This window comes from Kitasatospora humi (assembly GCF_020907985.1).
GTDB lineage: Bacteria > Actinomycetota > Actinomycetes > Streptomycetales > Streptomycetaceae > Kitasatospora > Kitasatospora humi.
The window spans coordinates 1-56,633 of record NZ_JAJJPA010000036.1 but is presented as its reverse complement, the minus strand read 5'-3'; the positions used below and the strand labels follow the sequence as shown (position 1 = coordinate 56,633).

General features: G+C 74.0%; 52 protein-coding genes and 1 pseudogene (1 of these 53 running past the window's edge). 32 read left to right on the top strand and 21 right to left on the bottom strand.

All coding sequences use genetic code 11. From position 1 onward, the window contains the following. The 5 genes from LN042_RS26875 to LN042_RS37815 form a co-directional block, all read left to right on the top strand. Window positions 1–668 carry the 3' portion of an IucA/IucC family protein gene (locus LN042_RS26875; protein ID WP_230053979.1) on the top strand. 1,024 nt of this gene lie to the left of the window's left edge, so the window shows 668 of its 1,692 coding nt (coding positions 1,025–1,692); its start codon lies off the left edge, out of view; the stop codon is at window positions 666–668. Further along, window positions 665–1,882 (top strand): MFS transporter, encoded by a 1,218-nt coding sequence (locus tag LN042_RS26870; RefSeq protein ID WP_230053965.1) that lies wholly within the window; start codon window positions 665–667, stop codon window positions 1,880–1,882. The genes LN042_RS26875 and LN042_RS26870 overlap by 4 nt, the downstream gene beginning before the upstream one ends. Continuing rightward, window positions 1,882–3,588: an IucA/IucC family protein gene (locus LN042_RS26865; protein ID WP_230053964.1), complete on the top strand. Its 1,707-nt coding sequence runs from the start codon at window positions 1,882–1,884 to the stop codon at window positions 3,586–3,588. The genes LN042_RS26870 and LN042_RS26865 overlap by 1 nt, the downstream gene beginning before the upstream one ends. A gap of 13 nt (window positions 3,589–3,601) precedes the next feature. Further along, a complete protein-coding gene (locus LN042_RS26860) occupies window positions 3,602–4,792 on the top strand; it encodes a type III PLP-dependent enzyme (RefSeq protein WP_230053963.1) in 1,191 nt (396 codons plus the stop codon). Window positions 4,793–4,939: 147 nt separating this feature from the next. Continuing rightward, complete coding sequence (locus LN042_RS37815; protein ID WP_230053962.1) at window positions 4,940–6,226, top strand: recombinase family protein; 1,287 nt, start codon at window positions 4,940–4,942, stop codon at window positions 6,224–6,226. Between the two features lie 51 nt (window positions 6,227–6,277). Here LN042_RS37815 and LN042_RS26850 read toward each other — a convergent pair whose 3' ends face one another. Continuing rightward, window positions 6,278–7,276: an NADP-dependent oxidoreductase gene (locus LN042_RS26850; protein WP_230053961.1), complete on the bottom strand. Its 999-nt coding sequence runs from the start codon at window positions 7,274–7,276 to the stop codon at window positions 6,278–6,280. A gap of 128 nt (window positions 7,277–7,404) precedes the next feature. Between LN042_RS26850 and LN042_RS26845 the strand changes: the two genes are divergently transcribed. The 6 genes from LN042_RS26845 to LN042_RS26820 all read left to right on the top strand — a co-directional run bounded on the left by LN042_RS26845 (window position 7,405) and on the right by LN042_RS26820 (window position 15,184). Continuing rightward, a complete protein-coding gene (locus LN042_RS26845; protein ID WP_230053960.1) occupies window positions 7,405–8,310 on the top strand; it encodes a LysR family transcriptional regulator in 906 nt (301 codons plus the stop codon). Window positions 8,311–8,645: 335 nt separating this feature from the next. Beyond that, a complete protein-coding gene (locus LN042_RS26840) occupies window positions 8,646–11,291 on the top strand; it encodes a glycoside hydrolase family 31 protein (RefSeq protein ID WP_504871036.1) in 2,646 nt (881 codons plus the stop codon). Window positions 11,292–11,464: 173 nt separating this feature from the next. Beyond that, window positions 11,465–12,244 carry a class I SAM-dependent methyltransferase gene (locus LN042_RS26835; RefSeq protein WP_230053959.1) on the top strand — a complete coding sequence of 260 codons (780 nt, stop codon included), beginning with the start codon at window positions 11,465–11,467 and terminating at the stop codon, window positions 12,242–12,244. 109 nt (window positions 12,245–12,353) lie between these two features. Then, a complete protein-coding gene (locus tag LN042_RS26830) occupies window positions 12,354–13,808 on the top strand; it encodes an MFS transporter (protein WP_230053958.1) in 1,455 nt (484 codons plus the stop codon). Window positions 13,809–13,820: 12 nt separating this feature from the next. Further along, entirely contained in the window at window positions 13,821–14,348 is a 528-nt protein-coding gene (locus tag LN042_RS26825; RefSeq protein WP_230053957.1) for a GNAT family N-acetyltransferase, read from the top strand. A 242-nt stretch (window positions 14,349–14,590) separates the two neighbouring features. Further along, window positions 14,591–15,184, top strand: a complete 594-nt coding sequence (locus LN042_RS26820; RefSeq protein WP_230053956.1) for a GrpB family protein — start codon at window positions 14,591–14,593, stop codon at window positions 15,182–15,184. Between the two features lie 22 nt (window positions 15,185–15,206). Here LN042_RS26820 and LN042_RS26815 read toward each other — a convergent pair whose 3' ends face one another. After that, a complete protein-coding gene (locus tag LN042_RS26815; RefSeq protein WP_230053955.1) occupies window positions 15,207–16,418 on the bottom strand; it encodes a 4-hydroxybenzoate 3-monooxygenase in 1,212 nt (403 codons plus the stop codon). 665 nt (window positions 16,419–17,083) lie between these two features. On the opposite strand from LN042_RS26815, the gene LN042_RS26810 reads away from it, so the two are divergent. Both LN042_RS26810 and LN042_RS26805 read left to right on the top strand, forming a co-directional pair. After that, a complete protein-coding gene (locus LN042_RS26810; RefSeq protein ID WP_230053954.1) occupies window positions 17,084–18,493 on the top strand; it encodes a phytoene desaturase family protein in 1,410 nt (469 codons plus the stop codon). Window positions 18,494–18,556: 63 nt separating this feature from the next. Further along, a complete protein-coding gene (locus LN042_RS26805; RefSeq protein ID WP_230053953.1) occupies window positions 18,557–19,318 on the top strand; it encodes an SDR family NAD(P)-dependent oxidoreductase in 762 nt (253 codons plus the stop codon). Window positions 19,319–19,378: 60 nt separating this feature from the next. Here the strand turns inward: LN042_RS26805 and LN042_RS26800 are convergent, their stop codons facing one another. Beyond that, window positions 19,379–19,900 carry a histidine kinase gene (locus tag LN042_RS26800; RefSeq protein WP_230053952.1) on the bottom strand — a complete coding sequence of 174 codons (522 nt, stop codon included), beginning with the start codon at window positions 19,898–19,900 and terminating at the stop codon, window positions 19,379–19,381. 173 nt (window positions 19,901–20,073) lie between these two features. Here LN042_RS26800 and lnt point away from each other — a divergent pair, with 173 nt between their 5' ends. Then, window positions 20,074–21,624, top strand: coding sequence for an apolipoprotein N-acyltransferase (lnt, locus tag LN042_RS26795; RefSeq protein WP_230053951.1), 1,551 nt, complete (start codon window positions 20,074–20,076; stop codon window positions 21,622–21,624). A 4-nt stretch (window positions 21,625–21,628) separates the two neighbouring features. On the opposite strand, the gene ligD is transcribed toward lnt, so the two are convergent. Continuing rightward, window positions 21,629–22,636 (bottom strand): non-homologous end-joining DNA ligase, encoded by a 1,008-nt coding sequence (ligD, locus tag LN042_RS26790; protein WP_230053950.1) that lies wholly within the window; start codon window positions 22,634–22,636, stop codon window positions 21,629–21,631. Window positions 22,637–22,694: 58 nt separating this feature from the next. Between ligD and LN042_RS26785 the strand changes: the two genes are divergently transcribed. The 5 genes from LN042_RS26785 to LN042_RS26765 all read left to right on the top strand — a co-directional run bounded on the left by LN042_RS26785 (window position 22,695) and on the right by LN042_RS26765 (window position 25,693). After that, window positions 22,695–23,756, top strand: coding sequence for an ATP-dependent DNA ligase (locus LN042_RS26785; RefSeq protein ID WP_230053949.1), 1,062 nt, complete (start codon window positions 22,695–22,697; stop codon window positions 23,754–23,756). Window positions 23,757–23,791: 35 nt separating this feature from the next. Further along, on the top strand, window positions 23,792–24,025 hold the full coding sequence (locus LN042_RS26780) for a DUF3040 domain-containing protein (RefSeq protein ID WP_230053948.1): 234 nt from the start codon (window positions 23,792–23,794) through the stop codon (window positions 24,023–24,025). 126 nt (window positions 24,026–24,151) lie between these two features. Then, window positions 24,152–24,646, top strand: a complete 495-nt coding sequence (locus LN042_RS26775; protein ID WP_230053947.1) for a hemerythrin domain-containing protein — start codon at window positions 24,152–24,154, stop codon at window positions 24,644–24,646. A gap of 95 nt (window positions 24,647–24,741) precedes the next feature. Further along, the gene (locus LN042_RS37400; protein ID WP_283843920.1) at window positions 24,742–25,071 is read left to right on the top strand and encodes a DUF6158 family protein; all 330 of its coding nucleotides are present in this window, start codon (window positions 24,742–24,744) and stop codon (window positions 25,069–25,071) included. A gap of 37 nt (window positions 25,072–25,108) precedes the next feature. Further along, window positions 25,109–25,693 (top strand): TIGR03086 family metal-binding protein, encoded by a 585-nt coding sequence (locus LN042_RS26765; RefSeq protein WP_230053946.1) that lies wholly within the window; start codon window positions 25,109–25,111, stop codon window positions 25,691–25,693. Between the two features lie 144 nt (window positions 25,694–25,837). On the opposite strand, the gene LN042_RS26760 is transcribed toward LN042_RS26765, so the two are convergent. Both LN042_RS26760 and argJ read right to left on the bottom strand, forming a co-directional pair. After that, window positions 25,838–26,053, bottom strand: a complete 216-nt coding sequence (locus tag LN042_RS26760) for a DUF2277 domain-containing protein (RefSeq protein WP_230053945.1) — start codon at window positions 26,051–26,053, stop codon at window positions 25,838–25,840. Window positions 26,054–26,081: 28 nt separating this feature from the next. Next, entirely contained in the window at window positions 26,082–27,236 is a 1,155-nt protein-coding gene (gene argJ / locus LN042_RS26755; protein WP_230053944.1) for a bifunctional glutamate N-acetyltransferase/amino-acid acetyltransferase ArgJ, read from the bottom strand. 96 nt (window positions 27,237–27,332) lie between these two features. On the opposite strand from argJ, the gene LN042_RS26750 reads away from it, so the two are divergent. Then, window positions 27,333–28,877 carry an ATP-dependent DNA ligase gene (locus LN042_RS26750; RefSeq protein WP_230053943.1) on the top strand — a complete coding sequence of 515 codons (1,545 nt, stop codon included), beginning with the start codon at window positions 27,333–27,335 and terminating at the stop codon, window positions 28,875–28,877. Window positions 28,878–29,002: 125 nt separating this feature from the next. On the opposite strand, the gene LN042_RS26745 is transcribed toward LN042_RS26750, so the two are convergent. The 4 genes from LN042_RS26745 to LN042_RS26730 form a co-directional block, all read right to left on the bottom strand. Beyond that, window positions 29,003–29,767: a VOC family protein gene (locus tag LN042_RS26745; RefSeq protein ID WP_230053942.1), complete on the bottom strand. Its 765-nt coding sequence runs from the start codon at window positions 29,765–29,767 to the stop codon at window positions 29,003–29,005. Between the two features lie 413 nt (window positions 29,768–30,180). Continuing rightward, complete coding sequence (locus LN042_RS26740) at window positions 30,181–31,824, bottom strand: SpoIIE family protein phosphatase (protein ID WP_230053941.1); 1,644 nt, start codon at window positions 31,822–31,824, stop codon at window positions 30,181–30,183. Between the two features lie 13 nt (window positions 31,825–31,837). Then, window positions 31,838–32,278, bottom strand: coding sequence for a universal stress protein (locus LN042_RS26735; protein ID WP_249801522.1), 441 nt, complete (start codon window positions 32,276–32,278; stop codon window positions 31,838–31,840). Then, window positions 32,275–32,604, bottom strand: coding sequence for a hypothetical protein (locus LN042_RS26730; RefSeq protein WP_230053940.1), 330 nt, complete (start codon window positions 32,602–32,604; stop codon window positions 32,275–32,277). The genes LN042_RS26735 and LN042_RS26730 overlap by 4 nt, the downstream gene beginning before the upstream one ends. A gap of 124 nt (window positions 32,605–32,728) precedes the next feature. Here LN042_RS26730 and LN042_RS26725 point away from each other — a divergent pair, with 124 nt between their 5' ends. Beyond that, window positions 32,729–34,243, top strand: coding sequence for an MFS transporter (locus LN042_RS26725; RefSeq protein WP_230053939.1), 1,515 nt, complete (start codon window positions 32,729–32,731; stop codon window positions 34,241–34,243). On the opposite strand, the gene purB is transcribed toward LN042_RS26725, so the two are convergent. The 5 genes from purB to LN042_RS26700 form a co-directional block, all read right to left on the bottom strand. Further along, window positions 34,219–35,658, bottom strand: a complete 1,440-nt coding sequence (gene purB / locus LN042_RS26720) for an adenylosuccinate lyase (protein WP_230053938.1) — start codon at window positions 35,656–35,658, stop codon at window positions 34,219–34,221. The genes LN042_RS26725 and purB overlap by 25 nt on opposite strands. Window positions 35,659–35,700: 42 nt before the next feature. After that, the gene (locus LN042_RS26715; RefSeq protein WP_230053937.1) at window positions 35,701–35,940 is read right to left on the bottom strand and encodes a hypothetical protein; all 240 of its coding nucleotides are present in this window, start codon (window positions 35,938–35,940) and stop codon (window positions 35,701–35,703) included. A gap of 27 nt (window positions 35,941–35,967) precedes the next feature. Continuing rightward, window positions 35,968–36,417 carry a MarR family winged helix-turn-helix transcriptional regulator gene (locus LN042_RS26710; protein ID WP_230053936.1) on the bottom strand — a complete coding sequence of 150 codons (450 nt, stop codon included), beginning with the start codon at window positions 36,415–36,417 and terminating at the stop codon, window positions 35,968–35,970. Between the two features lie 114 nt (window positions 36,418–36,531). Next, window positions 36,532–36,915 carry a DUF3037 domain-containing protein gene (locus LN042_RS26705; protein ID WP_230053976.1) on the bottom strand — a complete coding sequence of 128 codons (384 nt, stop codon included), beginning with the start codon at window positions 36,913–36,915 and terminating at the stop codon, window positions 36,532–36,534. 46 nt (window positions 36,916–36,961) lie between these two features. Next, on the bottom strand, window positions 36,962–37,726 hold the full coding sequence (locus tag LN042_RS26700; protein ID WP_230053935.1) for a HipA family kinase: 765 nt from the start codon (window positions 37,724–37,726) through the stop codon (window positions 36,962–36,964). 172 nt (window positions 37,727–37,898) lie between these two features. Between LN042_RS26700 and LN042_RS26695 the strand changes: the two genes are divergently transcribed. Next, the gene (locus tag LN042_RS26695) at window positions 37,899–39,257 is read left to right on the top strand and encodes an NAD(P)/FAD-dependent oxidoreductase (protein WP_230053934.1); all 1,359 of its coding nucleotides are present in this window, start codon (window positions 37,899–37,901) and stop codon (window positions 39,255–39,257) included. A 105-nt stretch (window positions 39,258–39,362) separates the two neighbouring features. Here LN042_RS26695 and LN042_RS26690 read toward each other — a convergent pair whose 3' ends face one another. Continuing rightward, window positions 39,363–40,712 carry an aminotransferase class I/II-fold pyridoxal phosphate-dependent enzyme gene (locus LN042_RS26690; RefSeq protein WP_230053933.1) on the bottom strand — a complete coding sequence of 450 codons (1,350 nt, stop codon included), beginning with the start codon at window positions 40,710–40,712 and terminating at the stop codon, window positions 39,363–39,365. A 35-nt stretch (window positions 40,713–40,747) separates the two neighbouring features. Here LN042_RS26690 and LN042_RS26685 point away from each other — a divergent pair, with 35 nt between their 5' ends. From LN042_RS26685 to LN042_RS26670, 4 genes are all read left to right on the top strand, one after another. After that, a complete protein-coding gene (locus LN042_RS26685) occupies window positions 40,748–41,431 on the top strand; it encodes a pyridoxamine 5'-phosphate oxidase family protein (protein WP_230053932.1) in 684 nt (227 codons plus the stop codon). Further along, entirely contained in the window at window positions 41,425–42,072 is a 648-nt protein-coding gene (locus tag LN042_RS26680; RefSeq protein WP_230053931.1) for an FMN-binding negative transcriptional regulator, read from the top strand. The genes LN042_RS26685 and LN042_RS26680 overlap by 7 nt, the downstream gene beginning before the upstream one ends. A 98-nt stretch (window positions 42,073–42,170) precedes the next feature. Further along, window positions 42,171–43,592 (top strand): sugar porter family MFS transporter, encoded by a 1,422-nt coding sequence (locus tag LN042_RS26675; RefSeq protein WP_230053930.1) that lies wholly within the window; start codon window positions 42,171–42,173, stop codon window positions 43,590–43,592. A gap of 148 nt (window positions 43,593–43,740) precedes the next feature. Beyond that, window positions 43,741–44,427 (top strand): dienelactone hydrolase family protein, encoded by a 687-nt coding sequence (locus LN042_RS26670; RefSeq protein ID WP_230053929.1) that lies wholly within the window; start codon window positions 43,741–43,743, stop codon window positions 44,425–44,427. On the opposite strand, the gene LN042_RS26665 is transcribed toward LN042_RS26670, so the two are convergent. Beyond that, window positions 44,399–45,499 carry a hypothetical protein gene (locus LN042_RS26665; RefSeq protein WP_230053928.1) on the bottom strand — a complete coding sequence of 367 codons (1,101 nt, stop codon included), beginning with the start codon at window positions 45,497–45,499 and terminating at the stop codon, window positions 44,399–44,401. The two genes, LN042_RS26670 and LN042_RS26665, sit on opposite strands and share 29 nt — an antisense overlap. Window positions 45,500–45,662: 163 nt before the next feature. Between LN042_RS26665 and LN042_RS26660 the strand changes: the two genes are divergently transcribed. Further along, complete coding sequence (locus LN042_RS26660; protein ID WP_230053927.1) at window positions 45,663–46,940, top strand: MFS transporter; 1,278 nt, start codon at window positions 45,663–45,665, stop codon at window positions 46,938–46,940. On the opposite strand, the gene LN042_RS26655 is transcribed toward LN042_RS26660, so the two are convergent. Beyond that, window positions 46,886–48,307: an MFS transporter gene (locus LN042_RS26655; protein ID WP_230053926.1), complete on the bottom strand. Its 1,422-nt coding sequence runs from the start codon at window positions 48,305–48,307 to the stop codon at window positions 46,886–46,888. The two genes, LN042_RS26660 and LN042_RS26655, sit on opposite strands and share 55 nt — an antisense overlap. Before the next feature lie 45 nt (window positions 48,308–48,352). Between LN042_RS26655 and LN042_RS26650 the strand changes: the two genes are divergently transcribed. From LN042_RS26650 to LN042_RS26635, 4 genes are all read left to right on the top strand, one after another. Continuing rightward, the gene (locus tag LN042_RS26650) at window positions 48,353–48,994 is read left to right on the top strand and encodes a TetR/AcrR family transcriptional regulator (RefSeq protein ID WP_230053925.1); all 642 of its coding nucleotides are present in this window, start codon (window positions 48,353–48,355) and stop codon (window positions 48,992–48,994) included. 94 nt (window positions 48,995–49,088) lie between these two features. Further along, entirely contained in the window at window positions 49,089–49,274 is a 186-nt protein-coding gene (locus tag LN042_RS26645) for a CopG family transcriptional regulator (RefSeq protein WP_230053924.1), read from the top strand. After that, entirely contained in the window at window positions 49,271–49,615 is a 345-nt protein-coding gene (locus tag LN042_RS26640) for a VOC family protein (protein WP_230053923.1), read from the top strand. The genes LN042_RS26645 and LN042_RS26640 overlap by 4 nt, the downstream gene beginning before the upstream one ends. 8 nt (window positions 49,616–49,623) lie before the next feature. After that, window positions 49,624–50,484, top strand: coding sequence for a class I SAM-dependent methyltransferase (locus LN042_RS26635; RefSeq protein WP_230053922.1), 861 nt, complete (start codon window positions 49,624–49,626; stop codon window positions 50,482–50,484). Window positions 50,485–51,043: 559 nt separating this feature from the next. On the opposite strand, the pseudogene LN042_RS38090 reads toward LN042_RS26635, so the two are convergent. The 3 genes and pseudogenes from LN042_RS38090 to LN042_RS26620 all read right to left on the bottom strand — a co-directional run. Further along, window positions 51,044–52,096, bottom strand: a pseudogene (locus tag LN042_RS38090) (S53 family peptidase); the annotation flags it as partial. Between the two features lie 619 nt (window positions 52,097–52,715). Then, complete coding sequence (locus LN042_RS26625) at window positions 52,716–54,260, bottom strand: Na+/H+ antiporter (protein ID WP_230053975.1); 1,545 nt, start codon at window positions 54,258–54,260, stop codon at window positions 52,716–52,718. Between the two features lie 363 nt (window positions 54,261–54,623). Continuing rightward, window positions 54,624–55,952, bottom strand: coding sequence for a SulP family inorganic anion transporter (locus tag LN042_RS26620; protein ID WP_230053920.1), 1,329 nt, complete (start codon window positions 55,950–55,952; stop codon window positions 54,624–54,626). Between the two features lie 501 nt (window positions 55,953–56,453). Here LN042_RS26620 and LN042_RS26615 point away from each other — a divergent pair. After that, a partial coding sequence (locus LN042_RS26615; RefSeq protein WP_230053919.1) for a YegP family protein occupies window positions 56,454–56,633 on the top strand: 180 nt, incomplete at its 3' end.

The following is a 56,633-nucleotide window of genomic DNA, read 5'->3' as shown; positions in this document are numbered from 1 at the left end:
GCTTCCCGGCCGCTCCCGAGTCGCCGGCCGTGCCGCTGGCCGCGCTGCTGGCCGCCGAGCCGGGCGGCGGACTGGTGATCGACCGGCTGGCCGACCGCTTCTACGGCGGTGACCCGGTGGCGCTCTACGACGCGCTGCTCGTGCTGCTGCTCGACTGGCAGACCACGCTGTTCAGCCACGGCGTCGCCCTGGAGTCGCACCAGCAGAACACCACGCTGCTCCTGGACCGCACCGCCGGGCGCACCAGGCTGCGGCTGCTGTACAAGGACAACGACGGGCCCAGGATCAACCGGGCGCGCTGCCGACTGCCGTTGGGAGAGCGCGCGTTCGACGACCGGCGGATCCTCGCCGAGGACGACCGGGCGTTGACCGACCTGTTCAGCACCATCACCGGACACCTGTGCACCGCCGCCCTCGCCTTCGGTCTGGCCGAGCACGGCCGAGCACCGCTGGAGACCACCCTGGGCCTGCTGCGCAAACGACTCGGCGAGGCGGTCGAGCGCCTCGGACCGGTCGGCGAGCCGCTGCGGGCCGCGCTGCTGGACGCCGAACGCCTGCCGGTCAAGGCGATGGTGAGCGCGGGCAGCCTGTACGGCAAGGCGCGCAGCGGAGCGGCGGACATCAACAAGCACTACACCACCGGCCCCAACTACCTGGCGGGCCGATGACGGTCACCACTGCCTGCGACCCGTCGACTCGGTCCCTTCCGGCCGGACTCTCCCGGAGTCAGGTGCGGGCCGTCGCGGGCTGCTACTTCGTCGCGTCGTTCGCCGCCCTGGGACTGCCGCCCTACCTGACGGCCATCCTGCCCGGGCTCGGCGATCCGCACGGCCACTGGGCGGGGCTGCTCTACATCGTGCCCACGGTGTTCAGCGCGCTCGGCGCCCCGCTCTGGGGACGGCTGGCCGACCAGTTCGGCCGCAGGCGGCTGCTGCTCCGCGCCCAACTGGGGCTCGGCGTCTCCTTCCTGCTGGCCGGGCTGGCCGACAGCCTATGGGCGTTCACGCTGGCCCTGGTGCTGCAGGGCTTCCTCGGCGGCACCTTCGCCGCCACCAACGGCTACCTCGCCGCGGCCCTGGAGGGCCCGGGGCTCTCCAGGGCGCTCACCCTGCTGCAGGGCAGCGCCCGGGCCGCGCTGGTGGCCGCGCCGATCCTGGTGGGCGCGCTGTCGCCCTGGCTGTCGCCGCACCGCCAGTACGTGGTGATGGCCCTGCTGCCGCTCGCCGCGGCCGTGTCGCTCACTCGGCTACCGGAGCCGCGCCGACTCACCGGTGTACCGCCCGAGGGCGGCGCCGGGGCTCCCGCTTCGGCCGTGCGGGCGCTCTGCGCCGCGGAGTTCGCCTTCGTCTTCGCCACCGTCGTCTCGTTCCCCTATCTGATCGCCCTGGTGCGGCAACGCGTGCCCGGGCTCGACTCCACGGCGGCGGGGCTGCTCTTCGCCCTGCCGCACCTGTGCTACCTGCTGCTCGCCTCCCGGGTGCACCGCGCCGTGCAGCAGCGGCCGCGGGCCGGGCTGGCGCTCGGGCTCCTGCTGGTCGCGGCCGGGTCCGCCGGGCACGCCCCGGCGCACAGCACGGCGGCGTTCGCGCTCACCCGCCTGGTGCTCGGCCTCGGCATGACCCTCGGTCTGGTCTGCCTGGCGGTGCTGGCCGCGGCGGCGGCGCACGGCCGGGCCCCAGGGCGGCTCTTCGGCACCCTCGAACTCGCCTCCAAGGGCGGCGCGGTGGCCGCCGGAGCGGTCGCCGCACTGGTCAACTCCGCGTTCGGCCCCGGCAGTCCGGTGCTGTTCGGCGCTGCCGCCGCCCTCATCGCCGCGCTCTGCTGCGCCCTGCGCATCCTCCCCCGCTCCGCCCCTTCCGCCAGCAACTCCAGGAACCGCTGATGCCGCCTTCGCCCACCCCCACCGCAGCCACCGCCCTGCCCACCGCCGACCTGGCCGTCGCCCACACCCTGCTCAACTGCCTGCTCCGCGAGGTCTCCGGCCCCGAACACCAGACCGCCGTCTCCGACGGGCGGCTGCTGCTGCGCCTGCCGAGGCGCGGGGCGCTGCTGCGGGTGGCGCTGCGCCGCACCTCGCTGCTGGGTGCCCACCGGTTCGCGGGGCCCGTGGAGTCGGCGACCGGCGGCGGCTGGTCGGCGCTCGGCTGGCGGGAGTTGGCCGAGCTGGTGCAGGCTGAGCTGACGCTGCGCACCGGCGTCGCCAACGACGAGTTCCTCGGCCAGCTGGCCTCCAGCGCGCAGGGCGTCGAGGCCGCGCTGGCCGGGCGGCCGGCGGCCGGACCGGACCGCTACCTGGAGTCGGAGCAGGCGCTGCTCTTCGGCCACCGCTTCCACCCGACACCCAAGTCCCGCACGGCGCGCGGCGCCGAGCCGGACCCCTGGACCGCCTACGCGCCGGAGGCCCGTGCCGCCTTCCCGCTGCGGTACCTGGCGGTGCGCCAGGAGCTGATCGCCGAACGCAGCGTCGACCCCGCGGCCACGGCCGTGCTGGACGGGCTGTGCGGGGTGCCGGCCGGCTACCGGCTGCTGCCCGCGCACCCGTGGCAGCACCGACTGCTCGCCGACCACCCCGTCTTGCGGGCCGCACTGGAGCGCGGCGAGGTGCTCGATCTGGGCACCGGCGGCCCGGAGTTCACCGCCACCGCCTCGGTCCGCACCCTGCACGGCGCCGGTGCGTTCCTCAAGTTCAGCCTGAACGTGCGGATCACCAACTGCCTGCGGAGGAACGCCGCCCACGAGCTGACCGGCGCCGTCGCACTGACCGAGCTGCTGGCGCCCGCACTGGACGACCTGGCCGTCCGCTTCCCGGACGCCGCCATGCTGCGCGAGCCCGCATTCCGCGCGCCGGCTCTTCCCGGTGACACCTCGGGCGCCCTCTTCGAGGGTCTCGGCCTGATCGTCCGGGAGGACCTCGCGGCCCGGCTCCGGCCCGGCCTGACGGCACTGCTGGCCGGCGCCGTGGCGGACGAGTACCCGACCAGCTCGGCGCAGTTCGCCCGGCTGCTCCCGGACGCCGGTCCGGCCGAGCTGCTCTCCTGGTGGGTCGACTACCTGCGGCTGCTGCTGCCACCGGTACTGGCCGCCTACTTCGACCACGGCGTGGTGCTGGAACCGCACCTGCAGAACGTGGTGATCGGGGTCGATGCCGACGGGCGCCCCCGGCAGGTGCTCTTCCGCGACCTGGAGGGGACCAAGCTGCTGCCCGAGCACCATGCCGCGCTGCTCGCCGGCCTACCTCCGGCGGTGGCCGGGCCGATGACCTATGACGCGCAACGCGGCTGGGACCGGGTGGTGTACTGCCTGCTGGTCAACCACGTGGCCGAGCTGCTCGCGGTGATCGCCGACCAGTGCCCCGCGCTGGAACCGCGGTTGTGGGACGAAGTGCGCCTCGTCCTGCAGGAGTTCGCCGACGACCGGCAGGCCTGCCCGCCCCGGCTGCGCGGCCTGCTGGCCGGGGTGCCGCTGCCTGCGAAGGCCAACCTCCTGACCCGTTGGGAGCGCAAGGCCGATCGGGCGGCCGGATACGTGCGCCTGGCCTCGCCGTTGGCCGCCGCCGTCATCGACCAGGCCGTCCGTGCCCGCAACTGAAGGAGCATCCCCGTTGTCCCTCGCCACCCCTGCCGTCCTGGAGCGCGCCGCCGCGCTGCCCGTCGACAGCTTGCCGGCCTACCTCTACGATCTCACCGCGCTGCGCGTCCATGCGGCCGCGATCCGGGCGGCGCTGCCGGACCGGGTCGAGTTCCACTACGCCGCCAAGGCCAATCCCGACCCGGCGCTGCTGACCGCGCTGCGGGAGTGCGTGGACGGCTACGAAGTCTCCTCCGGAGGCGAGTTGGCGCACCTCCGGACGGCCGTGCCGGGCGCGCCGCTGGCGTTCGGCGGCCCGGGCAAGACCGATGAGGAGCTGACGACCGCACTCGAAGCAGGGGTGCACCGCTGGCACGTGGAGAGCGTGGCGGAGCTGCACCGGCTCGCCGCGCGACGGCCCCGCGGCGGTCTGGACGTCCTGCTGCGGGTCAACCTGCCGGTGACCGGTGACGCCCTGGCCGGCGTCCCGCTCGCGATGGGCGGCCGGCCGACCCCGTTCGGCCTGGACCCGGCGGACCTCGACGAGTGCCTGCGGCTGCTCGCCACCGAGCCGTTCGCGGGTCTGCGGCTGCGCGGCTTCCACGCGCACCTGGCCAGCGGGTTGGACGCGCCGGCACTGCTGGCGCTGGCCGAGCGGATCACCGATTGGGCGGTGGCCCGGGCGGCAGCCGCCGGTTCGCCGATCGACGAGGTCAACCTGGGCGGCGGCATGGCGGTGGACTACACGGATCCGGCCGCCCGGTTCGACTGGACCGGCTACGGAGGCGGCCTCGCCCGGCTGCTGGGCCGCCACCCCGGGCTGCGGCTGCGGATCGAACCCGGACGGGCGGTCACCGCGTATTCCGGGTGGTACGTGACGGAGGTACTGGAGGTGAAGCGCAGTCACGGCGAAGCGTTCGCGGTGGTCCGGGGCGGCACCCACCACCTGCGCACTCCGGCCGCCCGCGGCCACGACCAGCCGTTCACGGTGCTGCCGGTCGCCGACTGGCCGCACCCGTGGCCCCGGGGCGAGGTGGCGGGCGAGCGGGTGAGCCTGTGCGGACAGCTGTGCACGCCCAAGGACGCGCTGGCGCGGCGGGTGCCGGTCGACCGGCTGCGCACCGGTGACCGGGTGGTCTTCGGGCTGGCCGGCGCCTATGCCTGGAACATCTCGCACACCGGCTTCCTGATGCACCGTCAGCCGACGTTCCACCTGGTCCCCTAGTGCACGCCCACCTCGTGAGGATAGGCTAGCCTTCCTTAGGCTGCCCTTGCCTGATGGCTCCGGGCGGCTTCCGTGCGCCGCCATGACCGGTCCCGGTCGACGACACCGTCAAAGGGGCGGAGCCATGCCCACACCGAGGACCAGACCGTGCCCCCATCCACTCCCGGCAGCGACACCGCGCGGCGTGCCGCGGTGTACTGCTGGCCGAGCAGCCCGTCCCGATCGGCCGGGCCCGGCACCGCGCGCGACCGGCGCGCGGCACTGGACGTCCAACTGGCCCTGGCCTACGAGCAGGCCGCCGTCCTGGGGCTCGCGGTGGCCGGCGACCAGGTGTTCACCGATTCCCGGCCGCCCGCCGGCCCCACCGGCAGCGAGCGCGCGACCCCGGGGTGGCGGAGCCTGCTGGCGTCGGTGCGACGGCGCGAGGTGCGACGACTACTGCTGCCGCAGGCCGAGCAGTTGGAGCGCCACGCCTGCGCGTTCGCCGAACTGCTGGAGCTGGCCACCGAGTACGACCTGCGGCTGTACGGCCACCCCCGGGACGTGAACGATCCCGAGGTGCGCGAGGAGTTGCTGGAGCGGGCCGAACGCACCGCCCGGTCCGCGCGCGAGGCCTCGGCGCGGGCTCGCCGGGCCCACCGCAGGGCGGCGGCCGAGGGGCGCACGCACGGCGGCGGATTGCGGCGGTTCGGCTACACCACCGGGATGACCGCCCTGATCGAGGAGGAGGCCGAGGTGGTCCGGGAGGTGTTCGCGCGGTTCCTGGCCGGAGATTCGCTCCGCGCGCTGGCGGTCGACCTGAACGCCCGTCAAATCGCCACGGCCTACGGCAACCGCTGGACGGTCAGCGGGGTGGGCCGGCTGCTGGAGGCCCCGCGCTACGCCGGGCTGCGGGTACTCGACGGCACCATCGTCCGCGCCCCGGACGGCAGTTACGTGACCGCCGACTGGCCGCCCTGCGTCAGCGTCGCCGACTGGGAGGCGGCGCAGCAGCTGCGCGACGAGCGGGCGAGGGCCCGGGCCGCCAACCGCCGGCCGCGCCGCGAGTATCCGCTGACGTCGCTGCTGCGCTGCACCCGGTGCGAGCGGCACATGGTGGGCTCGACCATCGGCGGCTATCCCACCTACGCCTGCACCTCCAGCAGCAGCCTGGATGCCGAGCACTGTTCGCGGCACATCGCCGCCGAGTCGTTGGAGGCACACGTCGCCGAGCGGGCCATCGCCCTGCTGGAAGCGCAGTCGGTGCCGGTGCTGGACGGCGTGCCGGTCGGGCCGGCCGCCCGGTTCGGCTGGTCCCGGCTGAGCCCGGGGCGCCGGGCCGCCGTGTTCCGGCACTTCTTCGCCAGCATCCGGATCTCGGCGTCGTCCACCAGTCGCAGCGTCTTCGACCCGTCCCGCATCGAGCTGCTCCCCCGCCGCCACCCCACCGGTTAGGCACCGCCCGCGAGTTGCGCACCCGACGGGGCAATGTGGCCGCCGCGGCCGTCAATCGGCGACCTTGACCAGCATCTTGCCGCTGTTGTCGCCGCGGAACAGGCCCAGGAACGCCTCGACCACCCGGTCGAAGCCCTCCACCACCGTCTCCGCGGGCACCAGCCGGCCGGCGGCCAGGTGCGGGGCGAGGAAGTCGTACAGCCCGGGCAGCGCGTCCATGTGCTGCCTGACCAGGTACCCCTCCAGGCGCAGTGCCTTGAGGTTGACGTCGAAGAGGTTGCGCGGCGCGGCGGGCGTGGAGACGGAGTTGTACTGCGCGATCGCCCCGGACCAGGCGATCCGGCCGTTCTCCCGCAGCCGGTCGATGGCGGCCTCCAGGTGGTCGCCGCCGACGTTGTCCAGGTAGACGTCCAGGCCGTCCGGCGCGGCGGCGCGCAGCTGCTCCAGCACGGGACCGTCGTGGTAGTCGAACGCGACGTCGTAGCCGAGTCGTTCGGTGGCCAGCTTCACCTTGGCCGGCGAGCCGACGCTGCCGATCACCCTGCCCGCGCCGAGCAGCTTGGCGAGCTGCCCGGCGGCGCTTCCGACACCGCCCGCCGCGGCCGAGATGAAGACGGACTCGCCGGGCTGCAGGCGGGCGATCCGGGTGAGCCCCACCCAGGCGGTCAGCCCGGTGCCGCCGAAGGCGCTCAGGTGGGCGCTGAGCGGCACCCCGGGCAGCTCGGGGATCCGGCGGACCTCGTCCGGGGTGACCACGGCGTGGGTGCGCCAGGCCTTGCGGTGACCGACGATCTCACCGACCGCCAGGGCGGGCGTGCGGGACTCGACCACCCGGCCCAGCGAGCGACCCTCCAGCGGCGCGTGGAGCTCCCAGTGGCCCTCGTCCATCGCCTGGCGCATGTAGGGGTCGACGGAGAGGTAGAGGTTCTCCACCAGGGCGGTGCCCTCGGCGAGCGGCGCCACCTCCTCGGTGACGAAGGCGAAGTTCTCGGCGGTGGGCGCGCCCTGCGGGCGGGAGACCTGGTGGACGGCGCGGATGGTGCGGGTCATGGCGCTGCTCCTCATTCGGGGGTATCCGGTGTGAGCAGCACGTTAGGGAGCGCGGGCGGCCCTTGGGCAGCCCCCGCCGTCGATGGGTGGCCGCGTTCCATGAACGGCGTTCATGGAAGACTGGCCCCATGACCGACCTCGCCCCGCAGGAGCTGCGCGTCCTCGTCGCCGTCGAGCGGGAGCGGAGCTTCACCGCCGCCGCGGCCGCGCTCGGCATGACGCAGTCGGCTGTCTCCCACGCGGTGCGGGCCGGTGAGCGCAAGCTCGGCGCGGTGCTCTTCGAGCGCGGCCGCGGCGGCGCCACGCCCACCGCGGCCGGCACCAGGGTGGTGGCCCAGGCGCGGCAGGTGCTGCGGCTGCTGGAGCTGATGCGCGCCGAGGCGCGGGAGAGCGAGCCCGACCGGGTGGCGGGCCCGGTGCGGATCGCCGCGTTCCGCAGCATCGCCGCGCAGCTCCTGCCGGCCGTGCTGGCGCGACTGGCCGAGCGGCACCCGGAGCTCAGTCCGCAGGTGCGGATCGTCCGCGAGCTCGGGCGGGGCACGGCGGGCGAGGTGGCGGACGGCCACGCCGATCTGGGGCTGGCCACCATGGACGGGACCACGACGCGGCCGGGACTGGTCGCGGTGCCGCTGTTCGCGGAGGGCTACGCACTGGCCCACCCGGTCGGCCATCCGGCGCCGCGCACCCTGCCACTGGTCGACTGGGACGAGAACTGCGGCTCCTACACCAGGAGTTGGTGGAAGCAGCAGGACTGGATCCCGCAGGCCACGATCAACGTCGCCGATGACACGGTGGTGCTCTCCCTGGTGGCCCAGGGCATCGGAATGGCGATCATGCCGCGCCTCGCGCTGCTCGGCGCCCCGGACGGCCTGGCCGTGACCGATCTCGGTCCCGAGCCACCGAGCCGGCTGGTCGGCTACGTCAGCACGCCCGCGCTGGCCCGAACGGCCGCGGTGCGGGCGGTGATCCGCGAACTGCGGGCCGTACCGCTGCCGGTCGGCCTGACCGCGGCACGGCCCGCCGCCGGCAGCTGAGCTGACGGAGAGTCAGCCCGGCGGGTTCACACAGGCCTTCCGGTGGGCGCCCGACAGGCGGGCAACCGTTTGCGCAAAAGTGCGCGCAGCAGCATTGAGCGCGCAGAAACGGACTGCTAGCCTCCCCGGGACGGTCGGTCACCCGCATTCTCATCCGACTGTCATGATCACTTCACAACGTCCTCATGCGCCGCCCCACCGCGCGGCACCGGTTCCCCGGCCCCGACACCCCGACCCCGATCCGCCGACACCCCGACCCCGATCCGCCCATCGCCCGACCCCCGATCCGTCGATCGCCCGACCCCCCGCTCGCCCTCGATCCCCTTGGACGTGGCATGCGAACACAGCACACCCGGTTACCCCTCGTCGCCCTCGCCGCCGTGCTCGCCGTGGTCTGTGCGCTGCTCGGCGGCCAGGCCCCCGCCCGGGCGGCCACCCCCGCCGCCGGCACCCTGGCGCTCACCGGCAGCCACACGCTGACCTGGCAGGGCCACACCTACGCCAACGGCTCGACGCCCGACCCGTCGCACTGCCCCGCGCAGGCGCAGGACCCGAACGACCAGACCTGCGACCACTTCGACCTGACCGTCGACGTGCCGGCCGGCTACTGGCAGGGCAACCCGGACGGCGGCGTGCCGGTCGCCATCCAATGGCCCGACGCCGGCAATGACTTCGACCTCTACATCTACGACGGCGCCGGCCATGAGGTCGCCGAGAGCGCCACCTCCTCGGACCCCGAGACCGCGGTGATCCCCAACGCCTCCGGCACCTACCACGTGCTGGTGGTGCCCTACTCGGTGACCGGCTCCGGCTACACCGCGACCGCGAGCATCCCGACCGCCACCACGGTGGGCGACGCCACCGGCCTGGCCCGGGGCGCCGACGGCAGCTACCGGATCCAGGCGGGCAGCGCGGTCGCCCGGATCGACTTCACCGGCGAGGACGTCTTCCGCCTCCAACTCGCCCCCGACGGCACCTTCACCGACCCGGCCGGGCGCGAGATCGTTCCCAGCGCGCCGTCGACCATCACGACGACCAAGGAGTCCGACGCCGGCGACTACTGGGCGATCGCCAGCAAGGACCTCACCCTGCGCGCCTACAAGAGCCCGCTGCGGTTCGCCCTCTACCGGGCCGACAACCGGACCCTGGTCTGGCAGGAGACCCGCGGCCTGACCTGGACCGGCGACGCCATGCAGCAGACCCTGGCGCGCGGCGCGCAGGAGCAGTTCTACGGCGCGGGCGAGCAGAACGGCAGCTTCTCGCACCGCGACCAGACCGTGCACGTGGCCAACGACTTCGACTGGAACGAAGGCGGCTACAACAACTCCCAGCCCTTCTACCTGTCTTCGGCCGGCTACGGCGTCCTGCGCAACACGTTCGCGCCCGGCGTCTACGCCTTCGGCGACCCGGTCCGCACCTCGGCCCAGGAGCGCCGGTTCGACGGGTACTTCATGGCCAGCCCCGGCACCCCGGACCTCAAGACCGTGATCGGGCAGTACACCGATCTGGTCGGCAAGCCCTTCATGCCGCCGGTCTACGGCCTGGAACCGGGCGACTCGGACTGCTACCTGCACAACGCCAACCGCGGTGAACGGCACACCCTGGACGCCCTGAAGGTGGCCGACGGCTACACCGCCAACCAGACGCCGCTCGGCTGGATGCTGGTCAACGACGGCTACGGCTGCGGCTACGAGGACCTCCAGCAGGTCGGCCAGGGCCTGCGCGACCACAACATGCAGCTGGGCCTGTGGACTTCGACCGGCCTGCCCAACCAGGGCGAGGAGGTCAAGGCCGGGGTGCGGGTGCGCAAGCTGGACGTCGGCTGGGTCGGTCCCGGCTACCAGTTCGCGCTGGACGGCTGTCAGCAGGCGTACGACGGCATCGAGCAGAACAGCGACGCCCGCGGCTTCGTCTGGCTGCCCGTCTCCTGGGCGGGCGCACAGCGCTGTGGGGTGCTCTGGAGCGGCGACCAGACCGGGACGTACGACTACGTCAAGTGGCAGATCCCCACCTACGCCGGCTCCACCATGTCGGGCATCGCCTACAACACCGGTGACGTGGGCGGGATCTTCGGCAGCGACCCGCAGGTGGAGACCCGCGACCTGCAGTGGAAGACCTTCATCCCGACCATCATGACGATGGACGGCTGGGCCCAGAGCGACAAGCAGCCCTGGCGGTTCGGCGAGCCCTACACCTCCATCAACAACAAGTACCTCCAACTCAAGGAGCGGCTGCTGCCGTACCTGTACACGCTGGCCGCGCAGGCGCACCAGACCGGCGTCGGTGCGGTGCGCCCGCTGGTGCTGGACTACCCGGACGACCCCAACACCTGGGGAGACGCGGCCAAGTACGAGTTCCTCAGCGGCGACAGCTTCCTGGTCGCCCCGGTCTACGACGCCTCCGACACCCGCAACGGCATCTACCTGCCCGCGGGCACCTGGGTGGACTACTGGACCGGCAAGACGTACCAGGGCCCGACCACGGTCGACGGCTACCACGCGCCGCTGGACACCCTGCCGCTGTTCGTCAAGGCCGGTGCGATCGTGCCGATGTGGCCGCAGGGCACGCTCTCCTGGCAGACCCGGGACACCGGCCGCCTGGACTACGACGTCTACGCCCAGGGCGACTCGCAGTTCACCCTGTACGAGGACGACGGCATCACCCGGGCCTACCAGCAGGGCGCCAGCGCCACCCAGTTGGTGACCGTGCACGCGACCGGCCGGCACGGGCACGGTGCCACACAGCTCACGGTCGGCCCGAGCGTCGGCGACTACACGGGCAAACCGGCCGCCCGCGCCTATGGGTTCAGCATCCATGTCGGTGCGGCTCCGGCCCAGGTGCTGCTCGACGGGCGTCCGCTGCCGGCCGGCTCCTGGAGCTACGACCCGGCGGCCGGCGTGGTCCATGTGACCACCCCGGCGCAGTCCACCTCCGCCGGCTTCTCGCTGCTGCTGGCGGGTGCGGGCGGCCTGGGCGGCTGAGGCACCCGTTCCCGAGGCGGGCTGGTGGAGTGACACGACACTCCACCAGCCCGCCTTCGTAATGGCCCTAAATAGCACTTGCCTATTACCTCACCATGCGCCAAGCTAGGTAACACCTGCTAATGGGAGCAGGTCCTTACCAGGCTGCACCCACACGCTCAGGAGGAACCCTGATGACGGACCTTCAGATCGACAACGACGCCGCCGAACGCGCCTACTGGGACGGCTGGCAGCGCAGCTGGGACCGCCAGCAGGGCTGGTACCTGCCCGACCGCGAGGAGCGGTTCCGCGTGATGATCGACATCGTCGAGGCGGTCGGCGGCCCCGCTCCCCGGGTCCTCGACCTGGCCTGCGGCACCGCCAGCATCACCGAGCGGCTGCTGGCCCGACTGCCCCGGGCCCACAGCGTGGGCGTCGACCTCGACCCCGCCCTGCTCCGGATCGCCGAGGGCCACTTCCGCGGCGACCGGCGGCTCACCCTGGTCACCGCCGACCTGCGCGACCCCGACTGGGCCGCCGCACTGCCCGAGGGCCCGTTCGACGCCGTGCTCACCGCCACCGCCCTGCACTGGCTGGACACCGGCACGCTGCTGCGCCTCTACCGCGACCTGACCGGGCTGCTCCGCCCCGGCGGCGTCTTCCTCAACGCCGACCACTGCCCGCAACCGGGCACCCCGCTGCTCAACGCGGTCCAGAAGACCTTCACCGAGCGGCGCCAGCTGGCCGAGAGCACCGACGGGGTGCTCAGCTGGGCCCAGTGGTGGCAGGCAGCGGCCGCCGATCCGCGGCTGGCCGAGGCCGTCGCGGCCCGCTCTACCGTCTACCGCGACCACAAGGACGGCGACACCCACACCGCCGAGTGGAATATCGAGCACCTGGTCGACGCTGGATTCCGTGAGGCGGGCCTCGCCTGGCGCTCCGTCACCGACGCGATGTTCGTCGCGGTCCGCTGACGCTGCGTCACCTCGACCGCGTGGAAGCCGCACCGACCGCACAGCAGGGCGTCCGGGTGCTTCGGGAGGAACCGGCAGCACCCGGAGGCCAGATTTCCTTGGGGGTCCTTTGAGCACCACCAGTACCACCGACCGGGCGGCCACCGGGCGGTCACCCGGGTCCGCCGCGCGCAGCCGTTCGTCGAAGACCGCCGTCCTGCTGATCGCCTGTGCGGCGCAGTTCATGGTGGTGCTCGACGTGTCGATCGTGAACGTCGCACTGCCCGAGATGCGCGACTCACTGCGGCTGGGCGCCACCGGCCAGCAGTGGATCGTCAACGCCTACACCCTCGGGTTCGCCGGACTGCTGCTGCTCGGCGGCCGGCTGGCCGACCTGGTGGGCGCGCGGCGGGCGTTCCTCTCCGGCCTGGCGCTGTTCACCGGCGCCTCGATGGCGGGCGGGCTGGCCGGCACCGGTCCACTGCTGATCGCGGCCCGGGCCGTCCAGGGGGTCGGCGGCGCCGTGCTGGCGCCGGCCACCCTCACCCTGATCATGACGACCTTCACCGAGCCACGGGAGCGCACCCGGGCGATGGGCGCCTGGAGCGCGGTGATGGCGGCGGGCGGCGCGGCGGGCGCGGTGCTCGGCGGCGTGCTGACCCAGTACGCGGGCTGGCGCTGGGTGTTCTTCGTCAACGTACCGCTCGGGGTGCTGCTGCTGATCGCCGCACTGGCCCGGGTGGCCGGCGGGGAGGCACCGGGCGGCGGGCTGCGCCGGCTGGACCTGCCGGGCGCGCTCACCGTCACCGGCGGGCTGACGGCGCTCACCTACGCGATCATCGCCACCGAGTCGCACGGCTGGGCCGCCCCCGCCGTCTGGCTGCCGGCCGCCGTGGCGGTGCTGCTGCTGGCGGCGTTCGCGGCCATCGAGCACCGCAGTGCCCACCCGCTGGTGCCGCTCGCCGTGCTGCGCCGCCGCACCCTCGCGGTCGCCAACGCCTCGGTGCTGTCGCTGGGCGCGGCGATGTTCGCGATGTGGTTCCTGCTGTCGCTCTACTTCCAACTGGTGCTGCGCTTCAGCCCGGTGACCGCGGGGCTGGCCTTCCTGCCCGGGTGCTTCTCGATCATCGTCTGCGCCCAGGTCGCCACCCGGCTGATCCACCGCACCGGCCCGCGTCCGCTGCTGATCGCCGGCATGACCCTGAGCACGGCCGGCTTCCTGTGGCTGTCACTGCTCCGCCCGAACGGTGACTACGGCACCGGCGTGGTGGTGCCTTTCGTGCTCTGCACGCTCGGCATGGGTCTGGCGACGATGCCGCTCACCGCCGCGGCCACCGCGGGAGCCCGCCGGGAGGAGGCCGGGCTGGCCTCCGGCCTGACCAACACCTCGCGCCAGGTCGGCGGTGCCCTCGGCCTCGCCCTGCTGGCCACCATCGCCTCGCACACCGCGGCCGCCCACGGCGGCGCCGGTGCGGCCGCGCTGACCGCCGGCTACGACCGGGCGTTCCTGGCCGCCGCCGTGCTCACCGCGATCGCCGGGCTGCTCGCCCTGGGGCTGCCCGGCCGGCAGCAGAGCACGACCTGAGATCATCGGGGCATGCTGATCCGCCGCGTCCGCCTCGACGAGCTGCCGCTGCTCCAGGACATCGAGCGGGCGGCCGGGGAGTGCTTCCGCGAGATCGGGATGCCCGAGATCGCGGAGGACGAGCCGCCGCCGCTCGACGTGCTGGCCCGTCACCAGCGGTCCGGGCTGGCCTGGGCGGCGGTCGACGGGGGCGACGCCCCGGTGGCCTATCTGATCGCCGACCGGATCGACGACGCCCTGCACGTCGAGCAGGTGTCGGTGCACCCCGGCAGCGCCCGCCGCGGCATCGGGCGGGCGCTGTTGGACCACCTCACCGAGCGGGCGCGCGCGGCGGGCGTTCCAGCGCTGACCCTGACCACCTTCGCCGACGTGCCGTGGAACGCGCCCTACTACGCGCGCTGCGGCTTCCGGTCACTGCCCGAGGCCCAGTGGGGACCGGGCCTGCGGGAGGTCCGGGCGAAGGAGGCGGCGCACGGCCTGGACCGGTGGCCGCGCGTGGCCATGCGGCGAGCGGTCCCGAGCAGGGCCCTCGCGGGGTAACCGCGGGGTAACCGCGGGGCGGCGCCAGCCGGTCAGCGCCCCGCGGGGTAACCGCCGAGCCCCGACTCCAGGGCGACACATCAGTCAACATAGGGCGTCAGTCAACGTAGAACATCGCGCGCCGGCAGCCGTGCGGTGCGCTGCCAGACGCGGGGCTGCGGCGTCCGACCGGATCGGCTGCTGCCGGGCGGCTGGTTGATGCGGAAGCACCCGTTCGGCGGACGGCCACTAGACTCAGCCGAATGCCCGTCAACGCCGTCTCCGCCTCCGACTCCGCCCCGGTCGTGGTCGATCACGACCCGACCTGGAAGTCCACCGGTCTCGCCCTTGCCGACGAACTGCGCGTCCTGCTCGCGCCGCGGGCGCTGCGCGTGGAGCACATCGGCAGCACCGCGGTCCCCGGAATGGCGGCCAAGCCGATCTTCGACCTCCAGGTGAGCGTCGCGGACCTGGCGCAGGCCGAGCGGCTCTTCGGCGGGCCGCTCGCCGGTCAGGGCTTCCAGGGCACCCCGTACCAGCGGGACCACGTGCCCGCCGGGCTCGACGACGACCCGGCGCGCTGGGCGAAGCGGATGTGGTTGCGGCGCGGCCAGGCCGGCCCGGACGCCAACCTGCACGTCCGGCTGGCCGGTTCCCCCAACGAGCGGCTGGCGCTGCTGTTCCGCGACTGGTTCCGGGCCCACCCGGAGGCGGTGCCGTCCTACGCGCGCTTCAAGAGCGTGCTCGCCGAAACGGTCACCGATGTGGGCGTCTACTCCGACGTCAAGGACCCGGTGGTGGACCTCGTGGTCACGGTGGCCGAGCGCTGGGCCGCCGACACCGGTTGGACGGTGTGACGCACCTGCCCCCAACGGCCGGTCAGCGCACCGGTGAACGCGCCGGCGGCCCCGCGTAGCTGTCCGCGAAGCTCGCCGCGAACGCCGCCGAATCCCGCAGCCGGTCCAGCCGGGAGAGCTGCAGCCGGTGCAGGAAGGCGGAGTCCTCCCGGCCCGCCACCGGGCTGTGCAGCAGGTGCAGCAGCCAGTGCGAGAACTCCTGGGCGTGCCAGATGTCCGGCAGCCGCGCCGCGGAATACCCGTCCAGCACAGCGGAGTTGCCACTGCGGTAGTGGACCAGCAGCCGGTCGGCCAGCTCGGCGGCATCGGCGATCGCCAGGTTCATCCCCTTGCCGCCGGCAGGGGTGATGATGTGCGCGGCGTCACCGACCAGGAAGAGCCGACCGCACCGCATCGGCTCGGCCACGAAACCGCGCATGTCGAGCACGGTCTTCTCGATGATCGGGCCTGGCCGCAACTCGCTGTCGGACAAGCCCAGTCGGCGGTGCAGGGCCGACCAGATCCGGTCATCGGACCAGTTCTCCGGGTGGTCCCCGACCGGGCACTGCAGATAGAAGCGGGACACCGACGAGGTGCGCAGCATGTGCCCCGCGAAGCCGTCCCGGTGCAGGGCGTAGATGATCTCGTTGGTGGCCGGCGGGGTCTCGGCCAGCACCGCCAGCCAGCCGAACTCGTGCTGCTTGACGTCGGCACGCAGCCGGCCCGCGGGCACGGCTGGACGAGCGGCGCCGTAGAAGCCGTCGCAACCGGCGATGAAGTCGCATTCGATCAGCACCGGGTCGGAGTCCGGCGACTCGCAGCGCAGCACGGCCCGCTCACCGTCGGGGGCGTCCAAGTCGGCTACCGCCATGGCCGGATGGGAGAAGAGCAGGGTGCCGCCGTCCGCGAGGTAGGCCGCGATCAGGTCGCGGACCAGCGACTGCTGCGGGTAGACGTGGTGGGCCCGGCCGCCGGCCAACTCCCGGTACGGCACGGAGAACCGCCCGTCGCCGTGCCGGAACTCGCAACTGCCGTGCTCCGCTCCCTCGGCCAGCAGGCGGCCGGCCAGCCCGTGGGCGCGCAGGAACTCGACCGTGCGGTGCTCGATCAGGCCGGCCCGGGCCCGGTTCTCCACATGGGCGCGGCTGCGCCGCTCGACGACCAGGCAGTCGATCCCGGCCTGTCGCAGCACGTTCGCCAGCACCAGGCCGGCCGGCCCGGCGCCGACGATCGCCACCCTGGTCCGCAGCAGCATGGTCACCTCATCCGATTCGCCCCGCGCCGCACAGCGTAGTTGACGCACCGTCAGCCATGCTCGGCCGGCGGCCGGGTCAGCGCCGCCGACACCCGCCGAATGGCCCACCGCAGGGCTTCGCCGTGCCGTAGGCCGACCGCGTGCCCCCGCACGGCCGCTGCGACAGGTCGTGCGCCCCCGAACGGCCGCCCTGGCTCGCCCGGCGGCGGCGACGGCCGGGCCCCGGGGGCGAGGCCGCCGGCCGGATCAGCTCGCCGGCAGCGACGGCCGGGTGGCGGGCGAGCCGGACGCCACCAGCACGGGCCGAACCGACCGCCGACCACACGGGCCGAGCCGGACGCTTGCGCGGACCGAACCGACCGCCGCCCGCGCGGACCGAACCGACCGCCCGCGCGGGCCGAACCGACGTCGGGCGAGCCGGTGAGCAGCCGGCCCGGAACCGCCTCCGGCCCGCCTCCGGCCCGTCTCCGGCCCTTCGAGCCAGCGAGGCACCGCTCGTCGAGCCGCCGGCTCCGGAGGTGCCCTCGACCGGCCGCACCGTCACCCCCGCGACGCCGACCCCGGTGAGGCCGGGTGCGACTCCCCGAGCCGGTGGGCCGCCTATCGCGCCGGTGGGCCGCCTATCGTGGGAGTGTCGTCGGTGTCCTGGAGGAGGGCGCGGTCCCATGACTGACGCGATCGTGGTGGGCGCCGGCCCGAACGGGCTGGCCGCCGCGGTCACCCTGGCGCAGCGGGGGCTGCGGGTCACCGTGCTGGAGGCCGCCGCGGAGATCGGCGGCGGCACCCGCAGCGGCGAGGCGATCCTGCCCGGCCTGCTGCACGACCACTGCTCGGCCGTCCATCCGCTGGCCGTCGGCTCACCGTTCCTGCGCAGCCTCGGCCTTGACCGCCACGGCCTGGAGTGGCGGCTCCCGGAGATCGACTGCGTCCACCCGCTGGACGGCGGCACGGCCGGCGTGCTGTACCGCTCGGTCAGCGCCACCGCGGCCGGGCTGGGCGTGGACGGGCCGCGCTGGCGGAGGCTGTTCGCCGGCCCGGCCGCGGGCTGGGACGAGCTGGCCGACGACGTCATGGGCCCGCTGCTGCGGCTCCCCCGGCACCCGCTGCGGCTGGCCCGGTTCGGGCTGGCGGCGGCGCTCCCGGCCACCGCGCCGGCCCGGCTGCTGCGCACCGCCGAGGCCCGGGCGCTGTTCGGCGGCATTGCCGCCCACGCCTTCCAGCCGCTGCACCACCCGCTGAGCGCCGCCATCGGCCTGGGCATCCTGACCGCCGGCCACCGGCACGGCTGGGCCGTCGCGGCGGGCGGCTCGCAGGCCATCAGCCGCGCGCTCGCGGCCGTCCTCAGCGAGCTCGGCGGCACCGTGGAGACCGGCGTCCGGGTGCGCTCCGCCGCCGAGCTGCCGCCCGCGGCCGTCACCGTGTACGACCTGGCGCCCGGCGCGGTGGCCGAGGTCCTGGGCGACCGGCTGCCCCGCCGGGTGGCCCGCGCCTACCGGCGGTTCCGGCACGGGCCGGGCGCCTTCAAGGTCGACTTCGCGGTCGAGGGCGGCGTCCCCTGGACGGTGCCGGCCGCCCGCCGGGCGGGCACCGTGCACCTGGGTGGCGATTTCGCCGAAGTCGCCGCCGCCGAACGGGAGATCGCCGCCGGGCGGATGCCCGCGCGGCCGTTCGTGCTGGTCGGCCAGCAGTACCTGGCCGACCCTGGGCGCTCGGTCGGCGACGTGCACCCGGTCTGGACGTACGCCCATGTCCCGCACGGCTACCCGGGTGATGCCACGGCGGCGATCATCGCGCAGATCGAGCGGTTCGCACCCGGTTTCCGGGAGCGCGTGGTCGGCACCGCGGTGCGTCCCACCTCGGCCTTCCCCGCCGACAACCCGAACTACGTGGGCGGCGACATCCTCACGGGAGCCAAGGACCCGCGGCAGCTGCTCTTCGGGCCCCGCCCGGGCGTCGACCCCTATGCCACCGGCCTGCCCGGCCACTACCTCTGCTCCGCCGCCACGCCGCCCGGCCCGGGTGCCCACGGCATGTGCGGCCACCACGCCGCCCGCAGCGCTCTGGCGCGCCTGTGACCGACCGTGTCCGGTCGGCGGGACGATGTGGCAGGTGCGATGTCATGGGAAGGAGTCGGCGGTATGGCGGAGGCTCTGGTGGACCTGACGGGCAAGTCCTGTCTGGTGACCGGTGCGGCGAGCGGGATCGGGCGCGCGACGGCCGTCCTGATGGCGCGGCTCGGCGCCCGGGTGGTCGCGGCCGACATCGACGCGGTCGGGCTGGCCCGGCTCGCCGACGAGCACCACGACGTGCTCTGCGTGGTGGCCGACGTGACGGATCCTCAGGACGTCCGGCGGATGGTGGCGACGGCCGTCGACCGGAACGGCCGGCTGGACGTCGCGGTGGCCAACGCCGGGCTGATCCCGCTCTCCGACGTGCTGGAGACCAGCCCGGAGGACTGGGACCGGGTGATGGCGGTCGACGGCAAGGGCATGTTCCTCACCTGCAAGTACGCGATCGAGGCGATGCGGGCGGGCGGCGCAGGCGCGATCGTCTGCGTCTCGTCGATCTCGGGACTGGCCGGGCAGCCGCGCCAAGCCGCTTACGGTCCGGCCAAGTTCGTCGCCTCCGGGCTGACCGCGCACCTTGCGGTGGAGTGGGCGCACCTCGGCATCCGGGTGAACGCGGTGGCGCCCGGCACCATCGTCACCGAGCGGGTGCGGGCGCTGGAGGACGAGCCGGGCGGGCCGGAGTACCTGGACGAGATGGCCCGCGCCCACCCGCTCGGGCGGCTCGGTGAGCCGGCGGAGGTGGCGCGGGCGATCGCGTTCCTGGCCTCGGACGCGGCGTCGTTCATCACCGGCGCGGTGCTGCCGGTCGACGGCGGGTACCTGGCCCGCTGAACCGCCCTCCGGGCACGAGCCGCCCGGTCGACCCGTAACACCGGGTGAGTTGTCGCGGTGTCAGAATCCCGACGCACCCCCGCGGTCCGAGGCCCGCTCGGCCGCGCGCTCCGCGGCCCGCACCTCGGCCTCGACCTCCTCGGCCGGCCGGCGCAGCAACCGGCCGCCGTGGCGGGCGGCGAGCAGGTCGGCGACGGCCGGGTCGTGCTCGCGGACTTCGACGATCAGCAGCGCACTGCCCTCGGCCAGGTCCTTGCTGTAGACCAGCAGGCCCTCGGCGCTCTCGTGGAAGTGCTTCAGCTCGGCCGCGCCGCCGATGAAGGTGCCGGCCGTCCAGCCGAGCAGCACCCCGATCGGGCCGCCGAACAGGCCCAGCAGCCCGCCGACCAGACCGGTGGCCACGGTCGGGCCGCCCGCGCCCTTCACCCAGCTCCCGGGCGTGTCGAGCATCCCCTCCGTCGAACGGGTGAGCACCGCGGCCTGCCGCGCCCCGGGCAGTTCCTTGGCTTCGTCGAACGCGGCGGCGGCCTCGCCCTGGTCACTGAAGGTGATGAAGAGCATGACGTCACTCGGCTCGGCCATGGCGCGTCCTCGGTCCGTTCTGCGCAGTTCCTCCCGGAAAGGTACGACGGGCCCCGGCACCACGCCAGGCGAGGCACTCCGACCACTCCGGCCACTCGCACGCCGTCCGACACGAGGGCACCGATTCGGTGCGCGTCATGGTGCCCTGCGGCTTGGAAGCGGACAATTGGCGCATGTCGCTCCGTGCCGCGCTCGCCCATCCCGTCCGGTACGGCTCGCTGGTCACGGGCATGCTGCCGGTGCTGGCGTTCCCCGCCCCGGACCAGGGATGGCTCGCCTGGATCGCGCTGGTGCCCGGGCTGCTGCTGATGCAGCGGGCGCCGCGGGCCCGGGAGGCGGTGGTGCGCGGCTGGTGGTTCGGCACCGGGTTCGTGCTGGCGGCCATGTACTGGCTGGTCCCGAGCATCGGTCCGGCCCTGCTGCTGGTCGCGGTGGTCTTCGGCGCGCTCCAGGGGGCGGTGGGCCTGGCGGTCTGGTGCCTGCTGCGGCCACCGCTGACGGTGCGGCGGTCGCTCGCGGCGCTCGTGGTGGTGCCCTCGGTCTGGGTGGTCACCGAGTTCGCCCGCTCCTGGCAGGCGCTGGGCGGTCCCTGGGCGCTGCTGGGCGCGACCCAGTGGCGCCGTCCCACCCAGCTGGCGCTGGCCTCGCTCGGTGGGATCTGGCTGGTCAGCGCGGCGGTGGTGGCCGTCAACACGGCGGTGCTGATCGCCCTGCTCGCCGACCGCACGCTGCTGCGGGCCGGCGCCGTGGCGGCGGGCGCGGCGGTGCTGGCCGCCGGCCCGGTGGCGTTCGCGCTCAGCCCGGCCCCGGCCACCGCCCGCAGCGCCACCGTGATGCTGGTCCAACCGGGGCCGACCCCGGACGGCATCGTCCGGCTGAACGCCTCCGCCACCATCACCGGCGGTCTGACGGACCGCCCCGACCTGGTGGTCTGGGGCGAGTCCAGCACCACCAGCGACCTGACCCGGGACTCCGCCACGCTGGCCCGGCTGCGGGCGCTGTCGGCCGTCACCGGCAGCGACCTGCTGGTCAACGAGGACGCCCGGAAGGCCGACGGCCACATCTCCAAGGACGCCGTGCTGATCGACCCGAACGGCGTCCAGGACCGGTACGCCAAGATGCGGTTGGTCCCGTTCGGCGAGTACATCCCGTTCCGGGGCGAGCTGGGCTGGCTCACCAAGATCAGCAAGGCGGCCGACCAAAACCGCACTCCAGGCCACTCGTTCCACCTGTTCCGGCCGGTGGACCGGAGCGGCGCCCCGCTGCCCGCCGGGGTGCTGATCTGCTTCGAGTCGGCCTTCCCCGACATGTCCCGCACCGCCACGCTGCAGGGTGCCCAGCTGCTGGTCTACCAGTCCTCCACCAGCACCTTCCAGAACACCTGGGCCCCCGCGCAGCACGCCTCGCTGGCCGCCGTGCGGGCCGCCGAGACCGGCCGCCCGGCCGTGCAGGCGGCGCTGACCGGCGACTCGGTGGCGTTCGACGCCCGGGGCCGGCAGCTGGCCCGGATGGACACCGGCGGCCGCGGCGCGCTCACCGTGCACCTGGCACTGCCCGCCCCGGGGTACCGCACCTGGTACGACCGGGTGGGCGACGTGGTGCCGTGGACGGCGCTGGCGGTGACCGGCGCCGCCGCCGCGGTCGGCCTCCGCCGGGCCCGCACCCGGCCGGGGACGGACCGTCCCGCCCCCGCCGCCGAGGACGCACCGAGTCCCACCCGCTGACGGCTCAGGCCTTCTTCGCCCGGCTCGGCTGCACCCGGGTCGGCTCCCCCGGCGCCTTGGGGTGGTCCGGCGGGTAGGGCAGCTCGCCGAGCCCCTCCTCGCGTTCCTGGCGGTCCGCCAGCTCGAGCACCGCCTCCAGGCCGAAGGCGTGCTCGTCCAGCTCGGCGTGCGGGTCGCCCACCTCGGCCAGCCGGGCGGGGACGGTGCGCAGCGTGAAGTCGCGCGGTTCCACGTCGTCCACCTCCGCCCAGTGCAGCGGCGTGGAGACGGTCGCCTCCGGGCGGTCCCGCAGCGAGTAGGCGGAGGCGATGGTGCGGTCCCGGGCCATCTGGTTGTAGTCGACGAAGACCTTCTCGCCGCGCTCCTCCTTCCACCAGGCGGTGGTCACCCGTTCGGGCATCCGCCGCTCCAGCGCCCGGCCCAGTGCGATGGCGCAGCGCCGCACCTGGCCGAAGGTCCACTCGGGGCGGATCGGCACGTAGACGTGCAGGCCGCGCCCACCGGAGGTCTTGGGCCAGCCGCGCAGCCCGTGCTCGTCGAGCACCTCGCGCAGCTGGTGGGCGGCGCGCGCCGCGTCGGCGAAGTCGGTGCCGGGCTGCGGGTCGAGGTCCAGGCGCAGCTCGTCGGGGCGGTCGGTGTCGCCCCTGCGGACCGGCCAGGGGTGGAAGGTGAGGCAGCCGAGGTTGGCGGCCCACAGCACGGCCGCGGGTTCGGTGGGGCAGATCTCGTCGGCGGAGCGGCCGCTGGGGAAGGCGATGTGCGCGGTGGGCAGCCAGCCGGGCGTGTTCTTCGGCGCCCGCTTCTGGTAGAAGAACTCACCCTCGACACCGTCCGGGAACCGCTGCAGCGTGGTCGGCCGGTCGCGCAGCCCGCGCAGCACCGCCGGGGCCACCGCCTGGTAGTAGCGCGCGACGTCCAGCTTGGTGTAGCCGGGGCCGGGGTAGTAGACCTTGCCCGGATTGGACAGCTTGACCAGTCGCCCCCCGGCTTCCAGTTCCACCGATTCCGTCATGTCCCCACGCTAGGCCGCCGCGCTGCGCCCCGCGCGGGCATGACGCACCATCACGGGTATGGACCTTCCCGTGCTGCCGCCCGTCGAGCCGATGCTGGCCAAGGCGGTCGCCGCCATCCCCGCGGGCATGCACTACGAGGCCAAGTGGGACGGCTTCCGGGCGATCGTGTTCCGGGACGGCGACGAGGTGGAGGTGGCCAGCCGCACCGGCAAGTCGCTGGCCCGGTACTTCCCGGAGCTGCTGGACGCCTTCCGGGCCGAGCTGCCGCCGCGCTGCGTGCTGGACGGCGAGATCGTGCTGGCCCACGACGGGCGGCTGCACTTCGAGGAGCTGCAGGAGCGGATCCATCCGGCCGCCTCCCGGGTGCGCAAGCTGGCCGTCGAGCGGCCTGCCGGCTTCGTCGCCTTCGACCTGCTGGCGCTGGACGACACCGCGCTGCTCGACCGGCCGCTGGCCGCCCGCCGCGCCGAGCTGACCGCCGCCCTGGCGCAGGCCGGCCCCCGGGTGCACCTGGCTCCGGCCACCACCGACCGGGAACTGGCCGAGGTCTGGTTCACCCGGTTCGAGGGGGCCGGGCTGGACGGCATCGTCGCCAAGCCGCTGGATGAGCCCTACCGGCCCGGGGTGCGTTCGATGTTCAAGGTCAAGCACGGCCGGACCGCCGACTGCGTGGTGGCCGGCTACCGCGAGCACAAGGACGGCCAGGGCGTCGGCTCGCTGCTGCTCGGCCTCTACGACGGGGCCGGGGTGCTGCAGCACGTCGGCGTCTGCGCCTCGTTCACGGCGGCCCGGCGCCGGGAGCTCACGGAGGAGCTGGCCCCGCTGCGCCTGGCCGACCCGAGCGGCCATCCGTGGGCGTCCTGGACCGAGGAGAGCGCCCACCAGACCGGCCGGCTGCCCGGCGCGCCGAGCCGGTGGAGCGGCGGCAAGGACGCGCAGTGGACGGCGCTCCGCCCTGAGCGGGTCTGCGAGGTCGCGTACGATCACATGGAAGGGACCAGGTTCCGCCACACCACGCACTTCCGGCGGTGGCGGCCGGACCGCGACCCGCGCAGCTGCGACTACACCCAGCTGGAGGAACCGGTCGGCTACGACCTGGCCGAGCTGCTGCGCAACTGACGCTGACACCGGGGGTCACCCCGAAAGGACAGCAGGTGAGGACGATGATCCTCTCACGCCAGGAAGCACGCGAGAGCCGGCGGATCGAGGCCCGGCTGACCGCCGAGGAGCCGGTGCTGGCCCGGCGGTTCGACCAGTGGCGGCGCAGCCGGGAGCGCGTCGCCGAGGCCGCGGCGCTGGCGGCCGGCCGCGACCTCGACCAGGGGCCCGCGACCCGGCTGCGCCGGCTCTGGCGTGAGGTGCTGCGCGGCCGGATCCCGCTGCCGTAGCGGCGCCGGGTAGGGCCGGCGATGCGTCCCGCGAACCACTCGATCGGCCGTCACGAGCGACCCGCCGGACCTACCGGTTTGGCACCATCGAGTCAGGGGCTACGCGGGGCCGAGAGGTGAGTGCGGATGTCCACCGACGCGATCGTGCTGCTGAAGCAGGAGCACAAGGAGCTGCTGCGGCTGTTCAAGGCCTACCGTACGGCGGACCCTGGCGACCGGGCGGTCCGCACCGATCTGGCCCAGCACATCGTGCACGACCTCACCATCCACTCCTACCTGGTGGACGAGGTGCTCCAGCCGATGGTCGCCGCCCTGCTGAACGACCCGGCCCACCCCGCCCTACAGGGCTTCCAGGACCACAAGGCGATCGACCGGCTCTGCGAGGAGGTCGCCGAGCGCGGCGGGGCCGACCCCGGCTTCGAACACGGCATGACGGCGCTGCTCAGCGCCGCGGTGCAGCAGATGGAGCGGGAGGAGCGGGAGTGGTTCCCGCAGCTGCGCTCGGCGCTGGGCCGCAAGGACCTCCAGGAGATCGGCCTGCGCCTGCTGGCGGTGCGGGAGACCGCGCCACGCCACCCGCCGGGACCGGTTTCCGGCGCCCCCCAGGGGGCACCGGGATAGCGGGGGGCGACTTCGTCAGACGACCGACCTGGTCAGACGGCCACCAAGGCCCATGGCCCACAGCACCCAGTCCGACAGCAGCGGAGGCACCCGCCATGACCGCCACCCCGAACGGCGCCGTCGAGGGCGCCACCCCGAACGGCGCAGTCGAGGGCGTCGCCCCGAACGGCGCAGTCGAGGGTGTCGCCCCGAGCGCCCTGCCCACCGAGCGCCTGCTGCACGAGCTGGAGCAGCTGCACCGGACTCGGCACGAGACCTTCCTGTACGGCTCCGATGACGCGCTGCGCCGGCACACCGAGCGCACCGCCGAGCTGGAGGCCGAGTACCTGAAGCGCTTCCCGGTCCGAATGGTGACCGCGGCCCGGACCCGCTCCGGCGCCCGGGCCCGGGAGGCCGCGGCCCGGATCGAGGCGACCCCGAGCTGACCCGGACGTGAGGACCCGAGAGCCTGAGGACCTGTCGATGACCGATGAGCACGCCGCGCACTCCCCCGCCGGGATGCTGCGGCTCTACGACGAGGCAACGGCCTCGTTCGGCCGCCGGGTGGCGCAGGTGGCCCGCAACCAGTGGACGACGCCCACGCCGTACCACGGCTGGTCGGTGGGCCGCCTGGTCGGCACGCTGACCACCGAACAGGCCCGGGTGCCCGCACTGCTCGCCGGCGCCGGCCCGGACACCCCGGCCGAGCCGTCCGTCGCGCCGGAGCCCGCCGCCACGGCGGCCGCCGACTGGGCCCGGGCCACCGAGGCCGCCCGCGCCGCCCTGGCCGCCCCCGGAGCGCTGGCCCGCACCGTGCGGACGGCGAGCGGTGAGCGCACGGCGCTGGCGTACTGCGCCCAGCTGATCACGGAACTGACGGTGCACACCTGGGACTTGGCGCATGCCACCTGCCAGGATCCGCATCTGGCACCGGAGCTGGTGGAGTTCGCGCTGCGCGAGGCGGGCGCGCGGCCGCCCACGGCCGGCGATCCGCAGGCCTGGCTGCTCGGCCTGCTCGGACGGCACCCCGCGCCACCGGCATCCCTGGACCCGGAGGTCACCGGCTGAAACCTGGGTCACCGGCTGACACGGACGTCACCGGCTGAAACCCTGCTCACCGGCTGACACGGACGTCACCGGTCGACCCGACGCCCCCGGCACCGGCCGGCGCCAGGGGCGTCGGGTCGCGCCGCGTACGTTCCACGCTCCCGGTCAGCTGCGGGCGCCGCGCACCTCCAGACCGGCCAGCAGCTCGGAGGTGGCCTCCGCGACGGCGGCCACCGCCTGCTCGAAGACCTGCCGGTTGTGCGCGGCCGGCGCGCGGAACCCGGACACCTTGCGGACGTACTGCAGTGCGGCGGCGTGGATGTCCTCCTCGGTGACCTCGGGCATCACGGGCGGGCGCAGGGTCTTGATGCTTCGGCACATGCCTTCAGTCTGGCACCGGGCACCGACATCACGTCGTGTAGCCGGAGTTCAGCTCGACATAGCCTGCGGTGAGGTCGCAGCCGTAGACGGTGAAGTCGGCGTCCGCGAGGCCCAGGTCGATGCCGATCACCACCTCGGCGTTGCCCAGGTGGGCGCGGGCGGCGGCCAGTTGCCCGTCGTCGGGCTCGGTGGGGAACATCTCCAGGTCGCCGTAGCGGATCGTGGTCCGGGCCGGGTCGAGGTCGGGGTCGTCATCGAGCTTGCCGATCGCCATCGCGATCCGGCCCCAGTTGGGGTCGGCGCCGTGCACCGAGGTCTTCACCAGCGGGGAGTTGACCACCGACTTGCCGACCCGCTTGGCCTGCGCGGTGTCCCGGGCGCCGGTGACCCTGACCTCGATCAGCTTGCCGGCGCCCTCGCCGTCCGAGGCGATGTCGCGGACCAGCGCCAGGGCGGCCCGGTGGAGCACCCGCTCGAACTCGGCGAGGTCCACCGGCCCGGCCAGCCCGTTGGCGAAGACGGCGGCGGTGTCGCTGGTGGAGGTGTCGGTGTCGATGCTGAGTGCGTTGAACGTGGTGTCCATGACGCGGCGGAAGACCGCGTCCAGATCGGCGGGGGCGATCTCGGCGTCGGTGAAGAAGAACGCCAGCAGCGTGGCCATGTTGGGTTCGATCATCCCGACGCCCTTGGCGATGCCGACCAACACCGCGTCCCCGCAGGCCAGTCGGATCGACTTGGGCCGGGTGTCGGTGGTCATGATGGCGGCGGCCGCGGCCTGGAAGTCGGCGGGCGGCAGCGGCTGCGGCAGCGCGGCGATCCCGGCCCGGATCGACTCCATCGGATAGGGACGCCCGATCACCCCGGTGGAGCCGATCACCAGCCGCTCCGGCGCCACCCCGACCCGTTCGGCGACCAGCCGGCGCACCTCGGCGGCGTGCGCGGCGCCCTGCCGACCGGTGGCCACATTGGCGTTGCGCGAGATCACCACCATGCCCTGGCCGTCCTGGCGGGCGGCGTCGGCCCGGCTGAGCAGCACACTGGGCCCGGCGAACCGCGAGGTGGTGAAGACGGCCGCGGAGACGGCGGGCACCGCGGAGACCACCACGGCGAAGTCGTCGGCCACGTCCTTGAGGCCCATGTTGGCCGTGTGGGAGAGGAAGCCCTGCGGCAGCGGCTGGTCCATGGAAGCTCCACTCTGATGAATAGCCATTCCAACAACCGCATAGATTATCAGTGCGGACGGGTCGCGCCGGCGCGGTGGCGGGGTGAGCATGAGGTCATGCTGCTGGCCGAACTCGCCCGTACCTCGCGCGAAGTCGCCGCCACCTCGGCGCGCTCGCGCAAGACCGCCCTGCTGGCCGAGCTGTTCCGGGCGACCGCGCCGGCCGAGGCCCCCGTGGTGATCACCTACCTGGCCGGTCGGCTGCCCCAGCGGCGGATCGGCGTCGGCTGGAGCGCCTTCGCCGCACCGGTGCCGCCGGCCGAGGCGCCCTCGCTGACCGTCGGGCAGGTGGACGCCGCGCTCACCGAGCTGGGCGCGGTGCGCGGCGCCGGCGCCCAGGCCAGGCGGCGTGAGCTGGTCGGCCGGCTGCTGGCCGCGGCCACCGCCGAGGAGCAGGAGTTCCTGATCCGGCTGATCGGCGGCGAGCTGCGCCAGGGCGCGCTGGACGCGGCAGCGGTGGACGCGCTCGCGGCGGCCACCGGCGCATCGGCGGCCGAGGTCCGCCGGGCGGTGATGCTGGCCGGCAGCCTGGGCGAGGTGGCCGAGCGGCTGCTGGCGGACGGGCCGCCGGCGCTGGCCCGGTTCCACCTGACGGTGGGACGACCGGTGCTGCCGATGCTCGCCCACACCGCCCGCACGGTGGCCCAGGCGCTGGACCGGCTCGGCCCGTGCGTGGTGGACGAGAAGCTGGACGGCATCCGGATCCAGGTGCACCGCGACGGACCGAGTGTGCGGATCTTCACCCGGACACTCGACGACATCACCGATCGCCTACCCGAAGTGGTCTCGGCAGTCGGCGAGTTGACCGTGGCGCGGGTCGTGTTGGACGGCGAGGTGATCGCCCTGGACGCGGCCGGACGGGTGCGGCCGTTCCAGCAGACGGCCGGTCGGGTCGGCTCGCGGTTGGATGTGCCCGGAGCAAGCGAGGCACTCCCGCTGACTCCGGTCTTCTTCGACCTGCTCGCCCTGGACGACCGCGACCTGCTGGGACTGCCCACCGCCGAGCGGCACGCCGAGCTGGCCCGCCTGCTGCCCGGACGGCTCCTGGTGCGGCGGCTCACGGTGACCGATCCCACCGCACCGGAGCAGCGCACGGCAGCCGAGGCCTTCACCGCGGCGGCGCTGGCCCGCGGCCAGGAGGGGGTGGTGGTCAAGGCGCTGGACGCGCCGTACACGGCGGGACGGCGGGGCACCGCCTGGCTCAAGGTCAAGCCGGTGCACACCCTTGACCTGGTGGTGCTGGGCGCCGAGTGGGGGCACGGTCGGCGCGCGGGGCGGTTGTCCAACCTGCACCTGGGGGCCCGGCAGCCGGACGGCTCGTTCGCGATGCTGGGCAAGACCTTCAAGGGCCTGACCGACGCGCTGCTCGACTGGCAGACCGAGCGGTTGCAGGAGTTGGCGGTGGAACGGCCGGCCTGGGGTGTCCGGGTGCGGCCGGAGCTGGTGGTGGAGATCGCTTTCGACGGGGTGCAGCGCTCCACCCGCTACCCGGCCGGCATCACGCTGCGGTTCGCCCGGGTGCTGCGGTACCGCGAGGACAAGCCGGCCGCCGAGGCGGACACGGTGGCCTCGGTTCGCGAGTTCCAGGGGTCCCCTGACTAGTCGGGCACCGCGGGCGGTCCGTCGGCACGGCAGCGCCGGGCGCCACCACGCCGCCGCACCGGTCCGGCGGGCGGTCAGCGAACGGGCCGGGCCGGCGGGCGGTCAGCGACGGGCCGGGCCGGCGGTCACCCCAAGCTGCTGGCCAGGTACACCCCGAAGGCCGCCCCCTGCCGGTCGCGCAGCACCGCGATCCGCGGGCCGTCCGGCACGTCCATCGGGCCCATCACCCGCTCGGCGCCGTGCCCGGCGGCCTTGTTGACGATGGCGTCGACGTCGGCCACCGCGAAGTACGGCAGCCAGTGCGCGGGCACCTCGGCCGGGTAGCTGTCGTCCATCCGGACCATGCCGGCGAAGTCCCGCCCCGCCAGGCGCCATTGGGTGTAGTGCTGGCCGGCGCTGCTGCCCCAGCCGAACACCGCGGTGTAGAACGCCGCACAGGCGGCGACATCGCGGGTGTGCAACTCCACCCAGCCGAGCGAGTTGGGCTTGCCGAGCACGGCCGCGCCACCGAAGTCGCGGGCCTGCCAGAGCGCGAAGACCGCGCCGGACGGATCGGCGGCCGCCGTGTAGCGGCCCAGCTCCAGGACGTCCACCGGCCCCAGGAGCACCCTGCCGCCGGCCTCGGTGATCCTGGCCGCCGTGGCATCGGCGTCCTCGACCAGGAACGAGACCGTCCAGGCGGGCGGTCGGCCCTCCCGGTACTGCGGCGCCAGCGCGGCCACCGGCCCCTGGGCCTGGGTGAGCACCGTGTAGCCGGCGGCCTCGGGACGCTGGTCGACCGCGGCGCGCCATCCGAAGAGGCCGGTGTAGAAGACGGTGGCGGCGGCCGCGTCGATGGTGGCCAGCTCGACCCAGCAAGGGCCGCTGGTGGCCGGCTCGTCGTGCTGCACTGTGGCGCTCCCTCGCTGGCGGCCGGTCCCGTTCGGCGCTCGACCCGCTACGGTGTTCGGCTCCGGACTCTAGCCCGCCGCGCTGACGACGCCCGGCGGCGCGCGGCACCCCTGGACCGGATCCGCCGCTCGGCCGATCGCGGCCCTGACGGCGCGTCGGGGCCCGTGCCGCCGTGCCGCCGCATTCGTCACGGACCCCGACGCGCCCTCAGGTGGGCCAGGCCGGTCCGGCAGTGGGCGGCGAGCGGTGCCGGGTCCGCGAGCAGCTCGGTGACCGGCAACCGCCGGCGCCCGGCCGCCGGCGGGGCCACGGCCGTGACCGCGCCGCCCCGCCGTGCCGCCGCAGCCACCCGTGCGGACCGCTCCTCGGCGCACCGCGAACGCCCAGCCGCCGTGCGAAGCGCGGCGGTACCTCAGTCCCGGTGCAACAGCAGCAGGGCCGCGTCGTCCTCCGCCTCCAGCCGCTCACCCAGGGTGTCGCGCACATGGTCGGCCAGCGCGGACAGCTGCGCGGGCCCGGCCGCGAACACGTCGGCCAGCCGGGCCAGTCCGCGTTCCAGGTCCTCGCCCGGCCGCTCCACGAGTCCGTCGGTGTAGAGCAGCATGGTGTCGCCGTGCCCCAGCCGGAAGACGCTGGCCGGATAGCCGCCCGCACCCCAGTCGGAGGGCAGGCCGAGCGGCAGCCCGGTGGGCAGGTCGAGCCGCAGCACACTGCCGTCGGCCCGGCGCACCAGCGGCGGCAGGTGGCCGGCGTTGACCAGCCAGGTCTCCCCCGTGGCGAGCGCCACCTGGGCGTAGAGGCAGGTGGCGAACCGGTCGGCGGGCAGGTCGGCGAGGAAGGTCGAGGCGCGGGCCAGCACGCTCGCCGCGCTGTGCCCCTCGGAGGCGTAGGCGGTCATCGCGATCCGCAGCTGGCCCATGATGGCGGCCGCCTCGGTGTCGTGGCCCTGCACGTCGCCGATCGCCACGCCCACCGCGTCCTCGGCGAGCACGACCGCGTCGTACCAGTCGCCGCCGATCCAGGTGCCGACCCGGGAGGTGCGGTAGCGCACCGCCAACGCGCCGCCGCGCAGCACCGGCAGCCGGCGCGGCAGCATCGCGCTCTGCAGGCCGGCGGCGATCTCCCGGGACTGGTCGACCAGCATGGCGCGCTGCAGTGACTGGGCGATCGCGCCGGTGAGCGCGGTGAGCAGGGTGCGCTCCTCGATGCTGAAGCTGCGCCGGCCCGCGTAGATCAAGGCCATCGCGCCGATCGGGCGGCCCTGGGCGACCAGCGGCAGGAACGCCGCCGCGGTGGCGGTGCTCGTGCCCACCAACTCGGCCATGTCCGGGTATTGCCGCAGGAAGGCCGCCCGGGAGGTGTAGAAGGCGGGCTCACCGGACCGCACCACGTCGTTGAGCGGCCAGGGGTCGGTCAGCCGGGCGCGGCGCAGCGCCTGGGCACCGGCCGGGAGCGGCCCGATCGCGCCGACCATCCGCAGCCGGCCGTGGTCCACCACCCCCAGGCTGATCCCCTGGGCGCCGAGTCGGCGCCGGCTCTGGTCACCGGTGAGGACGCTGACCACATCGGCCACGGTGAGCGCCTCACCGAGCGCCTCGACCACCTCGCGCAGAGCGGCCTGCTGGCGCTGCCGGTCGTCCTCCGCCATCAGCCGCATCGCCGAGTGGGCCAGCTCCGTGGTGGCGTCGCGGACCACCCCCAGCACCCGCAGGTCCGGATCGTGCACGGCCTGCCCCTGCATGTGGGTCCAGCGGGTGGCGCCGTCGCGCAGCCGGATCCGGACGTAGCTGCTGTAGGACTCGCTGCGCCCGGCCCTGATGTCCTCCAGCAGCCGGTGCAGCCGCATCACCTCCTCCACCGGCATCCGCTGGTTGAGACCGGCCGTGGTGCCCTCGTACTCCTCGGGCCGCAGGTCGAAGACCGCGAGGCCGGTCTCGTCCAGGGTGAACCGGCCGCCGGCCGGGTCCCATTCGAAGCAGCCGATCCGGTTGGCGGTGATCGCCTGCAGCCGGTCCAGCGGCGCTCGCGGACCCGGCGTCCCGTCCTGACCGGTCATTCCCGACGACCGTTCAGCCGGCCGTGCCGTCGGCGTGCCCGGCCCGCACCACCACCACCGGGCACGGGGCGTGCTCCACCGCGTGGCGGCTGACCGAGCCGAGCAGCAGCCCGCCGACCCCGCCCAGGCCCCGGCTGCCGACCACCAGCAGCTCGGCCCCGGCGGCCCGGCCCAGCAGTGCCGCGCTCGCCGGTCCGGGCGGCACCAACTCGGTCACCCGGACCTCCGGCGTCTCGCCGAACTCGCCGACCACGGCCTCGTGCAGCACGTCGGCGGCCACCTGCTGCGGGTCGTGGACGCCGACCGGCGGCGGCAGCACGCTGCCTGACAGCTCCCAGGCGTTGACCGCCTCGACCACGTCGGCGCCGGTGGCGGCCGCCTGGCGGACCGCCCAGCGCAGCGCGGCCGCGGCGGCCGGCGAGCCGTCCACGCCGACCACGATCCGCCGGATCATGCGTCGCCCCGCGCGACCCCGGTCGGCTCGGCGGCGCGCCGGGCCGGCGGGCGGCCCGGCTGCTGCTCCGGCAGCGTGCCGCCGAGGCGCTCGGGGCCCACCCGGGTCGCGGCCCGGAGCGGGTGACCGGTGTCCGGGTCGTTGCTGCCGCCCGGCGCGGCCCGCCGGGCGGACGCCTCGAGCAGGCTCCGGGCGGAGCCGCTGCACAGCCGCCCGGTCGGCACCCGCCGCGCGACCGGCGACGACGGCACCGGGGCCGTCCCGGAGGAGCGACTGATCAGGTCGGTGAAGGGGTCACCGGCGCCCGGGGCGGAGGGGAAGATCATGACGGCATCACCTGACTACGGAGGAACGCGGTCCGCCTCCACCCTCGCCCGGCAGTTGACGCCACGCCACCCGAGCGCGCCCGGGCGCGGGCGCAGGAGTCCCGGGCCCGGCAGGATCGCAGTCATGGACAACGGAATCAGGCTGCGCAGCGCGCAGGGGCGGTGGGTGGTGCTGGCGGCCGCGCTCGGCTCCGGAATGGCGATGCTGGACAGCACGGTGGTCAATGTGGCGCTGCCGCACATCGGTGCCGACCTGCACGCCTCACTGGCCGAACTGCAGTGGACGCTCAACGCCTACCTGCTCACCCTGGCCGGGCTGATCCTGCTCGGCGGCTCGCTGGGTGACCGGTACGGACGGCGGCGGGTCTTCCTGATCGGTGGGATCTGGTTCGCGGCGGCCTCGGGCCTGTGCGCGGTGGCACCCACGGTCGGCGTGCTGATCGTGGCCAGGGCGCTGCAGGGCATCGGCGGCGCTCTGCTCACCCCCGGGTCGCTGGCGCTGCTGCAGGCCACCTTCCATCCGGACGACCGCTCGGCCGCGGTGGGCGCCTGGTCGGGGCTGGGCGGGGTGGCCACGGCGGTCGGGCCGTTCCTGGGCGGTTGGCTGGTGAGCGGGCCGGGCTGGCGGTGGATCTTCGTGATCAACCTGCCGGTGGCCGTGGTGGTGGCGCTGCTGACGGAGCGGCACGTGCCGGAGAGCCGGGACGAGCAGGCCACCGGTCGCTTCGACGTGCCCGGCGCGGTGCTGGCGGCGCTGTCGCTGGGCGGCGTGACCTACGCCCTGACCGCGGCGGCCTCGGGGGTGTCACCGGCGGTCTGGATCTCGGCAGTCGTCGGCGTACTGCTGGCGGCGGTGTTCATCCGGGTGGAGGGGCGCCGGCCGGAGCCGATGCTGCCGCTCGGGCTGTTCTCCTCGCGCCTGTTCAGCGCGGTCAACGTGGTCACGCTGGGCATCTACGGTGCACTGAGCGGCATCTTGTTCTTCCTGCAGGTGCAGTTGCAGACCGTCGCCGGGTTCTCCCCGGTGGTGGCGGGGGTGGCGTTCGCGCCGCTGACCGTGCTGATGCTGCTGTTCTCGTCCCGGGCCGGGCGGTTGGCCACCCGGATCGGGCCGCGGCTGCCGCTCACCATCGGTCCGCTGCTGGCCGCCGGCGGGGTGCTGCTGATGCTGCGGATCGGTGCGCACGCCTCGTACTGGGCGGATGTGTTCCCGTCCGCGCTGCTCTTCGGCATCGGGCTGACCCTGCTGGTGGCGCCGCTGACGGCGACCGTGCTGGCGGCGGTGGACGTGCGCCGGGCCGGGATCGCCAGCGGGGTGAACAACGCGGCCGCGCGGGCCGCCGGGCTGCTCGCCGTGGCGGCGCTGCCGCTGCTGACCGGGCTGAGCGGGACCCAGTACCAGGTGGCCGGTTCGGTGAACTCGGCGTTCCACTCGGCGTGCCTGATCTGCGCCGGGGTGCTGGCCGGGTCCGGGCTGCTGGCGCTGGCCACCGTGCCGGCGAGGACCGAGCCCCGGGCCGAGCCGGACGCCACCTGGTACTGCGGCACCGCCTCGCCGCCGGTGGACCCGGGGCACGAGTGCCCCGGGTCCCGGGCCGGCGGATCGTCAGGCGATCAGAGGATGGCGCCGGGGGCGTAGGCGGCGGCCTGCGGGTACTTCGCGGCGACCTTGCCGATCCGGTCGACCAGCTCCGCCACCTGGGCGCCGGCGGCGCCGGTGAACGAGAGCCGGTCGGCCAGCAGGGCGTCCAGCGCGGCCCGGTCCAGCGGGATGCGCCCGTCGGCGGCCAGCCGGTCCAGCAGCTCGTTCTCCCGGGCGCCGGCCCGCATGGCGAGCGCGGAGGCGACCGCGTGCTCCTTGATCACCTCGTGGCCGACCTCGCGGCCGACGCCGGCCCGGACGGCGCCCATCAGCACCTTGGTGGTCGCCAGGAACGGCAGGTAGCGGTCCAGCTCGGCCTCGATCACGGCCGGGAAGGCGCCGAACTCGTCCAGCACCGTCAGGAAGGTCTCCAGCAGGCCGTCGAAGGCGAAGAAGGCGTCCGGCAGCGCCACCCGGCGGACCACCGAGCAGGAGACGTCGCCCTCGTTCCACTGGTCGCCGGCCAGCTCGCCGGTCATCGAGGCGTAGCCGCGCAGGATCACGGCCAGGCCGTTGACGCGCTCGCAGGAGCGGGTGTTCATCTTGTGCGGCATCGCGGAGGAGCCGACCTGGCCCTCCTTGAAGCCCTCGGTGACCAGCTCGTGTCCGGCCATCAGGCGGATCGTCTTGGCCAGGCTGGACGGCGCGGCGGCCAGCTGCACCAGGGTGGTGAGCACCTCGAAGTCCAGCGAGCGCGGGTAGACCTGGCCGACGCTGGTGAAGACGTTGTCGAAGCCCAGGTGGGCGGCGACGCGGCGCTCCAGCTCGGCCAGCTTCCGGGCGTCGCCGCCGAGCAGGTCGAGCATGTCCTGGGCGGTGCCGACCGGGCCCTTGATCCCGCGCAGCGGATAGCGGGCGATCAGCTCCTCCAGCCGGGCGAACGCGACGAGCAGCTCGTCGGCGATCGAGGCGAACCGCTTGCCGAGGGTGGTGGCCTGGGCCGCGACGTTGTGCGAGCGGCCGGCCATGACCAGCTCGGCGTGCTCGGCGGAGAGCCGGCCGAGGCGGACCAGCACGGCCACCGTGCGGTCGCGCACGTGCTCCAGCGACTGGCGGACCTGCAGCTGCTCGACGTTCTCGGTCAGGTCCCGGGAGGTCATCCCCTTGTGGATCTGCTCATGGCCGGCGAGGTCGCTGAACTCCTCGATCCGGGCCTTGACGTCGTGCCGGGTGACCCGCTCGCGGGCCGCGATGGACTCCAGGTCGACCTGGTCGATCACCCGCTCGTAGTCGGCCACGGCGGTCTCGGGGACGTCGATCCCCAGGTCCTTCTGGGCCTTGAGGACGGCGAGCCACAGGTGGCGCTCCAGGACCACCTTGTGCTCGGGGGACCACAGCTGGGCCAGCGTCGCCGAGGCGTACCGGGCGGCCAGGACATCGGGGATCAGGGGCTTCGCGCTCACGCTTCGCAAGCCTAACAGTCGAGGTCAGCCCCATCGGCAGGCAGGCTGCCGTCACAGCATCGACAGGCCCTTGAGCAGAGTGGTCACGCCGCCGCCCAGGGCCGGCAGCAGCACCACCGCGCGGGCCCGCTGCTCCGGCACCCGGTCGCCCGCCCGGTGCCCGATCACCGCGCCGAGCGCCAGCGCCGCGGCCACCGCCGGCCAGGCGGGCGGGGACAGGTGCGGGACGCCCTTGGCGAGCATCGAGAAGAGGTTGACCAGCAGGCCGTAGAACCGGGCGACCGCGAGCACCCCGCGACCCCCCAGTCCTGCGGTCTCCTAGGCCGGCTCGCCCTTCAGCAGCGGCAGCAGCTGGGCGCACATGGCCAGCAGGGCGGCACGCTGCTCGCCGTCCAGCGACTCCAGCGCCCGGTGCGCGCGGGACATGTCGTCGCGGATCGCTTGCAGCACCTCGGCGCCGGTGGGCGTGATGGTGACGATCTTGACGCGGCGGTCGGCGGCCGCCGCCTCCCGGGTGGCCAGGCCCAGGCTCTCCAGCCGGTCCACGATGCCGGTCACGTTGGAGGCGTCGCAGCCCAGCCGCTCGGCCAGGGCCCGCATCGGCACCGGCTCCAGCACCGCGCCGAGCGCCTTGCCCTGGGTGGCGCTCAGCCCGTGCCGGGCCGCGGCGGCGGCGAAGTCGATCCAGAACGCGGAGCTCACGCCGGCCACCGCCTCCATCAGTTCGGCGGTGGTGATGCGCTGGGCGGCGGTGGTCATGGCAGCCATGACATCACAGTACGCGTAAAAGCTTCATTAACTCCAGCTTTCACCGCGGGAACCAACCGCACCGGACGAACACCGCGACCACCGGGTCGCGGACGCCTCGGGTCGCCGACGCCTCTAGGCCACCAGGTCGCGGAAGAGCCGCTCGAGGTCCGCGTCCAGATCGGCGGTCAGACCGGTGTGCACCGGCCCCGGCTGCACCACCGCACTGCGCGGGGCGGTCAGCCAGCGGAACCGCTGCCCCGGGCTGTCGGCCGCCGCCGGTCCGGCTTCCGGGCCGCCCGCGGCCACCGCCTCGATGCCGCGCAGCGCCCGGCCGACCCCGGCCAGGTCCACCGCCGGATCCAGCGCCAGCAGCTTGGCCTCGGGCAGCAGGGTGCGGGCCAGCAGCCGCTCCTGCCAGCGGCAGTAGAGCAGCACCCCGAGGTTGACGCACTCCCCGCGCTCCACCCGCGGCACCGCGCGGATCACCGCGTACTCGTACTCCCGCAGCTCCGTCATCGACTCGCTCATGCGCCCACCTCGACGATCCGCTCGGTCCACTCGCTCATGCGCCCACCTCCGGCAGCGGCAGCCAGTCGCGCGGCCCGGCCAGCCGCGCGCCCAGCCGCTCCAGATACGCCGCACGCACCGCGTCCGGCCCCTCGAAGCCCGGCTCCTCCACCAGGAACTCCTCCGGCACCGCGGCCACCGCGGCCGCCAGCAGCTCGGGGGTGCAGCGGGCGGCCGACTCGGCGTCCACGCCGCCCAGTTCGCGGACGAAGCGGCCCAGCGCGTGGTCACCCGCGTCATACCGACGCCTCGCCCAGCCGGCCGAACTCGCCCAGCTGTGGTGGAAGATGAGGCTCGCGCCGTGGTCGATCAGCATCAACTCGCCGTCGACGACCAGCATGTTGGGGTTGCGCCAGGAGCGGTCCACGTTGCCGATCAGCGCGTCGAACCAGAGCACCCGGGCGGCGAGGTCGGCCGGCACCTCGAAGCAGAGCGGGTCGAAGTTGAGCGCCCCGCTGGCGAAGGCCAGACCGATGTTCAGGCCGCCGCTGGCCCGCATCTGCTCCTGGATCTGCTGCTCCGGCTCGCTGCGCGCCAGCACCGGATCCAGGTCGATCCGGACCAGTTCGGGCACCGGCAGGCCGAGCCCGCGCCCGAGTTCGCCGGCCAGCACTTCGGCGACCAGCGCCTTGCGGCCTTGCGCCGCCCCACTCCACTTCAACGCGTAGAGCCGGTGGTCGTCGCCCTCCACCAGGCCCGGCATCGAGCCGCCTTCTCGCAGTGGCGTCACATAACGGACAGCCGTCACCTCACGTAGCACGCGCCAACCCTACCGATCCCGCCCCGTCCGCCCGCTTGCGGTGGCGCCACCCCTGGGGCCGTGCGAGGGTGGGCCGAAGGTGGTGACCCCTTCCCCAGCCTCCGGGCGGGGAACCCGCATGGGCCGGGCCGCCGGTTCGTCCGCAACAGTTGCCTGCTGCGAAGGAAGAGTGATGGAACGTCCTCGGATCCTGGTGGTCGGCGGCGGCTTCGCCGGTGTGGAATGCGCCCGGCGGCTGGAGCGCAAGCTCGCCCCCACCGAAGCACAGATCACGCTGGTCGCGCCGTTCAGCTACCAGCTGTATCTGCCTCTGCTCCCGCACGTCGCGGCCGGCGTGCTGACCCCGCAGTCGGTCGCCGTCTCACTGCGGCGCACCCTGCGGCGCACCGACATCATTCCCGGTGGTGCGATCGGCATCGATCCCAGGGCCAAGGTCTGCATCATCCGCAAGATCACCGACCAGGAGGTCGTGGAGCCGTACGACTACCTGGTACTGGCCCCGGGCAGCGTCACCCGGACCTTCGACATCCCGGGCCTGACCGACCACGCCCGCGGCATGAAGACGCTGGCCGAGGCGGCCTACGTGCGCGACCACGTGATCGCGCAGCTGGACCTGGCGGCCAACACGCTGGACCAGCGGGAGCGCGAGTCGCGGCTCGGGTTCGTCGTGGTGGGCGGCGGCTACGCGGGCACCGAAACGGCGGCCTGCCTGCAGCGGCTGACCACCGCCGCACTGGACCGCTACCCGCGGCTGGACCCGCACCTGATCAGGTGGCACCTGATCGACATCGCCCCCAAGTTGATGCCCGAGCTCGGTGAGCACCTGGGCACCCGGGCCCTGCAGATCCTGCGCAAACGCGGCATCGAGGTCTCGCTGGGCGTCTCGGTGGCCAAGGTGGAGGACACCTCGGTGACCTTCACCGACGGTCGGGAGGTCCCCTCCCGCACCCTGATCTGGACGGCGGGAGTGGCGGCCAGCCCGCTGGTCGGCACCCTGGACGCGGAGACGGTGCGCGGCCGGCTCGCGGTGACCGCCGAGCTGCGGGTGCCGCAGTTCGAGGGCATGTTCGCGCTCGGCGACGCGGCGGCCGTGCCCGACCTGGCCAAGGACGACGGCGCGGTCTGCCCACCGACCGCGCAGCACTCCGCCCGGCAGGGCCGCAAGGTGGCCGACAACCTGGTCGCCGCACTGCGCAACCAGCCGCTGGAGCCCTACTTCCACCGGGACCTGGGCCTGGTGGTGGACTTGGGCGGCAAGGACGCGGTCTCCAAGCCGCTGGCCGTGGAGATGACCGGGGTACCGGCCCAACTGGTGGCCCGGGGATACCACTTGATGGCGATGCGGACCAACGTCGCCAAGCTCCGGGTCGGCACCAACTGGCTGATCAACGCGACCGCGGGCGACGACTTCGTGCGCATCGGGTTCCTCGCCCGCCGCCCCGCCCGACTGCGCGACTTCGAGTACACCGACGCCTATCTGACGAAGGATCAGGTGCGCGAGCACGCCCAGGCGTTGCGGACCAAGAGCTGACACCCCAGGGCCTGCGTCAGCAGGCCAAGAGCTGACACCCGTAGGCCAAGGGCCGGCCCCGGCAGGGCGGGAGCGCCGCCGCGCCCGGCGGCGCTCCCGCCGTCGTCAGACCTGCCGCGCTCCGGCGCCCCCGCCGAGCACCTGGACCAGATCGGCGGCCAGCCGGGGCGCGTCGGCAACGTCCAGCCGGGCCACGGTGATCCGGATGCCGGGCGGGGACTGCACGCGGAACCGGGCGCCGGGCGCCACCGCCCAGCCGCGCTGCAGCAGGCCGACCACGACACCGGTCTCGTCCGGCACCGGCACCCAGACGTTGAGCCCGCTGCGTCCGTGGCCGCGCAGCCCGTGCCTGGCCAGTGCGGCGAGCAGGGCCTCGCGGCGCTCGCGGTAGGCGTCGGCCACTCCGGCGGGCGACGGCCCCACGGTGCGCCAGAGCTCCACGGTGGTGCGCTGCAGCAGGTGGCTGACCCAGCCGGTGTCCAGTCGCTGCCGCCCGAGCACGCGGTCCACCGTCTGCCGGTCGCCGGCCACCACCGCGAGCCGCAGATCGGGACCGAACGCCTTGGCGGCCGAGCGCACCACCGCCCAGCGCGGGGTGACCGGCCGCCGGTCGGCACCGCAGACGACGGGGTGGTAGGGCAGTTCGGTGATGCCGTGCCCGTGGTCGTCCTCCAGCAGCAGCACCTCGGGATGCCGGGCCAGCACCGCGCGCAGTTCGGCGGCCCGGGCGGCGGTCAGCGCGGCACCGGTGGGGTTCTGGGCGCGGCTGGTGACGATCACCGCGCGGGCACCGCCGGCCAGCGCCGCGGCCACCGCGCCGGGCAGGGGGCCTTCGTCGTCGACCGCCACCGGCAGCGTGCGCAGGCCGTGGGCGGGCAGCAGGTCGAGCAGGCTGGCCCAGGCCGGGTCCTCGACCACCACCCCGTCGCCCGGCCGCAGTTGGGTGGCCAGGGTGCGGTCGATGGCGTCCAGGGCTCCGGCGGTGACCGCGTAGGCGTCGTCCGGCAGCCCGTCGCCCCGGAAGCCGGCGGCGGCCAGCTCGATCAGTTCCGGGTCGGCGGCCGGGTGGCCGTAGAGCACCGGCTCCCGGTCGGCGGCCGCGCCGGCCGCCGCCAGCGCGGCGGTCAGCGGGGGCAGCAGGCGCGGATCGGGGTTGCCTGTGGCGAGGTTGAGGGTGCCCGGCGGAACGGCGAGCGAGACCTGGTCACGGTAGGTGGTGACCGGGCGGGGGCGGATCCGGCTGCCCTTGCGACCGCCGGTCTCGATCACCCCGCGGTCCCGCAGCAGCCGGTAGGCGGCGGCCACGGTGTTGGGGTTGACGCCCAGTTCGCCGGCCAGCTCGCGCAGCGGCGGCAGCGCCTGCCCGGGCTCCAGCGCCCCGCAGGCCACCGCCCGTTCCACGTCGGCAGCGATCTCCGTGGCGCGTCGCCCCTGGATCCGATAGTCTCCTAGCACAAAAGCAATTATGCACTAGTTCAAAGGGGGATGTCATGTCGGACGCGCCGAACGCAACGCAGTACGCCCGCACATCCAGAACCACTCCCACCCGCTACAGGGACCGGGCCAGCTGGGAGCGGGCCGAGATCCACGCGATCCTGGACTCCGCCTGGCTCTGCCACCTGGGGTTCGTCGCCGACGGCGCCCCCGTGGTGCTGCCCACCATCTTCGCCCGCGTCGACGACCGGCTCTACCTGCACGGTTCCACCGGCAGCCGCCCGCTGCGCGCGGCCGGCGCCCCGGAAGGACTGCCGGTCTGCGTGACGGTCACCCAGGTCGACGGCCTGGTGCTGACCAAGTCCGCGTTCAACCACTCGGTCAACTTCCGCTCGGTGGTCGCCCACGGCACCGCCGAACAGGTGACCGACCCCGACGAGCTCGCGATGGCGCTGGACGCCCTGGTCGACCAGGCGGTGCCGGGCCGCTCCGGCGACGTGCGGCGGGCCAACCCCAAGGAGCTCGCCAAGACCGCGGTGATCCGGCTGGTGCTCGACGAGGTGTCGGCCAAGACCCGGGCCGACGGCGCGGACGACGACGAGGACGACCTGGACCTGCCCCACTGGTCGGGCGTGGTCCCGGTCCGGACGGTCTACGACGCGCCCGTCCCGCATCCGGGCACCGAGCGCGAACTGCCGGACTACCTGCGGGACTTCCAGCCCGGGAGCGCCCCGTGCTGATCCGCTCCTGGGACAGGGGCGGCACGGCCGAGTGGCAGGAGTGGCTGGCCGGGCGCGACTTCGGCACGCTGGCCGCCAACAACCCCGACGGCCCGCCGATCCTGGTGCCCACCCACTTCCTGCTGACGGCGCCGACAGAGGGCGACGGGGCCGCCGGTGAGATCGTGCTGCACCTGGCCGCGCCCAACCCGCTGCTGGCCGCGGTGCGCGCCGATCCCCGGGTCACCCTGGCGGTCACCGACGACTACGCCTTCGCCCCCTCCACCTGGCGGGTCACCTCGGTGCCCACCAGCTACTACGCCTCGGTGCAGTTCGACTGCACCGCCGAGGTGGTGGAGAGCGCGACGGGCAAGGCGGAGATCCTCAACCGGCAGCTGGCCCACTTCCAGCCCGAGGCCCCCGAGGTCCGGGTGGTGCCGGGCGAGGCACCGTACGGCCCGCAGCTGTCCGGGATCCGCGGGCTGCGGCTGACGGTGCGGCAGGTGCGGGCGAAGTTCAAGTACGACGACAAGATGGCGCCGCAGCACCAGGCGGCGGCCGCCGAGCGCCTGGCCGAGCGCGGCGCCCCCGGGGACGCCGGCGCGCGCGAGCAGTTGCTGCGGCGGCTGGCGCAGCGCGGCGGATGCCCCGTGGAGAACTGACCACGCCCTCCCGACAACGAGGGTCAATCCGGGGATTTCGGGTAGCCGACTGATCTCATGGTCAGGTTCACCGACGCCTCGTCCTCCCCGGAGCCCGCGTGTCAACCAGCCCGGCAACGCAGCCGCAGCCGCCCGACACCACAGCCCACCTCGGCCGGGTGGTCTTCATCTCGGCCGCGGCGGCGATGGGCGGCTTCCTCTTCGGCTACGACAGCGCCGTGATCAACGGCGCGGTCACCGGCATCCAGAAGCACTTCCACGTCGGCAACAGCGAGACCGCCTTCGTGGTGGCGATCGCGCTCCTCGGTTCGGCCGCCGGGGCGGTGTCGGCCGGCTGGCTGGCCGACCACCTGGGCCGGGTTCGCACCATGCTGCTGGCCGCCACCCTCTTCGCGGTCAGCGGGGTCGGCTCGATGTTCCCGCCCAGCGTGCAGGTGCTCGCCCTGTGGCGGGTGCTGGGCGGCATGGCCATCGGCATCGCCTCGGTGGTCGCCCCCGCCTACATCGCCGAGGTGTCGCCCAGCGCCTACCGCGGCCGGCTCGCCTCGTTCCAGCAGATGGCGATCGTGCTCGGCATCACCGTCTCCCAACTGGCCAACTACGCGCTCAACAGCGCGGCCGGCGGGGAGTCCACCAACAAGCTCGGCCCGGTGCAGGCCTGGCAGTGGATGCTGGGCGTGGAGGCCGTACCGGCGCTGGTCTACGGGCTGATGGCACTGGCCATCCCGGAGTCGCCGCGCCATCTGATCGCCACCGGCCGGGAGTCGCAGGCCCGCGCGGTGCTGCGCGAGGTGGAGCCGCCGAGCGTGGACCTGGACGCCCGGGTGGCCGAGATCAGGACGGTGCTGGACACCACGCGCAAACCGCGGCTGGCGGACCTGACCGGCGGCCGGTTCGGACTGCTGCCGATCGTCTGGGTCGGCATCGGCGCCTCGGCCTTCCAGCAGTTCGTCGGCATCAACGTGATCTTCTACTACTCCTCGGTGCTCTGGCAGTCGGTGGGCATCACCGAGAGCAACTCGCTGCTGATCAGCATCTCCACCTCGATCGTCAATGTGATCGGCACGGTGATCGCGATGGTCCTGGTGGACCGGATCGGCCGCAAGCCACTGGCACTGGCCGGCTCGATCGGCATGGCGGTGTCGCTGGGGACGGCCGCCTGGGCCTTCTCCTACCGGCACGGCACCGGCACCAGTGCCACCCTGCCCAGCCTGCAGGGCACGGTGGCGCTGATCGCGGCGCACGTCTTCGTGCTCTGCTTCGCCTTCTCCTGGGGCGTGGTGGTGTGGGTGCTGCTCGGCGAGATGTTCCCCAACAAGATCCGGGCGCTGGCCCTGGCGGTCGCCGCCTCGGCGCAGTGGATCGCCAACTGGCTGATCACGGTGAGCTTCCCGGACCTGGCCGACTGGAACCTGTCGGCCACCTACGTCATCTACGCCTGCTTCGCGCTGCTCTCCATCCCGTTCGTCGCGTTCTGCATCAAGGAGACCCGGGGACGGCCCCTGGAGGAGATGGGCTGACGCGACACCGGGTGACGGATGACGATCCGTCATGCCAACACGTGGGAAACGGCCTGGATGACCGGCGGACAGGCGGCGGACCACGCACATACGATCAACCCCGCGGGCCGCTTCGGCCCCTTACCTCGCGGCAGATGGAGCTGGACACGTGGGAGCGCAGAACGTCACCTTCCCCAGCAATGGGAAGCAGGCACACGGCTATCTGGCCCTGCCGCCGAGCGGGCGCGGCCCCGGCGTGCTGGTGATCCAGGAGTGGTGGGGCCTGACCACCCACATCACCACGATGGCGGACCGGTTGGCCGCCGAGGGCTTCACGGTGCTGGCCCCCGACCTGTTCGGCGGCGAGACGGTGCACAGCGCGGCCGAGGCCGCCGAGCGGAAACGGCAGCTGCCCGTCGAGGGCGCGGTGCGCGACCTGTCCGGCGCAGTCGACTTCCTGCTGGAGCAGCCGGGGACCACCGGGGACGCGGTGGCGGTGGTGGGCTTCTGCATGGGCGGCGACTTCGCGCTGCGGCTCGCGGTGCGGGAGGGCGACCGGGTCGCCGCCGTGGTGCCGTTCTACGGCGTGCCGCACGAGCCGGACTACTCCTACCTCGGCCTGACCGCCCATGTGCTGGGGCACTACGGCGAGTACGACAAGAGCATCCCGACGGAGCTGGTGGACGAGGCGGCGATCCGGATCGGCGAGGCCACCGACCGCCGTCCCGAGATCCACTTCTACCCGGCCGGGCACGCCTTCATGAACGAGGAGAACCCGTCCGGGACCCACGACCCGCTGCAGGCCGGGATCGCCTGGCAGCGCACCCTCACCTTCCTGCACGGGCATCTGGGCTGACGCCCGACCGGAACGCCGGGTAGCCGGGCAGCTGGGGCGTCCGCCAGTCGTCGGCGAGCTTCAGCAGCCCGCGCACCGTCTCCGTGAAGGCCGGCAGGCCCGGCAACCCGGCAGCCTGCGCCCAGCGGTGGCAGAGCAACTGACGGCGGGTCGGCACCGGGCGGCGGCGCGGGTGCAGCGGCGCGTCCTCGGTCAGCACCCGGGGCAGCAGCCGGACCGTCGCGTCCACCGTCCAGACCGCCACCGCAGCGGCCAGGCCGGCTTCCCAGACGGCGTCGTCGGCGAGCTCCGGGTGCACCGCCACCACCTGCTCGCGGTAGGTCCGCTCGACCCGCTCGGCCCACCCGGGCGGCAGCGTGAAGACGCACCAGCAGCTGGAGAACGGCATCCGGCAGTAGGCGGCGGTGAGGAAGACCGACTGGAAGCAGGCCGCCTCGAAGTCGATCAGGCGCAGGCCGCCGGGCGTGATCAGGTTGTTGTCGGGGCAGGTGTCGCCGGGGGTGAAAGCCGGGTAGCGCTCGCCGCAGGTGGTGCCGATCCGGTCGAGCTCGGCGGCCAGGCCCGGGGCCGGGGCGACGCCGGCGGCCGCCAGGGCGGCCGGCAGGGCCGCCGCGTTCTGCGCTGCCCAGGGCTCCTCGTGCCAGGCGGGCAGGCCGAGTCGGTAGCGGGACCAGAGTCCGTCGAACTCGGCGCGGCGGGGCGCGGCGGCCACCGCCAGCTCGCCGAGCCCGCGGGCCCAGGCCGACAGGGCCCGCTCGGCGGCGGCCGGGTCGTCGCCGAGCAGCAGGTCGGCCAGGGTGGGGGCGGTGCCGAGGTCGGCCACCACGAGTAGCCGCTGCTCCGGGTCGACGGCCAGCAGTTCGGGCCCGGCCACCCCGAGTGCGAGGCCGGCCGCCTCGCCGGTGAAGGCCCGGCGCGCCTCGGGGGTCTGCGTGAATGCCTTGACGATCACGCTTCGGCCGCTCGCCGCGCGGGCGCGCAGCACCGTACTGCGACCGCTGCCGCCCAGGTCGGCCGGGTCGGACAGCGGTTCGCCCAGCAGCGCGCCGGCGGCATCGAGGCCCTGGTCCATCCCAGCATCCTCCGGGCGGGCTGAGGCGCGAACAACCGATTATCGATCAGACCTTGGTCGTTTCCGAGTGAGTGATCAAGGGTAACTCCATCAACCTGTCAGCAGATGTTCATACCTGTCCGTAGCGTGGACAGCAGTCCATGCCACCGTCATAGTCGGGCGAATGCCGAACCGAAACCAGCACCGAGTCCCCCAGCCGGCCTGGGCCGGGCGGGACTTCCTGATCCACAGCGCCGCCACCGTGGTCAGCGGCCTCGGCAACGCCGGTGCCCCGATCGCCACCGCGTTCGCGATCCTGCGCCTCGGCGGGGGGGCGGCCGAGATCGGCTGGGTCACCGGTGCCCGGCTGGCCGCCACCGTGCTCTTCCTGCTGGTCGGCGGGGCGCTCGCGGACCGGCTGCCCCGGCACTGCGTGATGGTCGCGGCCAATCTGGGCAACGCGCTGTCGCAGGCGCTGCTCGCGGTGCTGGTGCTGACCGGGCAGGCGCGGCTGTGGCAGATCGTGCTGCTCGCCGCGGCGAACGGGGTCGGCTTGGCCTTCTTCGCACCCGCCTCCGAGGGCATGGTGATGGAGTCGGTGGACCAGCGGCAGGCACCGCGCGCCTTCGCGGTGTTCCGCACCGCGCTGAACTCCTCGCAGATCGTCGGTGCGGCGCTCGGCGGTGCGCTGGTGGCCGCCGTCGGTCCCGGCTGGGTGCTCGCCCTGGACGCCGCCGGGCTGGCCGCGGCCGGTGCGCTGCGGCTCTTCCTGCGCGCCGGGCCGGCGCCGGCGCGGCAGCCGTCCGGTCCCGGGATGCTGGCCGAACTGCGGGAGGGGTGGCGGGAGTTCACCTCGCGGCGGTGGCTCTGGGCGGTGGTGGTTCAGTACGGCGTGGTGAACGCCTGCCTGATCGCGGCGGAGTCGGTGCTGGGGCCGCTGGTGGCGGACGAGCGGCTCGGCGGGCCGCGGCCGTGGGGTCTGGTGAACGCGGCGATGGGCGCGGGGCTGGTGGCCGGCGGACTGCTGATGGTCCGTTGGCAGCCGCGCCGGCTGCTGGTGGCCGGCACCGCGGGGGTGCTGATGTTCGGGCTGCCCGCCGCCACCCTGGCCGCCGGCGCCCCGCTGCCGCTGGTCGGCGCGGCGATGTTCGCCTCCGGGGTCGGCGGCACGGTCTACGGGGTGAGCTGGATGGTCGCGTTGCAGCAGGAGATTCCGGCCGCCCAGTTCTCCCGGGTGGCCGCCTACGACTGGTTCGGCTCGGTGGCGCTGGCCCCGGTCGGCACGGCCGCCGCCGCGCCGCTGGCGGGCGGTCTCGGGCTGGACGACGCGCTGTGGTGCTGCGCCGCGGTGATGACACTGCTGTCACTGGTGGTGCTGGCGGTGCCGGAGGTGCGCGTGCTGGCGCGTCACTCGGCGCCGGCCGGCTCGGGCGCCAAGCGGCTGGAGCCGGTGGCGGCCTGACCGGCGGGCTGAGCGGCGGCCCGGGTAGCCGCTTGGCTGACGGGCTGAGCGGCGGCCTGGGTGGCGGGCTGAGCAGCGGCCTGACCGGCGGGCTGAGCGGCGGCCACCTTCTGCGCGAGGGCCTTCGGGTCCCGCAGCACCCAGGCCAGCGCGGGGGTGATCAGCAGCAGCACGGCGGCGCCACTCACCATGGGTGCGTGCAGCCCCCAGGCGTGCGCGACCAGGCCCGCCAGCATCGCCCCGACGGCCATGCCGCCGTTGGCGACCATCTGGTAGGCCATGCTGATCCGACCGAGCAGCCGCTCCGGCACCAGGTCCTGGCGGATCGACACGGCGGTGACGCCCCAGGCGAGCGTGAGGGCGCCGTAGCAGGTGGTGGCCAGGTCCGCCCAGGGCCAGTCGGAGGTCAGCCCGGCGATGCCGAGGACCAGCCCGGAGCCCGCCAGCGTGACCAGCAGGGTCCGGGTGCTGCCGAACCGCCGGACCAGCCAGGGCGCACCGAGCGAGCCCGCGATCCCGCCGACCGCGAAGGCGCCCACCAGCAGCCCGTAGCCGAGCGGACCCAGGTGCAGCACCTGCCGGGTGTACAGCACGAGCACCGCCGTCACCCCGGCCATCACCAGGTTGACGGCGGTGGCGGTCAGGCAGAGCGCGGTCAGCAGCCGGTGCCGCAGCAGCTTGCGCACCCCCTCGCCCGCGCCGCCGAAGAGGGCCCGCAGCCCGCTCGGGCCGACCGCCCCGCCCGACCCCTCGTCCCGCCGCGGCAGCCCGCCGGGCAGCAGCAGCACCAGCAGCGCGGCGCACGCGAAGGAGGTGGCGTCCACCGCGAACGGCAGCAGTGCGGCCACCGCGAACAGGATGGTGCCGAGCGAGGTGCCGATCAGCGAGTCGGAGACCAGCGCGCCCGCCTGCAGCCGTCCGTTGGCGCGCGGCCGGTCGGCCGGCTCGACCAGGCCGGGCACCACGCCCGACCAGCCCGCGTTGTAGAAGGTCTGGCCGCAGCCGAGCAGGAAGCCCACCACGGCGAGCAGCGGTACGCTGACCGCGCCCAGCGCGACCGCCACCGCGAAGCCCGCGACCAGCAGCGTCCGCGCCGTGTCCACCGTGACCAGCAGGCGGCGCCGGTCGACCCGGTCGGCCAGCGCGCCCGCCGGTAGGCTCAGCAGCAGCCAGGGCAGCTGCTCCATGGTGGCGACCAGGGCCAGGTCGCGCGGATCACCGGAGATCTGCGCGGCGAGCAGCGGTAGCGCGACGAAACGCATCCCGTCGCCGAGGCTCGACACCGTGACCGAGGTCAGCAGCACCAGGAATCGTCGGCCCAGCGGCGCGCCGGCCGCTCCCGTTCCAGGCTCCCTTGTGAAGAACACGAACTAGACTCTGGTTCAGGTTCTGACGCGTTGTCAAGGAGTCCGATGCCCGACGCCGCCCTCCCCCCGCTCCCGGCCGGCGTGCTGCGCGCGCCCCAGCAGCAGCGCAGCCGCGAGAAGGTCAGCCGGATCCTCGCCGCCACCGCACGACTCCTCGAGCGGCACGACCACGAGCAGATCGGCACCAAGCTGATCGCCGCCGAGGCCCAGGTGTCGATCGGCGTGCTGTACCGGTTCTTCCCGGACAAGCACGCCATCTTGAGCAGCCTGCTGGTGCACTGGCTGGACCAGCACCTGGCCGCCATGGAGAGCGTGCTGGCCGCCGAACTCCCGCCCACGCCGAGTGAACTGGGTGCCCGTCTGATCGCCGAGCAGGTGCGGGTGCGACGCGGCGCGCCCGGCTACCGGGGCCTGCGGCTCCACGCCCTGCCGCCTGAACTGCGCGCGTACGACCAGGCGGTGAGCCGCCGGATCGCCGCCGTGATCCACGCGGCCCTGGTCCGCGGCTACGGCTACCCCGACGGCGACGACTTCCGGTTCCGCACCGAACTCGTGGTCACCGCCGCCGCCCAACTACTCATCACCGCCTTCGAGCTCGACCCCGACGGCGACACCCGGGTCCTCGGTGAGGTCCGACTGATGCTGGACGGCTGGCTGTTCGCCCGGCCCTGCGACCCCGGCAGGTGAACCGCGCTCCCTCGGCTGGGGCCGCCCGCACGTGAGCACCCACCTGCCCGATCGCGGGCTACCGGCTAGGAAGCTAGTTTGCTAGCATCGCAGTGTGCCTGACGAGGAAGTGAAGCAGTTCAACGTCTACCTGCCGGTCAGCTTGATCAAGCAGGTCAAAATGCGCGCCGTCGAAACCGGCTCATCGCTGTCGGCCCTGGTGGCCGACGCGCTGCGGTCCTACCTCGACGGCGACACCACCGAAGCACCGCGCCTCGGCAACGATCAGGAGACGAAGTGACCACCAACGGCATCAGCGCGCTCTTCGTGAAGACCCACAACTGGGGCAAGGCCGCCCGCTTCTTCCAGAACCTGGGCTACCAGCTGGAGTTCGAGACCGGCCACAACTCCGGCCAGTTCCGCAACGGGGAGTCCCCCGCCGTCTTCATCGCCGAAGTCCCCGAGGACCAGGCGACCGGCTCCCAGCTCGTCCTCCAGGTCGTCTCGGAGCAGCAGGTCCACGCCAACCCGGACCTGGAGCTGCTCTCCCCCTTCGAGGACACCCACTACGGCACCAGGGAGGCGACCGTGCGCGACCCGGACGGCCACCTGTGGCTCCTCCAGGCGCCCGCGGCCGAGTGAGCGGGGCCATGGTGACCGACCACTCCCCCGCCGTCCCCGACCACACCGCCGTGCGGGTCGCCCTCTGGCGCGCCCTGCACACCGAAGCCGACCCGCCGCCGCACGTCCTGACCGACGAGATCGGCCTGCGCCTGGCCGACCCGCCGCCCGACTGGCGGGCCCGGCCCGACATGGACGTGGCCGGCACCCGCACCTACCGCGCCGGCATCGTCGCCCGGGCCCGGTTCGTCGACGACCTGGTGATCGAGCGGGCCCGGCGCGGCACCGCCCAGTTCGTGGTCCTCGGCGCCGGCCTGGACACCTTCGCCCCGCGGCACCCCGAACTCGCCGCCCGGCTGAGGGTGTTCGAGGTGGACCGCCCGGCGACCCAGGAGTGGAAGCGCCGCCGGCTGCTCGACCTCGGGCTCGGCACCCCGGAGAACCTGGTCTTCGTGCCCAGCGACTTCGAGTCCGAACACGCCTGGTGGGCGCAGCTCGTCGCGGCCGGCTTCGACCCGGGCCGACCCGCCGTGGTGGCCTCGACCGGCGTCAGTGTGTACCTCACCGAGGCCGCCAACACCGCGACCATCCGCCAACTCGCCAAGCTCGCCCCGGAGTCGGCGTTCGCGATGACCTTCCAGCCGCCCCTGGAGCTGCTCGAAGCCGCGCAGCGGCCCGGGCGGCTGATGGTCGAGGAACGGGCCCGGGCCGGCGACACCCCGTTCCTCAGCTTCTTCAGCCCGGACCGCCTGCTCGAACTGGCCCTGGCAGCAGGGTTCCGCGACGCCCGGCACATCTCGGCGGACGTCCTGAACGAGCGCTACTTCGCCGGCCGGGGCGACGGCCTGCGCACCACCAACGCGGAGGAGTTCCTGCTCGCCACCACCTGAGAGCTCGCCACCACCTGAGAGGGAGATCTGTGAGGGCCTGAGCGGGGCCCGCCCCCGGCGGATCGGGGGCGGGCCCGTTTCGGGCGCGGCATTCGTGCTCGACCGATCCGCGGTTCCGGGGCTCGGGTGCTCCGGGCCGTCCCCGTTCCGCTCGCGCTCAGCCGATCAGGTCGAATTCCTCCCACGGGCCGATCGCGGTGCGGTTGGCGATCAGCGAGGAGGCGCCCGCGTTCTCCGCGGTCACGTAGTCGTTGTTCGCGGCGGCGAGGAAGCTCACGCTGCCGTCCGCGTTGCCGATCAGCTGGAAGGTCTCCCACGGGCCGATCGCGGTCCGGTTGGCGATCAGCGGCGACGCGCCCGCGTTCTCCGCCGTCACGTAGCGGTTGTCGGCGTGGGCGCGCAGGGCGATGTTCCCGCCGCCCAGTGTGATCAGGTCGAACTGCTCCCACAGGCCGATCGCGGTCCGGTTGGCGATCAACGGCGAGGCGCCCGCGTTCTCGGCAGTCACGTAGTCGTTGTCGGCGTGCGCCCGCAAGCTGATCACCCGCTGCGGGGCATTGGTGAAGCCGTTGGTCATGTTCGGCGTGCCCAGACCGGTCGGCCCGTCGTAGCCGGCGGCGCCGGAGCACAGGTAGGCCGGCGAGCAGGTCCCGTTGCTGCCGCCGGTCACGTCGTACAGCGCGTAGCTTCGGGCGTAGGGGTAGGAGGCCGGGTAGCTGCCGGCTCCCGGGGTGCCGGCGTCCGCGTAGACGCCCGCGATGATCGGCGCGGCGACGCTGGTGCCGCCGTAGACGGTCCAGCCGGCGTTGCCGTAGCTGTCGTAGACGGCCACGCCGGTGGCCGGGTCGGCGACCGCGGAAACGTCCGCGACGGTCCGGCGGGAACAGCCGCTGTCGGTCTGCCAGGCCGGCTTGCTCTCGTAGGCCGAGCAGCCGGAGCCGGAGCCGCTCCAGGCGGACTCGGTCCAACCCCGGGCGTTGGAGGCGCGACTGAGCGAGGTGCCACCGACCGCGGTGACGTAGGGCGAGGCCGCGGGGTACTCCACGCCGTAGCCGGCGTCACCGGCCGAGACTGTGATCGCGACCCCGGGGTGCTTGTAGTAGGCGAGGTCCCAGGCGGTTTCGGCATTGGACTCGCCGCCGCCGTAGCTGTTGGAGACGTACCCGGCGCCCTGCAGCACGGCCTGGTCGACCGAGGTGCCCAGGTCGTTGATGCTCGCGGTGGTGGCCTCGACCAGCAGGATGTGGGCATTGGGCGCGATCGCTGAGACCATGTCGAGGTCGAGCGATATCTCCGCGCCCCAACCGGTGTTGCCGACCGGGTAGTTGGTGCCGTCGTTCTCGTCGATCTTGCGGAAGCAGCCGTTGCCCGAGGTGCAGGCGGGCAGGCCGTACTGCGCCCGGTAGGTGGCCAGGTCCGCCTCGGCGTTCGGGTCGTCGTAGGCGTCCACGATGGCCACGGTCGCGCCGGCCCCGCCGCCGCCCGGCAGGGTGTAGGCGCTGAGCAGGTCGGCCGGTCCGTAGCCGGCCGGGGTGGCCTGCGGGGAGACGGCGTGCAGGCGCAGCGCCTGCGGCTGGGTGACGTCGGTGCGCCGCAGGGCCTGACAGGCCATCATGCCGGGCCTGGTCGGCGCGGCGCAGGCCCGCTCGGTGGCGGGGGCGGCGGTCGGTGCGGCGCTCGCCGCGTTGGCGGGTGCGGCCAGCGAGAGCCCCCCGGCCAGCAGCCCGGCGGTGCACAGGGCGGTGACCAGCGTGCGGGCGCGGGGCGGGGCGCTTGGGGTGCGGTGGACGACCAAAGCACTGCCTTTCCATCGGGGCGCGCCGACACCGCCCTCCAGGAGCGGGATCGGCATGAGTGCGCACGGGCATGGCGAAGTGGCTGCGCGAGGATGCGTGGGGCGGGTCGTTCTGCTTCAGCTGACGGGTCGCTGCTCGGACTTCGCGTCAGCTGGCACGAGTAGGTACGGTAATCAAGCCCCTATGTCATGACAAGATGCCGACGGCGATTGCCAGTTGACGGGCAGTCAGCGGTAGTCCCGGATCGCCTTGGCAGCTCGGCACCACCTCGTGCACGCACCAGAGCTGAGATCGGAGCCTGCTGCCTCCGGCGGATGGGATCGGGCCGAGTGCCGGGTGGCGCAGCGGACGGCTGCTCCAGGAACCGCAGCGCCACGACCACCCCGGCGGCGAGCTCGCAGGCAGTTGCCGGCCGGAGCGTGCGGGCGTACTCGCTCAGCGCTTGCCGAGGGCGGCTTCCTCCCGGTCCAGGTCGTGCTGGAGCCGGCGCCGGGTGGTGTCGCTGATCAGGTGCTCCTCGTAGAGGCGGTGCAGCTCGCTGTTCTGGACGGCGATCACCTCGTGCCGCAGGCTCCGGTAGGAGTCGTCGGCAGTCGCACCGCCCTCGTCCTCGGTGCGGTCCAGCCGGGCCTCAAGGCCGCGCCGGACCCGGTCGATCGCCACCGGCGGCAAGGCCTCCAGGTCGGAAAGGTGCTCGACATGGTCCAGTGCGGCGCGGTTCAGGGCGTCCCGGGCCCCGTCCTCCTCCCGCGCGGTGTGCTCCGGCTCCAGGGCCAGCCCGGAGCGGTTGACCACCCCGGCCAGCGTCAGCCCCTGCACCACCAGCGTGAACACCACCACCGCCGTGGTCAGCACCAGCACCAGCGCACGCCCGGCCAACGCCCCGCCACCGCCGGCGGCCAGCGGGATCGACAACGCGGCGGCCAACGGCATCACACCCCGAGTACCCGCCCAGGTCACCACCCCGGCCACCCGCCAGGACAACCGCCCCCGGCTCGGCTTGACCGCCCTCGTCAACGGCAGCGTCCACACCACCCGCACCGCGATCAGCACCCCGGCCAGCGCCAGCGCCTGCAACGGCCACCAGCCGCTGCCCTTCGGCAGCCCGCGCACCAGCGCCGGCAGCTCAAGCCCCACGATGGCGAACACCACGCTCTCCAGCAGGAACACCACCACGGCGTACACCGCCTGCACCTGCAACCGGATGTGCGCGTCACTGAGCCGGTGCCCCGAACGGCCCAGCAGCACACCCGCGACCACCACCGAGGTGATCCCGGAGGTGTGCGCCGACTCCGCCAGCACGTACGCCGCGTATGGCGTCACCAGCGCGATCACCGTCTCCAGCACCGGATCGGTGGTACGGCGCCGGATCAGCCACACCACCCCCGCCACCGCCGCCCCGACGAGGCTCCCGCCACCGCCGAGCAGCAGGAACTCCCCGCCCGCCGACACCAGGCTCACCGACCCACCGGCCGCCACCGCGATCCCGATGCCGACCTTGAACAGCACCAGCGAGGTCGCGTCGTTGAACAGGCTCTCCGCCTGCACCAGCACCTGCACTCGCCCCGGCAGCGCCAGACGCCGTCCCAGCGCCGACACCGCCACCGGATCGGTGCTCGCCAGCACCGCCCCCAGGACGAACGCCATCGCCGGCGGCAGCCCGGTCAGCGCGACCGCCGCGAACCCGACCGCCGCCGCGGAGGCGAAGACCAGCCCGAACGCCAGGATCGTGACCGGCCGCCAGACCACCCTTAGATCGCGCAGCGACAACTCCTCCGCCGACGCGTACAGCAGCGGCGGCAGCACCACCAGGGCGATCGCCTGCGGCGGTACGTGCAACGCCGGCACGCCGGGTATCAGCGCCACCCCGATCCCGGCCAACACCAGCAACGACGGGGCGGGAACCCGCCAGCGCCGGGCGAAGGTGGCCACGACAGTGGCCAGAACCACCAGGAAGAGAACGATCCCCACGGCGCGCATCTGCGGAAGCAACTCCATCACAAGAACCGGGGTCACTGCTGCGCGAATGCCGCAGTCGCCCCCCGAGCCGACCAGGCTTCCCGGCACACCGCTGGCAATTTTATCGGAACATTAGCGCCAGGCCGCAGGCGGTACCACAGGCAGCGCGGGCAGCGCCCAGCCCGCCGCCCGCCATCTCCCGCCCGCCGCCTGCCTGCCGCCGCCTGCCTTCCACCGGCGCGAGCATCACAGTGCCGTCCGGTGCTCCCCGGGCTGGCCCACCCCGACGTTGACGGACCCGTCCCACGGCGGGCCGCCGCGCACCACCGTCACCGGGCAGTCGCCAGGTATGCCCTGCCGACCGTCGCCGCCCGACCACTCGCTTCACGGCACCGACGACCCTGCCGCCGACGTCGGTGCGGCGTCGCCACGCGCGGCGGTTCGGCGGACGGCGACGAGTCGTGCCAGGCCCAGCAGCAGGCCCGGCAGCAGCACGTACTGCAGCGGCCATTGGGTGGCTGCCAGGAAGGTGACGACCATCACGGCCCGCTCGCCGGCACCCTCCCGCCAGGCCGCACGGATCTCCGGCGCCCGTCCGACGATCAGCTTGACCCCGATGACGATCAGCAAGGCCCCGATGGCCGGCAGCGGAATCAGCCCCACCCCGTCCCCCAGCCCGCAGAGCAGCAGCGCCAGCACACCGCCGGACGCCACCCCGGCCCAGCGGGTACGGGCCCCCGCACTGATGGACACCGCGGTGCGGGAGAGCGAGCCGCCGGCCGGCAGCGCATGGCAGAACGCGCCGACCGCGTTCGCCGCAGCCTGGGCGAGCATGTCCCGCGCTCGGCCCGCCGCGGGCCCGCCCGGCGCGGACGGACCACCGGGGGCGATCCCGGCAGCCTGGGCGAGCGCGACCAGCGCCACCGAGCAGGCCCCACCCACCAGGCCCGGCATCGCATGCCAGGCGGGCACCGTCAACGGCGGGAGGCCGTCCGGGATCCGGCCGAGCGAGCCGGCCAGCGGCACGGCCACCCCACAGGCGTGCACCAGTGCGGTGGTGGCCACCAGCGCGACCAGCACCGCCGGCGAGTGCGCCCCCGGCAGGGCGTGGGCCAATGCCCAGATCGCGATGGTCAGCACCGCCACCGCGGCGGCCGCCATCGACCAGGCGCCCGGATGCGCGGCCCACACCAGCACGCGGAGCAGTCGGTTGTGGTGGTGGGCCCGGAAGCCGGTCGCGTCGTGCAGGGCTCCGGTGATGATCTGGAGCGCGATGCCCATCGTGAACCCGGTCATCGCCCCGGCCGACACCAGCCGCAGGAGCGAGCCCAGGCGCAGCAGGGCGAAGAGCACCATGGCGAGGGCGACCAGCAGCGTCAACGCCGCGACGTTGCCCGGCAGCGCCGGATCCAGCCGGGCCTGTCGCAGCGCTCCGCGCGAGGTGAGGGCGATGGCGCTGGTCAGTGTGGTGACCATGAGCGGTGTCCGGGCGAGCAGCGAGCCCACCACCGCCGGCCACACTCCGGTGTACAGCCCCGAACCCGGGGGGAAGCCCGCCATCGCCGCGTACGCCATCCCCTCCGGCACGCTGAACAACGCCGTGATCAACCCGGCCACCACATCCACCGGGCTCAGCCCGGGCCACCGCCTGTGCCCACCGGTGGCGGGCTGGACCGGATCGGTTGCCGCCGGGTCGGCAGCGGCCCTCGCCATGGGAATGCTTGCGCCGCCCCCCGCGATCCGCTGAGCGTCGAGATCGTCCACCCGTGCCTCCCACGACCACGGTGCCGAACCCGCCGACCCGTCGGGGTCGGCGGCCTACCGCCCTCCAGGTCACCAGCAGCGACCCGGCGCCGGGAAGGCGGCTGCGCTCGGGGGCGAGCCATCCGGGTGCACACGAACGGCCTGCGGCGTGTCGCCCGCCGACATGCGCTATGCGGCCTGCCCGTGCCGTACAACCGGCCTCTAACACCCGGCATGCTCCCGGAGGCGATCAGCGGGCTGCGCCCTGCCCCGCGCGCGCCGGCGGCGCCGACTGCCGGTGGGGCACCGATTGTTCACCGGGGACCCAGGGCCCCCTCCGCAGAGGTTCAGCGGCACCCGCCGCGCGCCTCGGACAGTCACCACCCGACTGGGTCAACTGGTCTGCGTCCCACGAGGTTTGACCGTACCTTTCCAACGTGGGGGCCACTTCGACGAAAGGCGTCAACTCCCATGGCAGGCAAGTTCGAGCTGTTCACCGACGAGAGCGGCATGCACCGGTTCCGGCTCAAGGCGAGCAACGGGTCAGTGGTCGTGGTCGGTGACGCGCACGAGACCCGTGAGGATCTGCTGAAGAACATCGAGTCGCTGCGCAAGCTCGCACCGTACGCCACGGTGCAGGAAGCGGCGGCC

Bases quoted from the DNA above. Each gene is read 5' to 3' on its own strand.
- LN042_RS26870 (WP_230053965.1), top strand. From the start codon at position 665: ATGACGGTCACCACTGCCTGCGACCCGTCGACTCGGTCCCTTCCGGCC.
- LN042_RS26865 (WP_230053964.1), top strand. From the start codon at position 1,882: ATGCCGCCTTCGCCCACCCCCACCGCAGCCACCGCCCTGCCCACCGCC.
- LN042_RS26850 (WP_230053961.1), bottom strand. From the start codon at position 7,276: ATGACCCGCACCATCCGCGCCGTCCACCAGGTCTCCCGCCCGCAGGGC.
- LN042_RS26845 (WP_230053960.1), top strand. From the start codon at position 7,405: ATGACCGACCTCGCCCCGCAGGAGCTGCGCGTCCTCGTCGCCGTCGAG.
- LN042_RS26840 (WP_504871036.1), top strand. From the start codon at position 8,646: ATGCGAACACAGCACACCCGGTTACCCCTCGTCGCCCTCGCCGCCGTG.
- LN042_RS26835 (WP_230053959.1), top strand. From the start codon at position 11,465: ATGACGGACCTTCAGATCGACAACGACGCCGCCGAACGCGCCTACTGG.
- LN042_RS26825 (WP_230053957.1), top strand. From the start codon at position 13,821: ATGCTGATCCGCCGCGTCCGCCTCGACGAGCTGCCGCTGCTCCAGGAC.
- LN042_RS26820 (WP_230053956.1), top strand. From the start codon at position 14,591: ATGCCCGTCAACGCCGTCTCCGCCTCCGACTCCGCCCCGGTCGTGGTC.
- LN042_RS26815 (WP_230053955.1), bottom strand. From the start codon at position 16,418: ATGCTGCTGCGGACCAGGGTGGCGATCGTCGGCGCCGGGCCGGCCGGC.
- LN042_RS26810 (WP_230053954.1), top strand. From the start codon at position 17,084: ATGACTGACGCGATCGTGGTGGGCGCCGGCCCGAACGGGCTGGCCGCC.
- LN042_RS26805 (WP_230053953.1), top strand. From the start codon at position 18,557: ATGGCGGAGGCTCTGGTGGACCTGACGGGCAAGTCCTGTCTGGTGACC.
- LN042_RS26800 (WP_230053952.1), bottom strand. From the start codon at position 19,900: ATGGCCGAGCCGAGTGACGTCATGCTCTTCATCACCTTCAGTGACCAG.
- lnt (WP_230053951.1), top strand. From the start codon at position 20,074: ATGTCGCTCCGTGCCGCGCTCGCCCATCCCGTCCGGTACGGCTCGCTG.
- ligD (WP_230053950.1), bottom strand. From the start codon at position 22,636: ATGACGGAATCGGTGGAACTGGAAGCCGGGGGGCGACTGGTCAAGCTG.
- LN042_RS26785 (WP_230053949.1), top strand. From the start codon at position 22,695: ATGGACCTTCCCGTGCTGCCGCCCGTCGAGCCGATGCTGGCCAAGGCG.
- LN042_RS26775 (WP_230053947.1), top strand. From the start codon at position 24,152: ATGTCCACCGACGCGATCGTGCTGCTGAAGCAGGAGCACAAGGAGCTG.
- LN042_RS37400 (WP_283843920.1), top strand. From the start codon at position 24,742: ATGACCGCCACCCCGAACGGCGCCGTCGAGGGCGCCACCCCGAACGGC.
- LN042_RS26765 (WP_230053946.1), top strand. From the start codon at position 25,109: ATGACCGATGAGCACGCCGCGCACTCCCCCGCCGGGATGCTGCGGCTC.
- LN042_RS26760 (WP_230053945.1), bottom strand. From the start codon at position 26,053: ATGTGCCGAAGCATCAAGACCCTGCGCCCGCCCGTGATGCCCGAGGTC.
- argJ (WP_230053944.1), bottom strand. From the start codon at position 27,236: ATGGACCAGCCGCTGCCGCAGGGCTTCCTCTCCCACACGGCCAACATG.
- LN042_RS26750 (WP_230053943.1), top strand. From the start codon at position 27,333: ATGCTGCTGGCCGAACTCGCCCGTACCTCGCGCGAAGTCGCCGCCACC.
- LN042_RS26740 (WP_230053941.1), bottom strand. From the start codon at position 31,824: ATGACCGGTCAGGACGGGACGCCGGGTCCGCGAGCGCCGCTGGACCGG.
- LN042_RS26735 (WP_249801522.1), bottom strand. From the start codon at position 32,278: ATGATCCGGCGGATCGTGGTCGGCGTGGACGGCTCGCCGGCCGCCGCG.
- LN042_RS26730 (WP_230053940.1), bottom strand. From the start codon at position 32,604: ATGATCTTCCCCTCCGCCCCGGGCGCCGGTGACCCCTTCACCGACCTG.
- LN042_RS26725 (WP_230053939.1), top strand. From the start codon at position 32,729: ATGGACAACGGAATCAGGCTGCGCAGCGCGCAGGGGCGGTGGGTGGTG.
- LN042_RS26710 (WP_230053936.1), bottom strand. From the start codon at position 36,417: ATGGCTGCCATGACCACCGCCGCCCAGCGCATCACCACCGCCGAACTG.
- LN042_RS26705 (WP_230053976.1), bottom strand. From the start codon at position 36,915: ATGACGGAGCTGCGGGAGTACGAGTACGCGGTGATCCGCGCGGTGCCG.
- LN042_RS26695 (WP_230053934.1), top strand. From the start codon at position 37,899: ATGGAACGTCCTCGGATCCTGGTGGTCGGCGGCGGCTTCGCCGGTGTG.
- LN042_RS26685 (WP_230053932.1), top strand. From the start codon at position 40,748: ATGTCGGACGCGCCGAACGCAACGCAGTACGCCCGCACATCCAGAACC.
- LN042_RS26665 (WP_230053928.1), bottom strand. From the start codon at position 45,499: ATGGACCAGGGCCTCGATGCCGCCGGCGCGCTGCTGGGCGAACCGCTG.
- LN042_RS26660 (WP_230053927.1), top strand. From the start codon at position 45,663: ATGCCGAACCGAAACCAGCACCGAGTCCCCCAGCCGGCCTGGGCCGGG.
- LN042_RS26650 (WP_230053925.1), top strand. From the start codon at position 48,353: ATGCCCGACGCCGCCCTCCCCCCGCTCCCGGCCGGCGTGCTGCGCGCG.
- LN042_RS26635 (WP_230053922.1), top strand. From the start codon at position 49,624: ATGGTGACCGACCACTCCCCCGCCGTCCCCGACCACACCGCCGTGCGG.
- LN042_RS26625 (WP_230053975.1), bottom strand. From the start codon at position 54,260: ATGCGCGCCGTGGGGATCGTTCTCTTCCTGGTGGTTCTGGCCACTGTC.
- LN042_RS26620 (WP_230053920.1), bottom strand. From the start codon at position 55,952: ATGGCGAGGGCCGCTGCCGACCCGGCGGCAACCGATCCGGTCCAGCCC.